The following is a 44,324-nucleotide window of genomic DNA, read 5'->3' as shown; positions in this document are numbered from 1 at the left end:
TGCGGTGAAGTCCTAGACACCTCCACCACACCGGAGGTCTTCGCCATGATCAAGCCCGGCCGGCGTTAACAACGCTCGTGATCAATACACCTAGGTCGCGGGGCCGAGAGGCGGGACGCAGAGATCTGGGTCCCGGGGCGTCGGGCCCGTGGCGTAGGGCGAAGGGACCCGGTGGAGTGCGGCCCGCGTCCGAGGCGGCCCGGGCGGTCCCGTTCCTAGGTTGAGGGCACGCGATCACGACGAGGGAGCTGATCATGCCGGTTGCGATCATCACCGGGGCCTCGAAGGGCCTGGGGCGTGCCCTGGCCGAGGCCCTGGCCGGGCGGGGCTGGGACCTGGTGCTCGACGCCAGGGGTGCCGAGGCGCTGGCGGACGCCGCCGGAGCCGTCTCCGCGCACGGGACGCGGGTGGCCGCCCTGCCCGGGGACGTCACGGACGCCGCTCACCGGGCGGAGCTGGTGGCGGCGGCCTGGCGGCTGGGCGGTGTCGACCTGCTGGTGCACAACGCGAGCGCGCTGGGTGCCGAGCCGCTGGTCAGGCTCGAGAAGCTGACCCTGGAGGGGCTGCGCCGGGCGCTGGAGGTGAACCTGGTGGCGGGGCTGGGCCTGGTTCAGGAGGCGCTGCCGTTGCTGCGGGCCTCGCGAGCGGGCGCCGTCGTCGCCGTCAGCTCGGACGCGGCCGCCGAGGCGTACGAGACCTGGGGCGGTTACGGGGCGTCCAAGGCGGCCCTGGACCATCTGGTGGCCGTCCTCGCCGTGGAGGAGCCGGGGCTGCGGGTCTGGGCGGTGGATCCCGGGGACATGGCCACGGAGCTGTACGCGGCGGCCGTGCCGGACGACCCGGAGCCGCGGCCGGAGCCGGTGGCTGTGGTGCCGGGCTTCCTGCGGCTGCTGGACGAGCGTCCGGCGAGCGGGCGGTACGGGGCTCCTGCGCTGCTGTACGGGGCCCGATGACCCTGAGGGTGCGGGTGCCGGAGGAGCTGTCGGCGCGGGTGCCGGTCGAGCAGCGGGGCCCGGGGCTGGAGCGGGACGCCGTACGGATGCTGGTGTCGCGGGGTGCCGAGGTGGCGCATCACACGTTCAGGGAGCTGCCGCGGCTGTTGCGGGCCGGGGACCTGCTCGTGGTCAACACCTCGGCCACACTGGCGGCGGCCGTGGACGGACGGACCGGGCACGCGCGCGTGGTGGTGCATTTCTCCACCCGGGGGGACGACGGCCGCTGGGCGGTGGAACTGCGGGAGCCCGACGGGCGGGGCACCACGCGCGCGCGTGCGGGTGGGCCTGCGGGGAGGGAGGTGTGCCTGCCGGGGGGTGTGCGGCTGGTACTGGAGGAGCCGCTGAGCGGGCGGAGCGAGCGGCTGTGGTGGGCCCGGGTGTCGGGGGCCGGGGTGCCAGGGCTGCTGCGGGAGCACGGGCGGCCCGTTCGCTACGCCTACACGGAGCGGGACCAGCCGCTGTCCGTCTACCAGACGGTGTTCGCGCTGCCGTCGGCGGACGGGACGGGCAGCGCGGAGATGCCGAGTGCGGCGCGGCCCTTCACGGCACGGCTGGTGGCGGAGCTGGTGAGCCGGGGGGTGCAGTTCGCGCCCATCACCCTGCACACGGGGGTGGCCTCGGCGGAGGTGCACGAGCCGCCCTACCCGGAGCGGTTCGCGGTGCCCGGGGCGTCCGCGCGGCTGATCAACGCCGCGAGGGCCGGTGGGGGCCGGGTCGTGGCGGTGGGGACGACCGCGGTGCGGGCGGTGGAGTCGGCGGCGGGTGCCGACGGAGCCGTACGCGCGCGTGCGGGGTGGACGGACCTCGTCGTCACGCCCGAGCGCGGGGTGCGGGTGGTGGACGGGCTGCTGACCGGGCTGCACGAGCCGGAGACCTCGCATCTGCTGATGCTGGAGGCGGTCGCGGGGCGGGCGGCGATCGAGCGGGGGTACGAGGCCGCACTGCAAGGGCGCTATCTGTGGCACGAGTTCGGGGACGTGCACCTCGTGCTGCCCTGAAAGGGCCTCACACAGAGCATCGCTTGTGCAACGCGTCGTAAGTCTGATCTAGGGGCGATGTGAGCCCTCGCATAGGACCCAGGTCACGTACGAAAGTGCGTAGGAGACAAAGCCCCACCTTTTGAGCGGCGCATACAGTCCAATCTGTCCCGATTTGACACTCCCTGATCCACTATCTCCTTTCGTACGTCACACCTTTGCCACGCCATTTTGCGGCCGCTAAGAATTGCTGACGTCGCTCAGCGCCGTGGGTTCACCTCCGCGGCGTTCGTGTCGGAAACACACCGAGTCCAACGCCGGACGCCGAGCGACTCCCGCGCTATTCGAAGAGGTCCACGCAGCATGCCCAAGAACATCTTCAGCCGTGTTCAGAGTCGTAGCCTGACCCGTCACCACAAGATCGCCATGGCGGGTGTCGCCACCCTCGGCGCCGCCGCCATCGGGTTCTCCGCGGTGCCGAGCGGTGCCTCGACCAAGACCACGACCGAGGCCGCTCAGCCGGCTGCGGTGGCGTACAGCACCCAGCAGATCAAGGACGTCAAGGCGAGCGTCACGGACCAGATGGCCGGCGCCAGCCTGAAGGCCGAGCAGCTCGCGGCGAAGAAGAAGGCCGACGCCGCGGCCGCCGCCAAGAAGAAGGCCGCCGCCGAGGCGGCGAAGAAGAAGGCCGAGGCCGCACGCCAGGCCAAGGAGGCCGCGAGCCGCGCCGCCAAGCGCGCCGAGGCCAAGAAGGCCGCCGTCAAGACCTACCCGAACAACCTCGACGGCTGGATCCGCGAGTCGCTCGCCATCCTGAAGAAGCACGACATCCCGGCGTCCTACGACGGCATCCACCGCAACATCATCCGTGAGTCCTCGGGTAACCCGAAGGCGATCAACAACTGGGACATCAACGCCATCAACGGCATCCCGTCGAAGGGTCTGCTCCAGGTCATCCCGCCGACCTTCAAGACCTGGCACGTCCCCGGCACCTCCTGGGACATCTACGACCCGGTCGCCAACATCACCGCCGCCTGCAACTACGCGGCCGACAAGTACGGCTCGATGGACAACGTCAACAGCGCGTACTGAGGCCGGCGCGGACCTCTGCTCGCTGTACGGAACGCCGAAGGGCGGCACCCTCCTGACGAGGTGCCGCCCTTCGGGCGTCGTGTGCGGGCGTCGTGTCGCAGCGCGGCGGCTACTTGCGCATGACCTCGGGCTCGTGGCGGCGCAGGAAGCGGGCCACGAAGAAGCCGCAGATCACGCCGAGGACGAGGAGCGCGCCCATGTCCATCGCCCAGGCCCCGACCGTGTGCTCCCACAGCGGGTCGGTGTCGCCGGCGGTCTCCGGCGGGCTGATCTTGTTGAAGTCCAGCGTGGCGCCGGCGGCGGCGACCGCCCAGCGCGACGGCATCAGGAACGAGAACTGGTTGACGCCGATCGAGCCGTGCAGGGCGAACAGGCAGCCGGTGAAGACGACCTGGATGATGGCGAACATCACCAGCAGCGGCATGGTCTTCTCCGCGGTCTTCACCAGCGAGGAGATGATCAGGCCGAACATCATCGAGGTGAAGCCCAGCGCCATGATCGGGATGGAAAGCTCGACGAGAGTCGCGTTGCCGAGGACCAGACCCTCCTCGGGGATCTCGCGGCTGGAGAAGCCGATGACGCCGACGAGCAGGCCCTGGAGCACGGTGATCATGCCGAGCACGAACACCTTGGACATCAGGTACGCCGAGCGTGAGAGGCCGGTCGCGCGCTCCCGCTCGTAGATGACCCGTTCCTTGATCAGCTCTCGGACCGAGTTCGCCGCACCGGCGAAGCAGGCGCCGACCGCGAGGATCAGCAGGACCGTGGTCGCCGTGCCGTTCGGGATGATCCGGCCGGTCTGCGGGTTGGCCGGGTTCGGCAGCAGGCCCCGGTCGGCGTCGATGAGCAGACTGACCGCGCCGAGCACGGCCGGCAGGATCACCATCAGGGCCAGGAAACCCTTGTCGGAGGCGATCACCGAGACGTAACGCCGGACGAGCGTCACGAACTGGGACATCCAGCCCTGCGGCTTCGGCGGCTTCATCGCCTGCATCGGCGGAACCTGTACGGACTGCGGCGCGACGGCGTCGATGTCCGCGGCGTACATCTGGTAGTGCTGCGAGCCCTTCCAGCGGCCCGCCCAGTCGTAGTCGCGGTAGTTCTCGAAGGCGGAGAAGACATCGGCCCAGGTGTCGTAGCCGAAGAAGTTCAGCGCCTCGTCCGGCGGGCCGAAGTAGGCGACCGAGCCGCCCGGCGCCATCACCAGCAGCTTGTCGCAGATCGCCAGCTCGGCCACCGAGTGGGTGACGACCAGGACCGTACGGCCGTCGTCGGCCAGGCCGCGCAGCAGCTGCATGACGTCGCGGTCCATGCCCGGGTCGAGGCCGGAGGTCGGCTCGTCCAGGAAGATCAGCGACGGCTTGGTGAGCAGCTCCAGGGCGACCGAGACGCGCTTGCGCTGGCCGCCGGACAGGGACGTGACCTTCTTGTCCTTGTGGATGTCGAGCTTGAGCTCGCGCAGCACCTCGTCGATGCGGGCCTCACGCTCGGCGCCCGTGGTGTCCGCGGGGAAGCGCAGCTTGGCCGCGTACTTGAGGGCCTTCTTGACGGTCAGCTCCTTGTGCAGGATGTCGTCCTGCGGGACCAGACCGATGCGCTGGCGCAGCTCGGCGAACTGCTTGTAGAGGTTCCTGTTGTCGTACAGCACCTCGCCCTGGTTGGCGGGGCGGTAGCCGGTGAGCGCCTTGAGCAGGGTCGACTTGCCGGAGCCGGACGGGCCGATGACCGCGATCAGCGACTTCTCCGGGACGCCGAAGGAGACGTCCTTGAGGATCTGCTTGCCGCCGTCGACCGTGACGGTCAGGTGGCGGGCGGAGAAGGACACCTCACCGGTGTCGACGAACTCCTCGAGCCGGTCGCCGACGATGCGGAACGTCGAGTGACCGACGCCGACGACATCGGCCGGGCCGAGCAGTTGCGAGCCGCCCTTGGCGATCGGCTGGCCGTTGACGTACGTGCCGTTGTGGGAGCCGAGGTCGCGGATCTCCATGCGCCCGTCGGGCGTCGCGTGGAACTCGGCGTGGTGCCGGGAGACCTGCAGGTCGGAGACGACCAGCTCGTTCTCCAGGGCACGGCCGATGCGCATCACGCGGCCGAGGGAGAACTGGTGGAACGTGGTCGGGCTGCGGTCGCCGTGGACCGGCGGCGCCCCCGCGGCGCCGCCGGAGCCCTGCTGCTGCGGGATGTGCGCGGCGGCCTGCTGCGGCTGCTGCCAGCCGGCCTGGGGGGCCTGCTGCTGGGCCGGAGCCTGCTGGCCCCAGCCGGGGTTCGCGCCCTGCGCGGCGTACGGCTGCTGCTGGGGCTGGGCCTGCGGCGTGGCGACGGAGGCCGCGGCGCCGGACAGGTTCAGGCGCGGTCCGTCGGTCGCGTTACCCAGGTTGACGGCCGAGCCGGCGCCGAGCTCCATCTGATGGATGCGCTGGCCCTGCACGAATGTGCCGTTGGTGCTGCCGTGGTCCTCGATGACCCAACTGCGGCCGTTGAAGCTGACCGTGGCGTGACGCCAGGAGACCCTGGCGTCGTCGAAGACGACGTCCCCCTGCGGATCACGTCCGAGGGTGTATGCCCTGGACGGATCGAGCGTCCAGGTACGTCCGTTTGATTCCAGTACGAGTTCCGGCACTCCAGCCCCACTGAGTTGTCCCCCGAGTTACCCCCGACATGGGGAGTCTAGGGATGTCGAACATCGGGGGGAACTATTTCAGTAGCGGCCCTCTGACCGAAAGTCGGGCCTTGTGAAGACCGCGTTCGGACGCCTCGGCCGATTCCGTTGACGGGGTTGAAACCGGGCCGGAGAGTGGTATTTCGACGCGAGGGGGACATGCGTGGTGTTCCCGTCGCGCAGCGGATCGGGGGGTCTGCCATGAGTGCTGCCGCAGGTGTCGGGACGGCGAAGGGTTACACGCGCGTGCCGTGGGGGGACGTGCTGATGTCCGCCGTCGCCGCGGTGAGCTGGGCGTTGATCGGGATGGCGGGGACGGCGGCGCTGGGACTGCGACTGCTCCAGGCGGACACCGCGGGGTCGTTGGGACCGATGACCGCTGCGGTCGTGGCCCTCGGGGCGGGTGGTTCCGTCACGCCGTCCGGTGACGTGTCGGTGTTCGGCCTGTCGGGTGCCGAGGCGGACACGGCCATCGAGATCACGCCACTGGGCGTGAGCCTGGTCGGGGCGGTGCTGCTGTCGTGGTTCTTCCTGCGGTCCCTGCGGGGGGCGGGAGTTGTGATCGCACCGTCCGAACTGCTCGCGCGGGCGGGGGCGGTGGTGGTGCTGTTCGTGGCGATGCTGGGCGGACTGGCCTGGGCGGGGCACGACGTCATCACCATCGACGGGGGGTCGCTGGGGCTGGACGACGTCACCGGCGGGAGCGGGAGCGTGGAGGTCCCGGGGCTCGGGGACATCGGGGGGCTGCTGCCGGACCGGCTCGGGGACCTGGTCGGCGCGCGGGCCGCGGTCGGGTTCACGGTCGACACCGCCCCGACGCTGCTCGGCGGGTTCGGCTGGTCGGCCGGGATCCTCCTCGTCGCGCTGCTGGCCTCGCGCCGTACGCCGTTGCCGCAGGGCTGGGAGGCCGTGCACCGGGTCGTGCGGCCGGCCGTGTCCGCGCTGGTGACCGTGCTGCTGGTGGCGGTGGCGGCGGGTTGCGCTGCGGCGGTGTACGCGGCGGTCGGCGACGACCATCCCCGGCGCATCGCGGGTGCGGCGCTGCTCGGGGCGCCGAACGGGGTGTGGCTGGGGGTGTCGCTCGGCTTGTTCGTGCCGTGGGACGGTCGCGCGACGGGTGAGCTGACCCGGTTCCTGCCCGACCCCTTGGACGATCTGCTCGGCGCCGGGTCCGGCCGGTCGGTGACGCTGGGCCGGCTGGCCGAGCTGGACGGTCGGGTGTGGTTGCTGACGGTGGCGGCGGCGCTGCTGATGCTGCTGGCGGGCGTACTGGCGGGGGTGCGGACGCCGGTCGGGGCGGGGGACGGCGGCCTTGGTTTCGCGGGGCGGTGTGCGCTGCGGCTGGGTGTCGTGACCGCGCTCGCCCTGCCGCTGCCGGCCTGGCTCACGGAGGTCTCCGTGACCGCGTCCCTGTCCGTGCTCGGCTTCGACGCGTTCGGCGCGGGCATCGACCTGCACGGCCACCTCGGCAGGGCCCTGCTGCTGGGCGGGGTCTGGGGCGCGGGGACCGGGGCGGCCGGGGCGTTGCTCGCGTGGGGGTGCGGGGCTGCGGGGCGCAGGGCCACGGCGTCGGCTCGGGGGGAGGTGGCCGGGGCCGGTGGGGCAGCGGGGCTGCCGGGCACGGAGTGGGCCGGACACGGGGCCCGGGCCGGGGAGGCCGGGCGCGAGGCCGGGGCCGGGCAGGCCGGGCGCGAGGCCGGGGCCGGGCAGGCGGACGCCTGGGGTGTCTCCGGGGCGGCAGGCCGAAGCGGTGGGCACGGCCACGGGCGGGCGGGGGCCGGTGACACGGTGGGGCCCGGATACGACGCCGGGAGCGGGCCGCCCGGGGGGCGCGGCGAGGGGGCGCCGCAGGGTACGGAGGCCGGGCCGTACGCACCCGGTACGCCGTACCGGCCGCCCAACCCCGGCACCAACCCCTACCTCCGGGTTCCGGACGGGCTGCGCGAGCCGGAGGACGCACGGCCTCCCGGGACGGAGCGGCCCTCCGGCGCCGCGCCCGGGGACGGGTACGACGCGGTCCGGGACGACGAGCCCCCCGCACCGGGCGACCTCTACAGCGCCCCCACCGTCGTACGGCCTGCCGGGCCGCCCCCGCGTGGCCCGCGGCAGTCGCCCGGGCCGCGCAACGGGAACGGGCCGCCCGCGCGTCCGGACGACGGTCCGCCGCCGCCCCCGTCTCCCCCGCCGCCGCGGAAACCGCGGGGCGGGAGGTGACTGGTGAAGGCGCCGGGCACCGTACCGGTGCGCAGGATTCACGTCGTCCACGCGACATCCGGTGTTCGCTGTCCGCCAGACGGACCTCGGGGGCGGTGGGTGCCGCACGCCGGATACGGTGGAACCACCATGAGCGCTTCACAGACCTCGTCTTCCGACGTCCCTGCCGACGTCCCCACCCTCCTTGTGAAGATCTTCGGCAAGGACCGGCCGGGCATCACCGCCGGCCTCTTCGACACCCTCGCCGCCTACTCCGTCGACGTCGTCGACATCGAGCAGGTCGTCACCCGTGGCCGGATGGTGCTGTGCGCGCTCGTGACCGAGCCGCCCCCGGGCATCGAGGGAGATCTGCGGGCGACCGTCCACAGCTGGGCCGAGTCGATGAAGATGCAGGCGGAGATCATCTCCGGCCTCGGCGACAACCGGCCGCGCGGCCTGGGCCGCTCCCTGGTCACCGTTCTCGGGCACCCGCTCACCGCCGAGGCGACGGCCGCGATCGCCGCGCGGATCACCGCGACCGGCGGCAACATCGACCGTATCTTCCGGCTTGCCAAATACCCCGTCACCGCCGTCGAGTTCGCCGTATCCGGCGTGGAGACGGAGCCGCTGCGCACCGCCCTGATGACCGATGCCGCGCGGCTCGGCATCGACGTCGCGGTCGTCGCCGCCGGGCTGTACCGGCGCGCGCAGCGCCTGGTCGTCATGGACGTCGACTCGACGCTCATCCAGGACGAGGTCATCGAGCTGTTCGCCGCGCACGCCGGCTGCGAGGACGAGGTCGCCGAGGTGACGGCGGCCGCGATGCGCGGGGAACTGGACTTCGAACAGTCCCTGCACGCGCGCGTGGCGCTGCTGGAAGGGCTGGACGCCTCGGTCGTGGACAAGGTGCGCAGCGAGGTGCGGCTGACGCCGGGCGCCCGCACCCTGATCCGTACGCTGAAGCGGCTCGGCTACCAAGTCGGCGTCGTGTCGGGTGGATTCACCCAGGTCACGGACGATCTGAAGGAGCGGCTCGGGCTGGACTTCGCCCACGCCAACACCTTGGAGATCGTCGACGGCAGGCTCACGGGCAAGGTCACCGGCGAGATCGTCGACCGCGCGGGCAAGGCCCGGCTGTTGCGCCGGTTCGCGGCGGAGGCGGGCGTGCCGCTGTCGCAGACGGTGGCGATCGGTGACGGCGCCAACGATCTGGACATGCTCAACGCGGCGGGGCTCGGTGTCGCCTTCAACGCCAAGCCGGTGGTGCGCGAGGCCGCGCACGCCGCGGTGAACTTCCCCTTCCTGGACACGGTCCTGTATTTGCTGGGGGTCACGCGGGAGGAGGTCGAGGCGGCGGACACCCTCGACATCGTCTGATCCGCCCTCTCGACACCGTCGATCCGACCAGAGGGGCCCGGCGCCGGTGCGGCGCCGGGCCCCTCTGTCACGCGGTCACACGGAAGTCGTCACTCGGCCGGTGCCCAGTAGTCCCGCAGCGTGGCCGCGCCCGGCTCCAGGCTCTTCCACGCGCCCCCGAACGACAGCACGGCGAAGGCGGCGGCCGGGAACCCGCGGCGGGTCATGCGCTCCCTGGCGTCGTCCTCGCCCGAGCCCGCCAGGATGTCGGCGAGTCCCTGGATGCCCGGGTTGTGCCCGATCATGAGGACGTTCTGCGCGTCGTCGGGAGTCTCGTTGAGCAGCGCGATCAGCTCGCCCGGCGAGGCCTCGTAGATCCGCTCCTCGTAGACGGTTTTCGGCCGCTGCGGGAACTCCTGGACGGCGAGCTTCCAGGTCTCCCGGGTCCGGACCGCGGTGGAACACAGCGCCAGGTCGAAGGCGATTCCGGTGTCGGTCAGCCTGCGCCCGGCCTCCGCCGCGTCCATTCGGCCCCGGTCGGCGAGGGGACGCTCGTGATCGGTGACCTGTGGCCAGTCGGCTTTCGCATGGCGGAAGAGGACAATCCTGCGGGATTCTGCGACGCTCATGAGATCCAGCTTCGCATGAAACACGCCACCTGGCGCAGGGAGTTGACCACCGGCTTCGGCCGTGATCAGCGGGCTGTCAGCTGCTGGATGCGCTCGAAGAGGTGGCTGATCACGGGCTCACCGGCGGCCGCGTGCGCGTCGGACGGGTTCAGGATCAGGGCGAGCAGTGCGGCGAAGGCGAGCACGGGCAGGGCGAGAGCCCACCAGGGCAGCCGGCCGGCGGCACCGGCCCGGGTCGCCGGGTGGGGCCGGGTGTGCGTAGGGGCCGACATGGTGCCTCCGCTCTTCGAGTGGTCGGTGACCGTCTCGCGGTCACACCCTTGAAGTTACGGAGTCAGTGGCCGCCGGCCCATCCGGTGATCCACCCACTTGACCCTGACCCTCACCCCCTAGGGGACAGGGGGGTTACCCCCACCAAGGGCCGCGCGAGCGCCTCTCATGGTGAGGCGATGGTCGCGATGACGGCGATGACGATGAAGATCGCGAAGAAGGCGCCGAACACGAGCAGCATCTTCTTCTGACCGTGCTGGGGATTCGGGTCGAGCACTGGCATGGGAAAAGTGTCCCACCCCCCGTGCGTGCCGGATGCCGCGGGGTGACCCCCTCCCCCGGGGGCGTGGCTCAGCGGGCCGCCTCGTCCTCCACCGTGCGGTCACGGCCGGCCAGGAAGCCGACGGCCATCTGCGGGATCATCAGGGCGCTCATCAGCGCGATCGGCAGGCCCCAGCCGCCGCTGTGCTGGTAGAGGACGCCCACCAGGAGCGGTCCGGGGATGGAGATCAGGTAGCCGGTGCTCTGCGCGAACGCCGACAGCCGGACCACGCCGGGGCCGGTCCTGGCCCGCATGCCGACCATGGTCAGGGCGAGCGGGAAGGCGCAGTTGGCGACGCCGAGCAGCAGCGCCCAGGCCCATGCGCCGGCTGCGGGCGCGAGGTACAGCCCGGCATAGCCGGCGAGGCCGCACAGCCCCAGGGCGAGCACGATCGGGCCCTGGTGGGGCAGCCGGGTCGCCAGGCGGGGTATGACGAAGGCGAGGGGCACGCCCATCACCATGGTGACCGCAAGGAGTAGCCCCGCGGTGCCGGCGGGCACACCGGCGTCCCGGAAGATCTGCGCCATCCAGCCCATGGTGGTGTAGGCGGCGGTGGCCTGAAGCCCGAAGAAGACGGCCAGGGCCCAGGCGGTCCGGCTCCGTGCCATGCGCAGCGGGGGCGCCTCGTGCGCGTGTTCCGTAGCGGCCGGAGCCGGGCTCTGCGTCGGCGCCGCCGTCTGTGCGGCCTTCTCCGCCCCGGGTGGCGTGAGGCGGCCCCGGACGAAGGGCAGCCACGGCAGGACGGCCGCCACGGCGAGCCCGGCCCACAGGGCCAGGCCGGTCTGCCAGCGGCCGCCGAGGGCGTCGGTCAGAGGCACCGTGACCGCGGCCGCGAGGGCCGTGCCGAGGGCGAGGGCCATCGAGTACAGGCCGGTCATGGAACCCACACGGTCGGGGAAGAAACGCTTGACTATGACTGGCATCAGGACGTTGCTGACCGCGATGCCCATGAGGGCCAGGGCGCTCCCGGCCAGGAAGCCGGGCGTGCCGCCCGCGAACGGGCGTATCAGCAGGCCGGTGGCGATGGCGGCCATGCCGGCGCACACCACCGCGCCGGACCCGAAGCGGCGGGCGAGCCGCGGGGCCATGACGCCGAAGACGGCGAAGCACAGCGGCGGCACCGAGGTGAGGAGCCCGGCCACGCTGCCGCTCATGCCGAGCCCGTCGCGGACCTCCTCCAGGAGGGCGCCGAGGCTGGTGATGGCGGGACGGAGGTTCAGCGCGGACAGCACGATGCCAAGGACGAGCAGTCGCATCGGCCACGCGCGCGGGGAGGCGTCGCCCGGTGACCCGGGCTCGTGCGCGGCCGAGCCGCGTACGGTCGGGGGTGTCGTCGTCCGGGTTTCCTCACGAGGCATGAGACCCATCATAGAATCATAGGATGATTGACTGTCCACTCTCCGGCTGCCCCCGGGCGCCCCGGTCGTGCGAAGGTGTGCCATGCCCCTGAGCCATCCCCGTCGCTCCGCCCTGCCCGAGCAGGTCATCGCCGCGCTGCGGGCCCAGATCACCTCGGGCGAGTGGCCGGTCGGCTCGCGGATCCCGACCGAGCCGGAACTGGTCGAGCAGCTCGGCGTCGCCCGCAACACGGTCCGTGAGGCCGTCCGCGCCCTGTCGCACAACGGTCTGCTGGACATCCGCCAGGGTTCCGGCACGTACGTCGTGGCGACGAGCGAGCTGGCGGGCGTGATGCAGCGGCGGTTCGCCGAGGCCGACCCCCGGCACATCGCCGAGCTGCGCTCCACGCTGGAGTCGGCCGCCGCCCGGCTGGCCGCCGAGCGGCGTACGGAGAAGGACCTCAAGCAGCTCGGCGCACTGCTGCGGCGGCGCGAGGAGGCCTGGGAGTCGGGCGACAAGGAGGCGTTCGTGACCGCGGACGCGACCTTCCACCTGGCCGTCGTGTCGGCCTCCCACAACGACGTCATGACGGCCATGTACGCGGACCTGGGCGAGGTGCTGCGGGACTGGCTGCGCGAGGACGTCGGCGAGAGGCTGACGCCGGAGACGTACATGGACCACGGGCGGCTGCTGGAGGCGATCCGCGCGGGCGAGGCGGACACGGCCGCCACGGAGGCCGCCCGCTACCCGTTCCTGTGCCGCCTGAGCGGGATCAACTCCGCCGCCGGTGACTGATCCGGCCCGGGCCGGATCAGCTGCCCCGTGGGTGACTGATGCCACCCGGGCCGGATCCCCCCGCCGGTGACTGATGCGGCCGGGCCGGATCAGCTGCCCCGTGGGTGACTGATGCCACCCGGGCCGGATCCCCCCGCCGGTGACTGATGCGGCCGGGCCGGATCAGTCACCCCGGGGGGTGACTGATGCCGCCCTCCCGGGCTCAGCTCCCCCGCCGGTGACCGACCCACACGTCGCCGACCTCTTTCCAGCACCGTCCCGTCAGCCGCACCGTCTGCGCGGGACCCGCCTCGATCGGCGAGCTGTCGGTGTCGATGTCCCACCAGCGGGCGCACTCCACGTGCAGGCTCACACGGTCGGGCTCCGGGTAGGGGTTGTGGCAGTACGCGGTCGCCCTGGAGCCGGTCACACGGATCCGGCACGCGGCGCCGAAGGGGTCCGCGGACTCGCGCTCGCCGACGGGCACGCGCGCGTGGGGCACCGCCTCGTACGCCAGGGTCAGCACGAGCGCGACGGCGAAGGACACTGAGGCCGTTCGGCGGGACAAGCGCACAAGGGGACCTCCTCGGCCGTGCTGGGGAGGGGCTCGCGTGGTGAGCGCGTACTCAACAGTGCCTGGCTGGGGGCCTCACCCGCCCGGTCGGCTGAGCCGAACGGGTGACGCCCCGCTCCCCGCGCGCTGCGGGAACCGGGGCGTCGGGGACGTGCGGGAGATCAGGCTCCGATGGCGTGCAGACCGCCGTCGACGTGGACGATCTCGCCGGTGGTCTTCGGGAACCAGTCGCTCAGCAGGGCGACGACACCGCGCCCGGCCGGCTCGGGGTCCTTGAGGTCCCACTCCAGCGGGGAGCGGTCGTCCCACACGGAGGCCAGCTCGCTGAAGCCCGGGATGGACTTGGCGGCCATGGAGCCGAGCGGCCCCGCCGAGACGAGGTTGCAGCGGATGTTCTGCTTGCCCAGATCGCGGGCCATGTAGCGGCTGGTCGCCTCCAGGGCCGCCTTGGCCGGGCCCATCCAGTCGTACTGCGGCCAGGCGAACTGCGCGTCGAACGTCAGACCGACGACCGAGCCGCCGTTCTGCATCAGCGGCAGGCAGGCCATGGTGAGCGACTTCAGGGAGTACGCCGAGACGTGCATGGCCGTGGCGACCGACTCGAACGGCGTGTTGAGGAAGTTGCCGCCGAGGGCGTCCTGGGGGGCGAAGCCGATGGAGTGCACGACACCGTCGAGACCGCCGAGCTCCTCGCCGACCACGTCGGCCAGCCGCGCGAGGTGCTCGTCATTGGTGACGTCGAGCTCGATGACCTTGGTGGGCTTCGGGAGCTTCTTGGCGATGCGCTCGGTCAGCGTGGGCCGGGGGAAGGCGGTGAGGATGACCTCGGCGCCCTGCTCCTGGGCCAGCTTCGCGGTGTGGAAGGCGATGGACGCCTCGGTCAGCACACCGGTGATCAGGATGCGCTTGCCCTCGAGAATTCCGCTCATGGTGATCAGTGACCCATTCCCAGTCCGCCGTCTACGGGGATGACGGCTCCAGTGATGTACGAGGCGTCGTCGGAGGCGAGGAAGCGCACCGTCGCGGCGACCTCCTCGGGCTGGGCGTACCGACCGAGCGGGACCTGCTTCACGATGTTCTCGCGCTGCTCGTCGGTGAGCGCCTTGGTCATGTCCGTGTCGACGAAGCCGGGTGCGACGACGTTGAAGGTGAGGTTGCGCGAGCCCAGCTCTCGGGCGAGGGAGCGCGCGAAGCCGACCAGGGCGGCCTTGGAGGCGGCGTAGTTCGCCTGGCCGGGACCGCCGTAGAGACCCACGACCGACGAGATCAGGACCACGCGGCCCTTCTTGGCGCGCAGCATGCCGCGGTTGGCGCGCTTGACGACGCGGAAGGTGCCGGTGAGGTTGGTGTCGATGACCGAGGTGAAGTCCTCCTCGGACATGCGCATCAGGAGCTGGTCCTTGGTGATGCCGGCGTTGGCGACGAGCACCTCGACGGGGCCGTGCGCCTCCTCGATCTCCTTGTAGGCCTGCTCCACCTGCTCGGCGTCGGTGATGTCGCACCTGACGGCCAGGCAGCCCAGGTCCGTCAGGGCGGCCGGCGGCTCACCCGAGCGGTACGTGATGGCGACCTTGTCGCCGGCATCGGCGAAAGCGCGGGCGATGGCGAGGCCGATGCCCCGGTTGCCTCCGGTGACGAGAACCGAGCGGCTCAACGGATCACCCTTTCGATAGCGGTCTGAATACCCCGCCCGGGCGCCTGGACGACAGGCGGTGATGACAGGCGGCTTCCTCGAAAACCTATCGGTCCCGGCAGGCCGGCGGACAATCGGGCACCGACAGTGGCGTAGGGGACTACCTGTCGGGTCCCTACAGAAAGCCGCGAACCCGGCTCGGGAAACTCGTGGCCCGCGCGAGGGATGGGCGACATGATCGGAGCAGTCACGACGCACGGCAACCACGGTCACCTCGACAGAAAGAGACGGCGGTGCCTCATACCATCGACGAGGCCTTCACGGCCCTCCCCCTACGCCCCCTCGCCGACGCGGCCCTCGCACGCGCGCGTGCGCTGGGCGCCGAGCACGCGGACTTCCGGTTCGAGCGGGTGCGGGGCGCCTCCTGGCGGTTCCGGGACGCCAGACCCGCCGGGTCGTCGGACACCACCGACCTCGGGTACGCGGTGCGGGTGGTGCACGGCGGTACGTGGGGCTTCGCGTCCGGCGTGGACCTCACCCTCGACGCCGCCGCCAGGGTCGCCGGGCAGGCGGTGGCTATGGCGAAGCTCTCCGCCCAGGTGATCAAGGCGGCGGGCTCGGACGAGCGGGTGGAGCTGGCCGACGAGCCGGTGCACGCGGACAGGACGTGGATCTCCGCGTACGAGATCGACCCCTTCTCCGTGCCCGACGAGGAGAAGGCCGGGCTGATCGCGGAGTGGAGCGCGCGGCTGCTGGCGGCCGACGGGGTCGACCACGTGGACTCCTCGCTGCTGACGGTCCACGAGAACAAGTTCTACGCCGATACCGCCGGGACCGTGACCACGCAGCAGCGGGTGCGGCTGCACCCGGTGTTCAACGCGGTGTCGGTGGACGAGTCGAGCGGCGAGTTCGACTCCATGCGCACCCTCGCTCCGCCGGTGGGACGCGGCTGGGAGTATCTGACGGGCACCGGCTGGGACTGGGAGGGCGAGCTGGAGCGGATCCCGGAGCTGCTCGCCGAGAAGATGCGCGCGCCGAGCGTCCAGCCCGGCCTGTACGACCTGGTCGTCGACCCGTCCAACCTGTGGCTGACCATCCACGAGTCGATCGGGCACGCCACCGAGCTCGACCGGGCGCTCGGCTACGAGGCCGCCTACGCCGGCACCTCCTTCGCCACGTTCGACCAGCTGGGCAAGCTGCGCTACGGCTCGGAGCTGATGAACGTCACCGGCGACCGCACCGCCGAGCACGGCCTGGCCACCATCGGGTACGACGACGAGGGCGTCGCGGGCCAGTCCTGGGACCTGGTCAAGGACGGCACCCTCGTCGGCTACCAGCTGGACCGGCGGATCGCGAAACTGACCGGCTTCGAACGGTCCAACGGCTGCGCGTACGCCGACTCCCCCGCGCACGTGCCGGTGCAGCGCATGGCCAACGTGTCGCTGCAGCCGGACCCGGCGGGGATGTCGACCGAGGATCTGATCGGTGGCGTGGAGCGCGGCATCTACGTCGTCGGCGACCGGTCCTGGTCGATCGACATGCAGCGCTACAACTTCCAGTTCACCGGCCAGCGCTTCTACCGCATCGAGAACGGGCGGCTCGCCGGGCAGCTGCGCGATGTCGCCTACCAGGCGACGACCACCGACTTCTGGGGGTCGATGTCCGCGGTGGGCGGGCCGCAGACCTATGTGCTCGGCGGTGCCTTCAACTGCGGCAAGGCCCAGCCGGGTCAGGTCGCGGCCGTCTCGCACGGCTGCCCCTCGGCCCTCTTCAAGGGCGTCAACATCCTCAACACGACCCAGGAGGCCGGTCGATGAGCCCTCGCACCAGCAAGCCGCACGAAGTGGTCGAGCGGGCCCTCGAACTGTCCCGGGCGGACGGCTGTGTCGTCATCGCCGACGAGCAGTCCACCGCCAACCTGCGCTGGGCGGGCAACGCGCTGACCACGAACGGGGTCACGCGCGGGCGCACGCTCACCGTCGTCGCCACCGTCGACGGCAAGGAGGGCACCGCCTCCGGGGTCGTGTCGCGGTCCGCCGTGACCTCCGACGAGCTGGAGCCCCTGGTGCGGGCCGCCGAGGCCGCCGCGCGCGGCGCCGGACCCGCCGAGGACGCGCAGCCGCTGGTCACGGGCGTGGCGCAGTCGCCGGAGTTCACGGAGGCGCCCGTCGAGACCTCCTCGGCCGTGTTCGCCGACTTCGCCCCCGCACTCGGCGAGGCCTTCGCCCGCGCGCGTGCGGGCGGCCGCGAGCTGTACGGCTTCGCCAACCACGAGCTGGTGTCGTCGTACGTCGGCACGTCGACCGGGCTGCGGCTGCGGCACGACCAGCCGAACGGGACGCTGGAGCTGAACGCCAAGTCGCCGGACCGGACCCGGTCCGCGTGGGCCGGGCGCTCCACGCGGGACTTCAAGGACGTCGACCCGGCGGCCCTGGACGCGGAACTGGCGGTACGCCTCGGGTGGGCCGAGCGGCGGGTGGAGCTGCCCGCCGGGCGCTACGAGACACTGCTGCCGCCGACGGCCGTGGCGGATCTGCTGATCTACCAGATGTGGTCGGCGTCGGGCCGGGACGCGGTCGAGGGCCGCACGGTGTTCTCCAAGCCGGGCGGCGGCACACGGATCGGCGAGAAGCTGACCGACCTGCCGCTGACCCTGCGCAGCGACCCGAACGAGCCGGGCCTTGAGTCGGCGCCCTTCGTGATCGCGCACTCCTCCGGGGGCGACCAGTCGGTGTTCGACAACGGGCTGCCGCTCGCGCCCACCGAATGGATGCGCGAGGGGGAACTGCGGCACCTGACGACCAGCCGGCACAGCGCGGGCCTGACCGGCCTGCCGGTGGCGCCCGTCATCGACAACATCGTCCTGGACGGGGGCGAGGACCGTTCCCTGGAGGAGATGGTCGCGAACACCGGGCGCGGGCTGCTGCTGACCTGCCTGTGGTACATCCGCGAGGTCGACCCGGCGTCGCTGCTGCTGACGGGCCTGACCCGGGACGGCGTCTACCTCGTGGAGAACGGCGAGGTGACGGGCGAGGTGAACAATTTCCGGTTCAACGAGTCGCCGGTCGGGGTGCTGGGCCGGGCCACGGAGGCCGGGCGGACGGAAAAGACGCTGCCCCGGGAGTGGAGCGACTGGTTCACTAGGGCGGCGATGCCCGCGCTGCGGGTGCCGGACTTCAATATGAGCTCTGTCAGCCAGGGCGTATAACCTCGTAGTCGGCTGTCACCCGACTGCCCGAAGATCATCCAAGGAGATCGAGAACCGTGACGGACATCGTCGACGAGCTGAAGTGGCGCGGGCTGTTCGCCCTGTCCACTGACGAGGACGCTTTGCGCAAGGCGCTCGCGGACGGTCCCGTCACGTTCTATTGCGGCTTCGACCCGACGGCACCGTCGCTGCACGTGGGACATCTGGTGCAGGTGCTCACCGTGCGCCGGCTCCAGCAGGCCGGTCACCGGCCGCTGGCGCTGGTGGGCGGTGCCACGGGCCTGATCGGCGACCCGCGTCCGACCGCGGAGCGCACGCTCAACGACCCGGAGACGGTCACCGGCTGGGTCGCCAAGCTGCGCGCCCAGATCGAGCCCTTCCTGGACTTCGAGGGCGAGAACGCGGCCGTCATGGTCAACAACCTCGACTGGACGGAGAACCTCTCCGCGATCGAGTTCCTCCGCGACATCGGCAAGCACTTCCGCGTCAACAAGATGCTGACGAAGGACTCCGTGGCCCGGCGACTGGAGTCCTCGGAGGGCATCAGCTACACGGAGTTCAGCTACCAGCTCCTGCAGGGCATGGACTTCCTGCAGCTGTACCGGCGCTACGGCTGCACGCTCCAGCAGGGCGGCAGCGACCAGTGGGGCAACCTCACGGCGGGCCTGGACCTGATCCACCGCCTGGAGCCCGACGCGACCGCGCACGCGCTGGCCACGCCGCTGATGACCAAGGCGGACGGCACCAAGTTCGGCAAGACCGAGGGCGGCGCCGTCTGGCTCGACCCGGAGATGACGACGCCGTACGCGTTCTACCAGTTCTGGCTGAACGTGGACGACCGGGACATCTCCCGGTACCTGCGCATCCTGTCCTTCCGCTCCCGTGAGGAGCTTGAGGAACTGGAGCGGCAGACCGAGGAGCGTCCGCAGGCCCGGGCCGCGCAGCGGGCGCTGGCCGAGGAGCTGACGACACTGGTGCACGGCGCCGACCAGACGGCCGCCGTGATCGCCGCGTCCAAGGCCCTCTTCGGGCAGGGCGAGCTGGCGGAGCTCGAGGAGCGGACGCTGGCGGCGGCCCTGTCGGAGGTGCCGCACATCCGGGTCGCCGAGCTCGGCCCGGCCGTGGACCTGTTCGCCGAGGTCGGTCTGGTGGCCAGCAAGTCGGCCGCGCGGCGCACGGTCAAGGAGGGCGGGGCCTACGTGAACAACGTCAAGGTCGCCGGCGAGGACGCCGTCCCCGCGAAGGAGGACCTGCTGCACGGCCGCTGGCTGGTGCTGCGCCGGGGCAAGAAGAATCTGGCCGCCGTCGAGGTCACGGGCGGCTGAGAGCGCGACGGCGAAGGGGACGGTCTCCGAAAACGGAGACCGTCCCCTTCGCCGTGCTCCCCGTTACGCCCTGCTTCTGTCTCCTCTGGCCGCCGTCCAGGCCCGGTCGCCCAGACCCACGAGGATGATCGCCATCACCAGCTGGAAGACGTGCCGCCACCAGTCGATTCCCGATGTGGCGTCGACGCCGGCCGCCCGGGCGATGGCGTTGCCGGCGATGCCGCCGATCATGCCCAGGATGACGGTCAGCCACAGGGGAAGATGTTGCTTGCCCGGAATGATCGCCTTCGCGATCAGGCCGAGCACCAGTCCTACGATGATCGCCCACAACCAGCCCATCGCTGCCTCCTCGTGCGGCTCGACGTGAGCACTACGGCCAGTGTCGGCCCAGTCGCCGTACGCCGCACGCCGACGCGGACCGTACGCGGGACGGCGCAGGCCGTTCGCCCGGACGGTACGCAACCCGGTCTCGTGGCCGTCGCAACCGCGGCGTACCGTAAGAACTGTCCTGGTCAGGTTTCCCCGGCCGGCCGGGGACGGCTACGGGGCGGGGAGAGTCCGATACGGGCGGATGGTGGAATGCGATGCGGAAGCAGCACGGCGGCGACAACGTCCAGGTTTTCCGGATCACCGGCGCCCGGACGGGACTTCAGGAAGACGTACGCGGGCGGCAGCGCCGGTACGTGATCTCGATGACGGTCCGCACGATCTCCGTGGTCCTCGCGGCCACCCTGTGGAACGTCGAACGGCACGTCGCCATCGTGGCGTTGGTGCTCGGGCTGGTACTGCCGTACATCGCGGTGGTGATCGCGAACGCGGGGCGCGAGAACGCGCCGTCTCTGCCGTCGACGTTCGTGGTGTCGCATGCGCGTCCGATGATCGGCCCGTCGGGTCCGGGTGACCGGTCGGGAGAATCGGTTGCGGAGGATGCGGTGTCCGGGCCGGGGGCGGGTGCGCGGAGCGAATCGCACGAGCGGTAGGGGCCGCCCGCGGGGGGAGATCGAGGGAGCGCAGGGGGGATCGGAAAGGGAAGTCAGCTTTCCGCCAAGCTCAAGAAAAGCTCAGATCAATCATGTTGTTCCAGTGCCGGGGTCGGGGTTACCCGTGACATACTTCGTACGCGCTCCGCATCCCCCGTCGGAGCGACGGACCGACGCCGGGCAGCTCCCCCCGTGGCTGCTCGGCGTCGCCTTTTCTGTGGGACGAAAGCTGTGAGTGACGAGACGCCCATCTGTTCCGCGAAGGGCTGCCGTGTCGACGCCGTGTGGGTGCTGGCGTGGAACAACCCGAAGATCCATACGCCGGAGCGGCGCAAGACGTGGCTGGCCTGTGAGGAGCATCGCGAGCATCTGTCGCAGTTCCTCGGGGTGCGGGGGTTCTTGAAGGACGTGGTTCTTCTGAAGGACTGGGAAGCGCGGGGCGCCTGATCCTGGCCGGTGGGGGCTGTTCGCGCTCGCGCGGCGGAGCCGCACATCGATACAGCCCCGCGCCCCTGAGGGCGACGCACTAACCCCCGATGGCCGACATCGGCCGGTCCGGCTGTACGAACGTCGGGTCGTCCAGGCCCGCTCCCGCCTTCTTGCCCCACATCGCCAGGCGCCAGATGCGAGCGATCTCCTCGTCCGGGGCGCCGGAGCGCAGCGCGGCGCGCAGGTCTGTCTCCTCCTGGGCGAACAGGCAGGTGCGGACCTGTCCGTCGGCCGTGAGGCGGGTGCGGTCGCACGCCGAGCAGAAGGGGCGGGTGACGGAGGCGATGACGCCGACCACGTGCGGGCCGCCGTCGACGAGCCAGCGCTCCGCCGGGGCCGAGCCGCGCTTCTCCTCGCCCTCGGCGGTCAGCTCGAAGCGGGTGCGCAGGGAGGCCAGGATGTCGCCGGCCGTGATCATGCCATCGCGCTTCCAGCCGTGCTGGGCGTCGAGCGGCATCTGCTCGATGAAGCGCAGCTCGTAGTCGTGCTCCACGGCCCAGGCCAGCAGGTCGGGGGCCTCGTCGTCGTTGAGCCCCGGCATCAGGACCGAGTTGACCTTGACCGGGGTCAGGCCCGCGTCTCGGGCGGCGTACAGGCCCTCGATGACGTCCTTGTGGCGGTCGCGGCGGGTGAGGGTCTTGAAGACGTCCGGGCGGAGCGTGTCGAGGGAGACGTTGACCCGGTCCAGGCCCGCCTCCTTCAGGGCCGTGGCCGTGCGCTTGAGGCCGATGCCGTTGGTGGTCAGCGACATCTGGGGGCGTGATTCCAGGGCCGCGACTCGCTCGACGATGCCGACCAGACCCGGGCGCAGCAGGGGCTCGCCGCCGGTGAAGCGGACCTCCTCGATCCCGAGGGACGTGACCGCGATGTCGATCAGGCGGACGATCTCGTCGTCGGTGAGCAGATCCGGCTTGGCCAGCCACTGCAGGCCCTCCTCGGGCATGCAGTACGTACAGCGCAGATTGCACCTGTCGGTCAGTGAGACCCTCAGGTCGGTGGCCACCCGGCCGTAGGTGTCGATGAGCACGTGGGCCCCCTCCCTCGTCGCGGATCGTGCGTGCGGCGCCGTTTCTCCGACATCTGCGAGCCTACGTGACCGCACCGACAACGCCACAGGCCCGATCCCACGACGCGGGACGCGGCCGGGCCGCAGGGACCTGGAGGTTCCTACGACACGGCCGCGCGGGAGGGGCCGTGCTCAGTGGGCTCCGGTGCCGGTCAGGGACCGGACCTCCAGCTCCGCGTACTTCTTGGCGTCGGGCTCCTCCTTGGACAGGACCGTGCCGAGCCAGCCCATGAGGAAGCCGAACGGGATGGAGATGATGCCCGGGTTCTTCAGCGGGAACCAGGCGAAGTCGACCTCGGGGAACATCGCCTTGGGGTCGCCGGAGACGACGGGCGAGAACAGCACCAGGCCGACGGCGACGAACAGACCGCCGTAGATCGACCACAGGGCGCCCTGGGTGGTGAAGCGCTTCCAGAACAGGCTGTAGAGGATCGTCGGCAGGTTGGCGGAGGCGGCGACCGCGAAGGCGAGGGCGACCAGGCCGGCCACGTTCAGGTCGCGGGCCAGGGCGCCCAGGCCGATGGAGACGACACCGATGAACACGGTCGCCCAGCGGGCCGCGCGGACCTCCTCGGCGCCGGAGGCCTTCCCCTTGCGGATGACATTGGCGTAGATGTCGTGCGCGAAGGAGGACGACGAGGCCAGGGTGAGGCCGGCGACGACGGCGAGGATCGTCGCGAAGGCCACCGCCGAGATCGTGGCGAGCAGGATCGCGCCCCAGGTCGAGTCGACACCGCCCAGGTGCAGGGCGAGCAGGGGTGCGGCCGTGTTGCCGGACGGGTTGGAGGCGATGATCTCCTCCTGCGAGATGAGCGCGGCGGCGCCGAAGCCGAGCGCGATCGTCATCAGGTAGAAGCCGCCGATGATGCCGATGGCCCAGTTCACGGACTTACGGGCGGCCTTGGCGTCGGGAACCGTGTAGAAGCGGATCAGGATGTGCGGCAGGCCGGCGGTGCCCAGCACCAGGGCGATGCCCAGGGAGATGAAGTCCAGCTTGGAGGTGCCGGTCGCGCCGTACTGCAGGCCGGGCTCCAGGAAGGCGGCACCCTTGCCGCTGTTCTCGGCGGCGGTGCCGAGCAGGTCGGAGATGTTGAAGTTGAACTTCAGCAGCACCAGGAAGGTGATCAGGATGGTGCCGCCGATGAGCAGCACGGCCTTGACCATCTGGACCCAGGTGGTGCCCTTCATGCCGCCGATGGAGACGTAGACGATCATCAGGAGACCGACCAGGGCGACGATGAGGATCTTGCCGGCGTCGGAGGTGATGCCGAGCAGCAGCGAGACGAGGACGCCCGCGCCGGCCATCTGCGCGAGCAGGTAGAAGATCGACACCACGATCGTGGAGGTACCGGCGGCGGTGCGCACGGGGCGCTGGCGCATGCGGTACGCGAGGACGTCGCCCATGGTGTAGCGGCCGGAGTTCCGCAGCGGCTCGGCCACCAGGAGCAGGGCGACGAGCCAGGCGACCAGGAAGCCGATGGAGTACAGGAATCCGTCGTAGCCGAAGATGGCGATCGCGCCGGCGATGCCGAGGAACGAGGCGGCGGACATGTAGTCGCCGGAGACGGCGAGGCCGTTCTGGAAGGCGCTGAACTGGCGGCCGCCGGCGTAGAAGTCGGCGGCGTCCTTGGTCTGGCGGCCCGCCCAGATGGTGATGCCGAGGGTCGCGAGGACGAACAGCGCGAACAGGGTGATGATCAGCGGGCGGTGCTCGCTGGCCTCGTTCGCGGCGAGGAAGGTCTGCTGTACGGGGCTCATGCGCCGCTCTCCATCCGGGTCTTGATGGCCTCGGCCTTGGGGTCGAGCTTCGCGGCGGCGTGCCGCGAGTACCACCAGGCGATGAGGAACGTGGTGACGAACTGGGCGACGCCGAGGACGAAGGCGACGTTGATGTTGCCGAACAGCTTGGTGCCCATGAAGCCGCCCGCGTAGTTCGAAAGCAGGACGTACAGCAGGTACCAGGCGATGAAGCCGATGGTCAGCGGGAAGGCGAAGGAGCGGTAGGAGCGGCGCAGTTCACCGAACTCCGCGCTCTCGTGCACCTCGGCGAACTCCTCGGGTGAGGGGAGCTTGTGTTGCTCTTTCGAGGGGGGCGGTGCGTCGGTGGCCACGAAAGTCTCCTCGCAAGGACGGCAGCGGTTGTGAACATGGGCGGAGGCGCGTGTCCTCGCGCTCCTTGTTCAACGTCACGGCGCCGCGTGAGAACCGGTTCAAACGCCCGGCGTTGTTTCCGAAGTCGTTTCGACAAAGCGTTGCTGGCCAGCGAGAGGGCGGGATAGCTTCACCCTGCACCACCACGTCATGTACCTGCCCGGGCACCACCTGTGCCTCGGGCCGGTTTCGTTTCCGGAGATGTGGAGACCCCATGTCGCATTTGCGTTCCAGACGCCGGCTCGCTCTCGCCGTGCCCGTCGTGCTGTCCCTGACTGCCTCGCTGGGCTTCCTGCCCGCCGCCGCGTCGGCGGCCCCGCGGGCGGAGTCGGCCGTCCGGACAGCGGACGCGCCGAAGCTGGCGTACGTCGTCAACACCAAGGTGGACCGCCACACGATCGCCTCGGTGAAGAAGGCGATCGGGAAGGCCGACGGCTCGGTCGTGGCCACGTACGCGCGAATAGGCGTGCTCGTCGTCCACTCCTCGAACGCCGACTTCGCCAAGACGATCCGCAAGGTGCGCGGGGTTCAGTCCGCCGGCGCGACGCGGACCACGCCGCTGGCGCCCGCGGGGACGAAGGAGGAGGGGGCGGTCGAGTACCTTACGGCCGCCCAGGCGAAGCGCACCGAGGCCGCCTCGGCGACGACGCCCGAGAGCGAGCCCCTCGAAGCGGACCAGTGGGACCTGCGCGCGATAGGCGCCGACAAGGCCGCGCAGATCAACCCGGGCAGCCGCAAGGTGACCGTCGCCGTGATCGACACCGGTGTGGACGACACCCACCCCGACATAGCCCCGAACTTCTCCGCCTCCCAGTCCGCCAACTGCGCGGGCGGCAAGCCCGACACCAGTGAGGGCGCCTGGCGGCCGTACACCGCCGAGGACTACCACGGCACGCATGTCGCGGGTGAGATAGCCGCCGCCCGCAACGGCGTCGGCGTGGCGGGCGTCGCTCCCGGCGTGAAGGTGTCCAGCATCAACGTGACCGACCGGGCGAACGGCCTCTTCTACCCGGAGAGCGTCGTGTGCGCGTTCGTGTTCGCCGCCGACCACGGCGTGGAGATCACGAACAACAGCTACTACGTCGACCCGTGGCTCTACAACTGCATGGACGACCCTGACCAGCGGGCCATCGTCGACGCGGTCAACCGGGCTCAGCTGTACGCCCAGAAGAAGGGCACGCTGAACGTCGCCGCGGCGGGCAACTCCAACCACGACCTGGACTCGGACGCGATCGTCGACGACTCCAGCCCGGACGACTCCACCCCGGTCGAGCGCACCATCGACCCGCACGAGTGCTTCGACGTGCCGAACCAGCTGCCGGGTGTCGTCACGGTCAGCTCGACGGGCGTCGACAACGTCAAGTCGTACTTCTCGACGTACGGCAAGGGTGTCGTCGACGTCGCCGCGCCGGGCGGTGACCGCCGCTACCAGATCCCGGACACGCCGTCGAAGGACGGCCGCATCCTCTCCACCCTGCCGAACGGCACCTGGGGCTTCCTGCAGGGCACCTCGATGGCCTCGCCGCACGCCTCCGGCGTCGCCGCGCTGCTGAAGTCCAAGCACCCCTGGGCGTCTCCGGCCCAGCTGCAGGCGCTGCTGAAGGGCCAGGCCGACGAGATCGCCTGCCCCGCCTCCTACGACCAGGACGGCGACGGCACGCAGGACGCGGTCTGCGAGGGCGGCAAGCGCCTCAACGGCTTCTACGGCCACGGCATCGTCAACGCGCTGCGCGCGGTCAAGTGACCCGGCCCGCCACCGAGACCTCCGCACGATCAGCTCGTACCGTGAACGAACTGGAGACACCATGACTGCGCCGTACGCGCGCTACCGCCGCGCCGTCGCGATCCCGGCCGGGATGGCCGTGGCCACGGCCCTCGCCTTCCTGCCGAACAGCGTGGCCACGGCCGCCGAGGACGCCCAGGCCCCCACCGCGGCCGAGGCGACCCCGCTCAGCTACGTCGTCAACGTCAAGCCGGGGCACGGCACTTCGGGGCACGTGAAGAAGGCCGTCGCCAAGGCGGGCGGCACGATCGTGACGTCGTACGACCAGATCGGCGTGCTCGTCGTCCACTCCTCGAACGCCGACTTCGCCAAGACGATCCGCACGGTGCGCGGCGTGCAGTCGGCGGGGGCCACCCGCACCGCGCCGCTGCCCTCGGCGTCGACGGGTGACCTGGGCGCGCCGAAGGTGCTGAGCGCGGCCGAGGTCGCCGCGGCCGATGCCCCGGCCGGGCAGGACCCGCTGCAGCCCCAGCAGTGGGACCTGCCCGCCATCAAGGCGGACAAGGCGCACGAGAAGACGCTGGGCAGCAAGAAGGTCACGGTCGCCGTGATCGACACCGGTGTGGACGACACCCACCCCGACATCGCGCCCAACTTCGACCGCGAGGCGTCGGTCAACTGCGTGTCGGGCAAGCCGGACACGGCCGACGGGGCCTGGCGGCCGGGCGCCGCGGAGAGCCCGCACGGCACTCACGTCGCCGGTGAGATCGCCGCCGCCAAGAACGGCGTCGGCATGACCGGTGTCGCGCCCGGGGTGAAGGTCTCCGGCATCAAGGTGTCCAACCCGGACGGCTTCTTCTACACCGAGGCCGTGGTCTGCGGCTTCGTGTGGGCGGCCGAGCACGGGGTCGACGTGACGAACAACAGCTATTACACGGACCCCTGGTACTTCAACTGCAAGAACGACCCGGACCAGAGGGCACTCGTGGACGCCGTCACCCGGGCCTCGCGGTACGCGGAGAAGAAGGGCGCGGTCAACGTCGCCGCGGCCGGCAACGAGAACTACGACCTCGCCTCCGACGAGATCACCGACCCGTCGTCCCCGAACGACAGCACGACGGGCGACCGGGTCGTCGACCCCTCGAAGTGCCTCGACATCCCGACCCAGCTGCCGGGTGTCGTCACGGTCGCCTCGACGGGCGCGAAGGGCCTCAAGTCGTCCTTCTCCAACTACGGTCTGCGCACCATCGACATAGCCGCCCCGGGCGGTGACTCGACCGCCTACCAGAAGCCGGAGGCGCCGGCCACGAGCGGTCTCATCCTGGGCACGCTGCCCGGCGGCAAGTGGGGCTACATGGCCGGTACGTCGATGGCGTCCCCGCACGTCGCGGGCGTCGCCGCGCTCATCAAGTCGACGCACCCGTACGCCTCTCCGGCCCTGGTGAAGGCCCTGCTGTACGCCGAGGCCGACGCCACGCCGTGCACGGACCCGTACGACATCAACGCGGACGGCAAGGTCGACGCGGTGTGCGAGGGCTCGAAGAACCGCAACGGTTTCTACGGCTGGGGCATGGCGGACGCGCTGGACGCGGTGACCAAGTAGAGCTCGTGTGAAGGAGATCCGGGCCGGGCGGGGGCACCCGTCCGGCCCGCTTCGCGTCTGCGGCAGGATTCCTTGTCATGGACGTGTACGAGAATCCGGCGACCTGGACGGCCCGACCCGTGCGGTCGCGCCGGCGGTTGGCCCTGCGGTTCGCCGGGAGTGTCGTGTGGTTCCCGGTGGTGTGTGCGATGTGGGCTGCGATGTTCGCCGTGATCCTCGTGCTGAGCCTGTTCGCCGATGCCATCACCCCCTTCAGCAACTCCTTCGAAGGCCGCTTCCTCAAGGCCACGGACAGGGCGCTCGGCGGAGTCATGCGCATGGCCTCCTGGTGCGTGTCCTGGCCCGAGCTGCGTCATGAGGGCGACGTCGCGTACTACAGGGCGCGCGTGGAGAAGGCGGTGGGCAAGTGGACCGCCCGGGCCTCCGCGCCGGCCCGGCCGAAGAAGCCGAAGCCACCCGTGGAGTGCGCGATACCACTGCGGGACTACCGGGGAGTCGGCGGGTGGTACGTCGCCGAAGTCGCGCTCGCGCAGGGCTGGGAGCTGAGGCCGACGGATGAGTACAAGGAGGTGCGGCTGTGGTGGTCGGCCGCATCCCGGGTCGGCTGATTTCCGGCTGACTTGCCCGGCTGTGTGAAGGTTGGTGAAGATCCTGGGGTGACCCCGACACAATCCCCGCCCGGGCCGGCCGATCGCCACGGGCCCGTACGGCGCACCGGTGCGGGCCGGTCCGTCGCCGTCCTGGTGCTGGTGGCCCTGGCCGCGCTGGTCCCGCTGCTCGGCCCGTCAGCCGCGCTGCACGGCACCGGGGAGGCCGAAGCGCCCGGCGCCGGCGGCATAGCCCTGCTGCGCACGGTGCTGTTCGCGGCGTTGTGCATACCCGTCGGCGAACTGTTCGTGAACCGCCTGGCGCGGTCGCTGCCCGGCACGGGGGCCGGCCCCGGGCCCGACGCGGAGCCGGGGGCGGGTACGGAGCCGGGCAGTGGGACGGGCACGGTGACGGGGCAGTACCCGGTTGTGCCTTGCAGTTGGTCCCCTTTCGCGGCTGCCGCCGGTTTCGTCGCCGCCCTCGGTCTCGCCACGGTCGTTGCCACGGGCAATGTCGTGCCGGGCGGAGTGTCGGACATCGACATCGGGGGGCTCTACTCCTCCCGGGACGGCAAGCTCGCCCTGCTGGAGGTCAACGCGTTCCTGGCGGCAGGGTTGTGCGCCGCGTCGCGCCGGCCGGTCACGCAGGTCTGGCCACTGGCCGCCGTGGTCGTCGCCGAGGCGCTGCGCGTACACCCCACGACCGAGCACACTCCACTGACCGGCACCGGGCTGACGCTCGTTCATCTGACCTGCGCGGCACTGTGGGCGGGTGGCCTGCTGCACGCGCTGCGCGTCCTGCGGCTGTGGCACGGCCGGCCCGACGCGGCGGCGGGCGCGGCCCTGCTGGGTCTCTACGCGCGCGTGGCGGTCGTCCTGCTCGCCGCCATCACCGCGACGGGTGTGTGCAGTTCCCTGCGCCGGATGCCGCCGGAGACGATCCCGGAGCAGCTGACCGGGACCGCGTACGGGCGCGTCCTGCTCGCCAAAGTGCTGCTCGTGGCGGTCGTCGCCGCCCTCGCGGTGTGGGCCAGGCGACGGTTGCACCGGGCCGCCGACCCGCTTACCGCGTGTGCTCCGGCCCGGGCGGAAGTCGTCGCCCTGGGCCTGGCGGTCGCGGTGTCCGGGGTCCTGACGGCGCTTCCGGCGCCCATCCGCTGGTGACGCCGGTGCGTCTGCGGCCTCGGGGAACGCCGGTCAGCGGTTTGGCGCCGAGCCGGTGACCACGGGTCACACGTCCTGCCCGGCACCGGTCATCAGGGCGAGCACGCTGTGCGGAGCATGCTCGTCGATGATGGTGAAGAGAGCGGCGACGGGATCCGCGCGGGCCCCGCGGCGGACGGACGGCCTGTCCAGGCAGCTGATCATCCGGACCGCGATCGAGATCCTGGACAGCGGCGGCGAGAAGGCGCTGACGCTGCGCGCGCTCACCGTGCGCCCGAGCACCGGCTACGGGGCGATCTACCACCACGTCGCGGACAAGGGTGACCTGCTCGCCGCGGCCACGGACGACGTCATCACCGGCGTGCTGTCGGGCGCGGTCACCGACGCGGACCCCCGCACCGGTCTGCGCCGCCTGGTCCTCGGCCTGTTCGACGCGATCGACGCCCACCCCTGGGTCGGGGCAGAGCTCTCCCGCCAACCGTGGCGGCCCGCCCTGCTGGACTTCTACGAGAGCATCGGCCGGCTGCTGGACGCCCTCGGCGTTCCGGAAGAGGCGCGCTTCGACGCGGCCGGAGCGCTCGTGAACTACGTCCTCGGCGAACGCCGCCCAGAACGCCGCGCACGCACGGCTGCGCGCAGGCGGCGACACGGACCGGGAGACCTTCCTGGAGAACGCCGCCGCGCAGTGGGCGCAGATCGACCCCGGCCGGTACCCGTTCGTGCACGCGGCGGCGACGCGACTGGGCGAGCACGACGACCGCGAGCAGTTCCTCGTCGGTGTCGACATCTTCCTCGCCGGTATCGCAGCCCTGCGCCAGCAGGCCTCAGACCGCGCGCATCTCGCCGTACGTGGCGGTCGGCGCCCCGCGTGCGCCGAGCGCCCCGAGTGTGCCGGCCGTCAGCAGGGCCTGCGCGGCGATGTACGTGAGCATGATCCAGAAGTCCGGGGCGGGCGGCTGCGGCCACCCGGCCACACCGGTGGCGATGAGCGTGTCGGACAGCAGGAACAACGCTCCGCCGAGGCCTGCGAAGAGACCGAGCCGGATGGCGGACCGGTAGGCCATGGCGGTGAGCAGGAGGCTGTAGCCGGCGACGGGCAGGCGCAGGTCCGCGGGCAGGTCCGGCCGGAGCAGCGCGACGGTCGTCACGAGGGCGGCGGCGTAGCCGAGGGCCAGGACGCCCGCACGCGCGCGTGGGACCGCGTTCCGGCTGCCGTACGTCGTGAAGAGCACGAGGTAGCAGACATGGCCCGCTGCGAAGGAGGCCATGCCCGCCAGGAAGGCCGGCTCGGCGTCCGACAGCAGCAGGACGTCCCCGCCCCAGCCGAACAGCAGGGCGGCCAGGAGCGGCCTGGGCGCCTTGCGCAGAGCCGCCCACAGGGCCAGGAGCGGCATCAGCAGGGGCTTGGCGACGGTGTGCCCGGCGTCGGCACCGGTCGCGAGGCAGACGAGGTCGACGGCGGCGGCGAGGCCGAAGGCGGCCAGGAGAAGACGCGAGGGGTTCACGCCGGCGAGCTCTTCCCGGCCGGGGTGGTCCCGGCGTCGCCGACCGGTACGGCGGCGGGGCCCGGGGTGCCCCCGGAAACCGGCCCGCCCCCGGAAACCGGCCCGCTCCCGGAAACGGGCGTGGTCGCGTCGGCCGGGGACGGAACCGGTGCGGCGCCCGGGGACAGGGCCGGCGCGTCGGCCGGGGACGGAGCCGGTGTGGGGGCCGCCGGTCCCGGTCCCCAGCCCGGTCCGCGGAACACGCGTCCCGCGCGCTCGCGCCAACTGCGTGCCGCCCGCAGGTCCATGGCGATGGCCACGTACTCGTGCGTGGCCACCTTGAACAGGTTGTAGGTGGTGATGTTCTTGGTCAGCCCGTATCGGGGCCGCTCGGTCTCCGCCACGAACGACCCGAACAGCCGGTCCCAGACGATGAGGATGCCGCCGAAGTTGCGGTCCAGATAGCCGCCCTGGGAGGCGTGGTGGACGCGGTGGTGGGAGGGGGTGTTGAAGACGAACTCGAACCAGCGGGGCATCTTGTCGATGCGCTCGGTGTGGATCCAGAACTGGTAGACGAGGTTCGCCGAGGAGCAGAACGCGAGCGCGGCGGGGTGCACGCCGGCGACGACGAGGGGGACGTAGAACGGCCACACGGTCAGGGACGTCCAGGGCTGGCGCAGCGCGGTGGTGAGGTTGAACTTCCGGCTGGAGTGGTGGACGACATGGCAGGCCCACAGGAGGCGGATGACGTGGTGGCCGCGGTGGGACCAGTAGTAGAAGAAGTCCTGCCCGAGCAGCATCAGCGGGACGGTCCACCACAGCACGGGCACGCGCAGCGGGGTGAGTTCGTAGAGGGCCGTGTAGATCGCCAGAATCGGGATCTTCCACACGAAGTCGAAGACGAGGCTGCCGAGCCCCATGCCCACGCTCGTCGCGGCGTCCTTCGCCTCGTAGCCCTCCGCGTCATCGTCGGGATGGAGGCGGTAACTCACCATCTCGACCACGGTGAGCAGCACAAAGGCCGGGACGGACCACAGCACGACATCGGGCAGGTTCGGCATGCAAGCACCGTAGGACCGGCGGCCCGCCCCGGCCAGACGTTGTTACCGACAAGTATTACCGACGGTACGCGCTTGCTTCTTGGTGATCTCCGCCAATCCGGTACGAGGCGGATTCAGACCTCACGAGACGGGACGCCCGGCTGATCCACTGAGGACCGATCAGACGTACACCCCTCGAACGGACAGATCGGACAACACGCCTGAGGGGGTGTCGGAAGGGCCCGCCGGCCCACCTGGCGGACGGCGGTGTCAGTCGCGGCCCGTATCCTCGGTGACCATGCTGGAAGACCTGACGACCGCAGTGTTCTCGGCCACGCCGTGGCCGGCCGCGTATCCCAAGGGATACGCGGTCGTTGACGTGGAGACCACGGGCCTGGCCCGGGACGACCGCATCATCTCCGCGGCGGTCTACCGGCTGGACGAGCGCGGCGAGGTCGAGGACCACTGGTACACGACGGTCAACCCCGAGCGCGACCCGGGCCCCGTATGGATCCACGGACTGACGAGCGAGGCACTCGAAGGGTCGCCCCTCTTCCCCGACATCGCCGAGGAGTTCACGGCCCGGCTGGCGGGACGGGTGCTCGTGGCGCACAACGCCGTCTTCGACTGGCAGATGATCGCCCGGGAGTTCGCACGCGCCGAGCGCGAGGCGCCGGTGCGGCAGCGGCTGTGCACCATCGCGCTCTCCAAGGAACTGGGGCTGCCGTTGCCCAACCACAAGCTGGAGTCCCTCGCGGCCCACTTCGGCGTCGTGCAGCAGCGGGCGCACCACGCCCTGGACGACGCGCGCGTGCTGGCGGAGGCGTTCCGGCCGAGCCTGCGGGCGGCGGCGGCGAACAACGTACGGCTGCCGCTGCACGAGTGCCGGCCGCTGACGGAGTGGACGGACCGTCCCGCGGCGCCCCGCATCGGGCAGCAGGCGGGCCCCGGAGGCTACGGCGGCTACCGGCCGGGCAGTTGGCGCCCGTCCCGCAAGCGCCCCGCCTGCCCCTACCCCAACCCCGGGCGCTACGAGGCGGGCGGGCGGCTCAAGCAGGGCATGCGGGTCGCCTTCTCCGGTGACACCTCCACCGAGCGGGAGCTGCTGGAGGACCGTGCGACCGAGGCCGGGCTGCATGTGGCCACGAGCCTGTCCCGCCTCACCAGCCTGCTCGTCACGAACGACCCGGACTCGGGCACCTCCAAGGTCGTCAAGGCCCGGCAGTTCGGGACGCCGGTCGTGGACGAGGCGGCCTTCGGGCAACTCCTCGCGGATGTGGAGCCGGCGCCGGAGGGGTGAGCCGCCCCCGGGGGTGACCCATGTCGCAGCGGTGACCGTACGGACGGGTGATTGCCGGGCGACTCGCCCGGCGCCCGCTCGCTCGCACGGGGAGGACGGCTCACCCTGTGGCGCATGGCGACCTGTGAGGTATGTGGCAATCAGTACGGAATGACCTTCGAGGTGCACGCGCAGGGCGCGGTGCACGTCTTCGACTGCTTCTCCTGCGCGATCCACCGCATGGCCCCCATCTGCGAGCACTGCCGGGTGCAGATCATCGGCCAGGGCGTCGAGGTCGAGGGCCACTGGTACTGCGGCGCCCACTGCGCCCGCGCGGAGGGAAAGGCAGGAATTGTCGACAAGGTCTGAACCCGTACCCGACCGAATGCACCCCACGACCGAGTTGTACGGTCGTGGGGTGTACCGCTTCCTGATGTCCCGGCAGTGGGTGATCCTCACGTTGATCGCCCTGCTCCTCATCCCCACGATGATCAGGCTGGGCATCTGGCAGATGCATCGCTACGAGGAGCGCACCGCCCGGAACCAGCTGGTCACCGACGCGCTGGCGGCCGATCCGGTGCCCGTGGAGAAGCTGACCGCGCCCGGGCACACCGTGACCAGCGCCGAGCGGTACCGCACGGTGACGGCGAAGGGCCGTTTCGACACGGAGAACGAGGTCGTCGTCCGGCGCCGCACCAACTCCGACGACGAGGTCGGCTACCACGTCCTGACCCCGTTCGTCCTCGACGACGGCAAGGTGCTGCTGGTCAACCGGGGCTGGATCCCCTCCGACGGCCCGAGTCAGACGACGTTCCCCAAGGTTCCCGCGCCGCCGAGCGGTGAGGTCACCGTCGAGGGGCGGCTGATGCCCGACGAGACGACAGCGGCGAGCGGCATCAAGAACCTCCAGGGCCTGCCGGACCGGCAGATCATGCTGATCAACAGCGAGCAGCAGGCCCGGCGCCTGGACGCCCGGGTACTCGGCGGCTACATCGCCCAGACCGCCCCCGAGCCCAAGGGCGACACCCCCGAGCTCATGGGCAACCCGGGTAAGGAGGACGCGGCGCTGAACTACGCGTACGCCATCCAGTGGTGGCTGTTCGCCGCGGCCCTCCCGGTCGGCTGGACGGTCCTGGCCCGCCGCGAGGCCAGGGACCGGGCCCAGAAGGCGGCCGAGGCGGCCGACACGACGGAGGCCGAGCCGGCGGCGGTGTAGACACCGGCGGTGGACAGGCCGGGGGCGTCGGGACCGACGCCCCCGTTCTGTCGGCCAGGACACGTCACTCCCCCGGCCCCCGCCCTGATTGCCACGCCGACTTGCCGGGAACCCGCACTGGGTGCCCAGCATCGAGGACTACGCGCTCATCGGCGACGAACAGACCGCGGCCCTGGTCGGTACGGACGGATCCGTCGACTGGTTGTGCCTGCCCCGCTTCGACTCGGCCGCCTGCTTCGCCAGAATGCTCGGTGACGAGGACAACGGCTACTGGCGCATCGCCCCCGTGGGCGCGGACCGCTGCACCCGGCGCGCCTACCGCCGCGACACCCTCGTCCTGGACACCGAGTGGGACACGGAGCAAGGGTCCGTCCGGGTCACCGACCTGATGCCCCAGCGTGACCGCGCCCCCGACCTGGTCCGTGTCGTCGAGGGCCTCGACGGCGAGGTGACGCTGCACAGCGTCCTCAAGCTGCGCTTCGATTACGGCTCGATCATCCCCTGGGTGCGCAAGGCCGACGGCCACCGTGTCGCGGTCGCCGGCCCGGACTCGGCCTGGCTGCGCAGCGAGCCGGAGGTGACCAGCTGGGGCGAGGACTTCGGCACGCACGCCGAGTTCACCGTCAAGAAGGGGGAAAAGGTCGCTTTCGTCCTGACCTGGCACCCCTCCCACGAACCGCGCCCGCCGCTCGTCGACCCGTACGACGCACTGCGCCACAGCGTGGAGGACTGGCGGGCCTGGGTGTCGCGCTGCCGCTACGACGGCCCGTACCGGGACGCCGTCGTCCGCTCACTGATCACCCTCAAGGCGCTCACCTACGCCCCCACGGGCGGCATCGTCGCCGCCCCCACCACCTCGCTGCCCGAGGAACCGGGCGGGGTCCGCAACTGGGACTACCGCTACTGCTGGCTGCGCGACTCCACCCTCACCCTCAACGCGCTGCTCGCCGCGGGCTACCAGGACGAGGCGGAGGCCTGGCGGAACTGGCTGCTGCGCGCGGTCGCGGGCGACCCGGCGGACCTGCAGATCATGTACGGCGTGGCGGGCGAGCGCCGGCTGCCCGAGTTCGAGCTGCCGTGGCTCTCCGGCTTCGTCGACTCCGCCCCCGTGCGCATCGGCAACGACGCCGTGAAACAGCTCCAGCTGGACGTCTACGGCGAGGTCATGGACTCCCTGTCGCTCGCCCGCGAGTCGGGCCTGTCCCCGCAGCCGGACGTGTGGGCGCTGCAGACGGCCCTGATGGACTTCCTGCGCACCCACTGGCAGCAGCCGGACGAGGGGCTGTGGGAGGTGCGCGGCGGCCGGCGCCAGTTCGTGCACTCGAAGGTGATGGTGTGGGTGGCCGCCGACCGTGCCGTACGCACCCTGGAGCTCCATCCGGAGCTGGACGGCGACCTGGACGGCTGGCGCGCGCTGCGCGACGAGGTGCACGAGGAGGTGTGCGAGAAGGGCTACGACGCGGAACGCAACACCTTCACGCAGTCCTACGGCTCACGCGAACTGGACGCCGCGCTGCTGCTCATCCCCCGCGTCGGATTCCTGCCGCCGGACGACCCCCGGGTGATCGGCACGATCGACGCGGTCCGCGAGGAGCTGGCCCACGGCGGTGGTTTCCTGCGCCGCTACAGCACGGACGACGGGCACGTCGACGGACTGCCCGGCGGCGAAGGCGCCTTCCTGGTGTGCTCGTTCTGGCTCGCCGACGCCCTGTCCATGACGGGCCGCGCGAAGGAGGCCAGGGAGCTGTTCGAGCGGCTGGCGGGGCTCGCCAACGACGTCGGGCTGCTGTCCGAGGAGTTCGACCCGGTGACCGGCCGGCATCTCGGCAACTTCCCCCAGGCGTTCAGTCACATCGGGCTGGTGAACACCGCCCTCGCCCTGTTCGGCGGGGACGGGGCAGGATAGGGACCATGGATCTTGGACTGAAGGACCGGGTGTACGTCGTCACCGGGGCCACGCGAGGCCTCGGCAACGCCACCGCGCGTGAGCTCGTCGCGGACGGGGCGAAGGTGGTCGTCTCGGGGCGTGACGAGAAGAGTGTCGCCGAGGCGGCCGCCGAGCTGGGACCGAACGCGGTCGGGGTGGCCGTCGACAACGCCGACCCGGAGGCGGCGGCCCGGCTGATCGGGGCCGCCCGGGAGCACTTCGGCCGTTTCAACGGTGTCCTCGTCAGCGTGGGCGGGCCGCCGGCCGGGTTCGTCGCGGACAACACGGACGAGCAGTGGCAGACGGCGTTCGAGTCGGTGTTCCTCGGTGCGGTACGGCTGGCCCGCGCCGCGGCCGCCGAGATGGAGGCCGGAGGCGTCATCGGGTTCGTCCTCTCCGGGTCCGTGTACGAGCCCATCCCGGGGCTGACCATCTCCAACGGGCTGCGGCCGGGACTCGCGGGATTCGCCAAGTCGCTCTCCGACGAACTGGGGCCACGGGGCATCCGGGTGGTCGGTGTCCTGCCCGGGCGCATCGACACCGACCGGGTACGGCAGCTCGACGCGCTGTCGGCGGATCCCGAGGCGACCCGGGCCGCGTCGGAGTCGCGGATTCCGCTGCGCCGGTACGGGGCGCCCGAAGAGTTCGGGCGGGTGGCGGCGTTCTTGATGTCGCCGGCCGCTGCTTACCTGACCGGTGTGATGGTGCCCGTCGACGGCGGAGCACGCCACGGGTTCTGACCGTCGCCGTCCGCGGGTCGCGGGGGCCGGTCGCGCCCACGCGGCGGAGCCGCATGCGATCCAGCCCCGCGCCCCTCGGGGCGCGTACCACTGGCGCGCCTCGTCAACTCACTCTCTCCGCGCCGTGCTTGACGCCCCGCAGGCGTACCTCCGCGGGAAGTGACTCAAGCCCCGCCGAGGTCTTCGCGTGGGCCAAGGCTCCGGTCGTGAAGTCGGTCAAGGCCGTCCCCGGGTCCACGTGCGGCTCCAGTGCGAGACGTACGTGGGCCTCGGGGGTGCTGCGGCGGCCCCCCAGGCGGGCGTGGGCCGCGTCCACGCCGTCGACGTGGGCCGCCTCCTGGGTGAGGGCGTTCTCCAGAGCCCTGCCCCGCACCAGCGCGCCGTCGCCGTCGCCGGTGTCGACGAGGACCTCGGCGAGGCGGCGCCGGCGCAGGACCGCGACCAGCCACCACAGGGCGAGCAGCAGCAGCACCGCGAGGGCGGCGATGACGACCGGCCACCACCAGCCCTCGTCGCGCCAGCGGGTGCGTTCGGCGTTGCTCAGCAGCACGTCGTGCTTGCTGTCGTGGATCCACCACGAGGGCACCGGGGCGCCGAGGCCGACGGCCAGGACGGAGCCGCCCAGCACCAGCAGGACCAGGCCCACCAGGCCGAGGAACACACGATCGACGGTCCTGAGCACCGTTGCTCACCCCTTCCGGCCGGGCCGCCGGACGCGCACCGACAGCGCGGGCGGCCGGGACAGCCCCAGTCCGCTGACCGCGTCGGCGAGCACGGCGTCCAGATCGGTCGTCACGTCGTCCACTTCCCGGAAGTGCGCCATCGCGCGCACGTCGGCCCGCCTCCGGCGGACCTTCACCCGTGCCGACTGCACGCCGGCCACCTCCATGGCCCGGTCCCGCAGCGCGGTGGCGGCGGCGTCCCGGTGCAGTCCGGCACGGACGTCGGTGTGGGTGCGCCGCATCGGGAGCACGGCCCGCAGGCCGGGTGTGGCGGCCAGGATCAGCAGCCAGAGGCCGAGGACGGCGGTGACCCCGGCGCCGACGAGCACCCACGTGTCGTCGAGGGGCCGTTCGGCGAGTTGCCGCGCCAGTTCCCGCCGCCAGTACATGCCGGGCCGGCCGGCGCGCACGGAGACGATGTCGTAGAGGAACAGCCCGGTCAGGCCCAGGAGCAGCAGGGCGACGATGCCCGCGGGGACGCGGCGCGCCGACCAGAAGCGGCCTTGGCGGCCGCCGTCGGCTCCGGGCCCGGGCGGTGGCTCGTGGGCGTCCGAGGTATCGGACCGGCCGGGTCCGCCGGCGTTGTCCGTCTCCTGCCCGTCGAGGACGGGCAGGCGCTGCGTGGAGTCCTCCGGCGGTTGTGCGCCCTGGGGTTCGTTCATCGCGTCCTCCCCTGAACCGCGCCGGGCCCGGCGACCAGGTGCAGCCGCTCCACCTGGACGACGACCTCCGGCACCTGCATGCCCACCAGGTCTCCCACCCGCTCGACCACGTGGCGGCGCACCGTGCGGCAACGGGCGCCGATGTCGCAGGGGTAGTCGAGTTCGATGTGGACCCGGACGTGGGCGACGTCGTGATGGACGACGACGGACGCGGAGGGCCGGCCGGCGTCGGGCGGCAGCGTGCCGACGGCCTCGCGGGCCGCCTGCGAGGCGATCTTCGCGACGACCCGGTCGGCGATCCGCGTCCCGCCGCGCTCGCCCGGCGGGACGACGCTCAGGGGTCTTTCGAGCTCACCGGCCCCCGTACTCACCGGCGTCACCGCCGCCGTTCACGGACACGGAAGAAGTCGCCGAAGTCCATGTCCCCGTCCAGGAACCGGCCGACGACAAAGCCGACGGCGCCCAGCGCCGCCACCAGCACGAAGGCACCGAATCCGCCGAAATATCCGGCGAAAGCCAGCGCCATGCCGGCGATCATGCCGACCACGGCCATGCTCATGCGCTCCTCAGCTCCTCAGCCGCTGTGTTGTCCGATGGCCCGTGCCTCACTGGATCCGGCGCTCCGGTTCCTCTTCCTCCTCGTCCGGCAGCTTCACGTCGCTCACCGCGATGTTGACCTCGACGACCTCGAGGCCGGTCATCCGCTCGACGGCGTTGATGACGTTCTCCCGTACGCCCCGCGCCACATCGGCGATCGACACGCCGTACTCCACGACGATCTCCAGGTCGAGGGCGGCCTGCACCTCACCGACCTCGGCCTTCACCCCGCGCGTCACCGACTTGGCGCCGCCGGGCACCCGGTCGCGCACGGCGCCGAAGGTCCGGGACATGCCGCTGCCCATGGCGTGCACACCGTCGACGTCACGTGCGGCCAGCCCGGCGATCTTCTCCACGACGCCGTCCGCGATGGTCGTCCGGCCCCGGGAGCCCGGGTCTCCCCCCTCGCGCTTGACCAGCGGGCTCCTGCGTGCCGCCTGCGTGTCGGACTCCCCGCCCCGGGTCTCGGTGGTGTCAGTCATCGCCGTACGTCCCTTCGGTCGTCGTCCTTGGACCACCGTAAGCACGGTTGCGCGGGAGCGCGCCTCTGATGCGGCAGGCTGGTGGAATGACGGCCGATCGATGGACGCAGGCAGTGAGACATCAGCTGGGAATCGGCAGGCTTCTGCCGCTGGGTGACGCGCGGGACGGCGCGTGGATCGCGGAGCGGGCCGCGGAGGAGGTGCTGCGGCGTGCGGCGTGGGGCGCGCCGGGTGTGCGCCTCGGCGCGCTCCGGGTCGCGGTCGCCGACACGGCGGACACCGCCGAGCCGGCCGTACCGGCTCCGCCTAGTGCGCTGCCGCCCGGGCCGCTGCGGGTGATGGCGGAGTTCGCCGCGACGGCCTCGCAGCCCCTGCCGGCGACGGCGACCCTGCTGCGGGAGACGCTGGCGACCGCGGCGGAACAGCGGCTGGGCCTGACGGTGACCGAGGTGGACCTACGGGTGACGGGGCTGCTGGAGGAGGGCGAGGAGGGGCCTGCGGAACGCACGGCCCCGGGCCTTCCCGGGCTGCCGGTTGCAGCGCAGGCCAAGGGCGATGACGAGGCCCGGGCGGCCGCCGCCGCGCTCGGCGTCCCGGGTGTGCTCCATCCGACCGGCACGCTGGGCCACCCCGTCCACATCGAGCTGCTGTTCCCCGAGGGCGCGGCGCTGCCCCACCGCCATGTCCGGCTGGAGCTGGCGGTGGCCTCGGACCGGCGGGCCCGGGACGTGGCCCGCGAGGTCCGGACGGCGGTCCGGCGAACGCTGTCGGATCACCCGACGGTGGCGGTCGTGGTGAGCGCGATCGGCTGACCGGGCTCCCGGCTTCGCCCGGAGACGCCGCACGGGCGCCAGCGCGGTCGGCTGACAGCCCTCCCCGCTCCCGCCCGGAGATGCCGCACGGGCGCAAGGGCGGTCGGCTGACCGCGCTTCCGAGTCCGCCTGGAGACACCGCACGGGCGCCAGCGCGATCGGCTGACAGCCCTCCCGGCCCCGCCACGCCGTGGGGCGCGGGCGCAAGGGCGGTCGGCTGACCGCGCTTCCGAGTCCGCCTGGAGACGCCGCACGGGCCTCAGCGCGATCGGCTGACAGCCCTCCCGGCCCCGCCACGCCGTGGGGCGCGGGGCACAAGGGCGATCGGCTGACCGCGTTTCAGGCCCCGGCGCGGCCGTGCCGCGCCGACGCGAGCGCGGTCGGCTGAGCGCGCTTCCGGCTCCGCCGGGAGACGCCGCGCGGGCGCGAGCGCGGTCGGCTGAGCGCGCTTCAGGTCCCGCCGAGGTGCCGCGCGGGCGCGAAGGCGGCGGCTCGGGTCGCGTTCGGCGGGCTCAGTCCTCGATGCCCGCGAGGTCCCGCAGCCTGCGGGCCTGGGACTGGCGCTCGGCCGCGCGCTGCTCCTCGTACGTGCGGTCCTGGGCGCCGCGCAGCAGGGCCTTGGTCTCGATGACCGCGTCGCGTGGTGCGGCGAGCACGGCCGAGACGAGGTCGCGGACCGTGTCGTCCAGCTGGCCGGCGGGCACGGCAAGGCCGGCCAGGCCGGTGTTCACGGCCTCCTCGGCCGTGACGAAGCGCCCGGTGACGCAGATCTCCAGCGCGCGGGCGTATCCGACGAGTCCCACCAGCGGGTGCGTGCCCGTCAGGTCGGGCACGAGTCCGAGGCTGGTCTCGCGCATGGCGAACTGCACGTCGTCGGCGACGACGCGCAGGTCGCAGGCGAGGGCGAGCTGGAAGCCCGCCCCGATGGCATGCCCCTGGACAGCGGCGACGGAGACGATGTCGCTGCGCCGCCACCAGGTGAACGCCTCCTGGTATTCGGCGATGGTCGCGTCCAACTCGGCGTCGGCGCCGCGCGCGAGGTCGATGAACGACGGTTCGCCGTCGAAGCCCTCGGGAGTGAACGCCTGTCGGTCGAGCCCGGCCGAGAAGGACTTGCCCTCGGCCCGCAGCACCACGACGCGGACGGAGCCCGGCAGCTGCCGCCCGGCCTCGGTCAGCGCCCGCCACAGAGCGGGGCTCTGCGCGTTGCGCTTGTCCGGGTTGGTCAGCGTCACCGTGGCGATCGCGTCGTCGACGGTGAGCCGTACGCCGTCCTTGTCGAGTACGGGAACGAGGTCCTTGTCGGGCGAAGCCATGGGACGCCTCCGATGTGTGCGGTCAGCTAAGTGACTGCACAGTAACCACCCGGCCGATCAGTCGACCGACCGGGTGGCCACCATCGGAGCCGAAGGGGCCACCCGGGGTCAGGCCGTGGCCTTTTTGCCCCGGGTCGCCCCGCCACGCCCTCGCAGCGTGACGCCCGACTCACTGAGCATGCGGTGCACAAAGCCATACGAGCGGCCGGTCTCCTCGGCCAACGCCCGGATGCTCGCACCGGCGTCGTACTTCTTCTTCAGGTCTGCCGCGAGCTTGTCGCGCGCGGCGCCGGTCACCCGGCTGCCCTTCTTCAGAGTCTCGGCCACCCGTGCCTCCTCATGGGAAGTGCGCTCTGGTCTCCTCATGATCACCCCTCCGGGCCTTCCTGGCCACCCATTCGGCAAGGTCCGTGAGACAAGGTTGTGACGACGGGAGCACATCCCCACATGCGGAATGCTGAATTCCGAAGAGTGGCGTCCGGACGGCCGAACGAATGGTGGAGGAAAAGGCCAGGTCAGAAAGGCGGCGCGGCCGAGCCCGGAAGAATCGGGGGCTCGGCCGCGAAATCGATGTAGGACACACCTCGGTACGAGGAGATCTCACACAGATGATGGATCACCGCTGGGCCGAATGATCCATACGCCGTTGATCACGCATTCGATCAAGCGCGGTTGCCGCTCAGGCCAGGGCGACGAGATCCGCGTAGTCGGCGCCCCACAGGTCCTCGACGCCGTCCGGCAGCAGGATGATCCGCTCCGGCTGGAGCGCCTCGACCGCGCCCTCGTCGTGCGTGACGAGGACGACCGCGCCCTTGTAGGTGCGCAGCGCGCCGAGGATCTCCTCGCGGCTGGCGGGGTCGAGGTTGTTGGTCGGCTCGTCGAGGAGCAGCACGTTCGCCGAGGACACCACGAGGGTGGCGAGGGCGAGGCGGGTCTTCTCGCCGCCGGAGAGGACCCCGGCCGGCTTGTCGACGTCGTCGCCGGAGAACAGGAACGAGCCGAGCGTCTTGCGGACCTCCACCAGGTCCAGGTCGGGTGCGGCCGAGCGCATGTTCTCCAGGACCGTGCGCTCCGGGTCGAGGGTCTCGTGCTCCTGGGCGTAGTAGCCGAGCTTGAGGCCGTGGCCCTCGATGACCTTGCCGGTGTCGGGCTGCTCCGCCCCGCCGAGGAGACGGAGCAGGGTCGTCTTGCCGGCGCCGTTGAGGCCGAGGATGACGACGCGCGAGCCCTTGTCGATGGCCAGGTCGACGTCGGTGAAGATCTCCAGCGATCCGTAGGACTTCGACAGACCCTCGGCCATGAGCGGGGTCTTGCCGCACGGGGAGGGCTCGGGGAAGCGCAGCTTGGCGACCTTGTCGGACTTCCGCTCGGCCTCCAGGCCGGCCAGCAGCTTGTCCGCGCGGCGGGCCATGTTCTGCGCGGCGACGGTCTTGGTGGCCTTGGCCCGCATCTTGTCGGCCTGCGAATGCAGCGCGGAGGCCTTCTTCTCGGCGTTCTGCCGCTCGCGCTTGCGGCGCTTCTCGTCGGCCTCGCGCTGCTGCTGGTAGAGCTTCCAGCCCATGTTGTAGATGTCGATCTGGGCCCGGTTGGCGTCCAGGTAGAACACCTTGTTCACGACCGTCTCGACCAGGTCGACGTCGTGGGAGATCACGATGAAGCCGCCGCGGTAGGTCTTCAGGTAGTCCCGCAGCCAGACGATCGAGTCGGCGTCGAGGTGGTTCGTGGGCTCGTCGAGCAGCAGGGTGTCCGCGTCGGAGAAGAGGATCCGGGCCAGCTCGATACGGCGGCGCTGACCGCCGGAGAGCGTGTGCAGGGGCTGGCCGAGCACTCGGTCGGGCAGGTTCAGCGCGGCGGCGATGGTGGCGGCCTCGGCCTCCGCGGCGTACCCGCCCTTGGTGAGGAACTCCGTCTCCTGGCGCTCGTACTGCCTCAGCGCCTTCTCGCGGGTGGCGCCCTGGCCGTTGGCGATGCGCTGTTCGTTGTCGCGCATCTTGCGGATCAGCACGTCCAGGCCGCGCGCGGACAGGATGCGGTCGCGGGCGAGGATGTCGAGGTCGCCGGTGCGGGGGTCCTGCGGGAGGTAGCCGACCTCGCCGGAGCGGGTGATGGTGCCGCCGGCGGGCATGCCCTCGCCCGCCAGGCACTTGGTGAGGGTGGTCTTCCCCGCGCCGTTGCGGCCGACCAGGCCGATGCGGTCGCCCTTGGCGATGCGGAACGAGGCGTTTTCGATGAGGACGCGGGCACCGGCGCGCAGCTCGATACCGGAGGCGGAGATCACGGACAGACTCCTGGGCGGATACGGGGGCGGGATGGACGGCTGAGGACGTTCCCGCCGTCTAATGCGCGAGGAGAATGGCCATGGGGGACAGTCTAACGGGGGCGTGCAACCACTTTTTCTGTGTGCGGGTGTTCGATCACCGGCGGCCGGACGCGGGGCCGTTGCCGGTGGCCGGTGGAACACTGAGGGGTACGGCCCCGCGAGACACGAGGAAGTGATCGCCATGGCAGGCACGTCCGGCGGGCGTCCGAGCCTCTACCCGACGCTGTTGTACAGGGACGCGAAAGCGGCGATCCGCCAGCTCACGGAGGCCTTCGGCTTCACGGAGCTGTCGGTGTACGAGGGCGAGGACGGCTCGGTGCTGCACGCCGAGCTGGCGCAGGGCAACGGCGCGGTGATGGTCGGGAGCAAGGGCCGGGGCGGCCTGTTCGACACGGCGATGAAGAACGCGGGAACCACCGGGGTGTACGTGGTGGTGGACGACGTGGACGGGCACCACCGCCACGCCGTGGAGCACGGCGTGGAGGTGCTGATGCCCCCGACGGACCAGGACTACGGCTCGCGGGACTACATGGCCCGCGACCTCGAGGGCAATGTGTGGAGCTTCGGCACGTACGCGCCGGAGATCACGACGGGCTGACGTCCCCCGGATCCGGCT

The 44,324-nt window shown here is 71.4% G+C and carries 45 protein-coding genes and 1 pseudogene; 23 read left to right on the top strand and 23 right to left on the bottom strand.

The genetic code is table 11. The features are described 5' to 3' along the window. Window positions 1–254: 254 nt before the first annotated feature. The 3 genes from ABTX60_RS03950 (at window position 255) to ABTX60_RS03940 (ending at window position 3,064) form a co-directional block, all read left to right on the top strand. The gene (locus ABTX60_RS03950) at window positions 255–953 is read left to right on the top strand and encodes an SDR family NAD(P)-dependent oxidoreductase (RefSeq protein ID WP_352095485.1); all 699 of its coding nucleotides are present in this window, start codon (window positions 255–257) and stop codon (window positions 951–953) included. Then, complete coding sequence (locus ABTX60_RS03945; RefSeq protein ID WP_352095484.1) at window positions 950–1,993, top strand: S-adenosylmethionine:tRNA ribosyltransferase-isomerase; 1,044 nt, start codon at window positions 950–952, stop codon at window positions 1,991–1,993. The genes ABTX60_RS03950 and ABTX60_RS03945 overlap by 4 nt, the downstream gene beginning before the upstream one ends. A gap of 342 nt (window positions 1,994–2,335) precedes the next feature. Further along, entirely contained in the window at window positions 2,336–3,064 is a 729-nt protein-coding gene (locus tag ABTX60_RS03940; RefSeq protein ID WP_352095483.1) for a transglycosylase SLT domain-containing protein, read from the top strand. A 109-nt stretch (window positions 3,065–3,173) separates the two neighbouring features. Here the strand turns inward: ABTX60_RS03940 and ABTX60_RS03935 are convergent, their stop codons facing one another. Beyond that, on the bottom strand, window positions 3,174–5,687 hold the full coding sequence (locus ABTX60_RS03935; protein ID WP_352095482.1) for an ABC transporter ATP-binding protein/permease: 2,514 nt from the start codon (window positions 5,685–5,687) through the stop codon (window positions 3,174–3,176). 240 nt (window positions 5,688–5,927) lie between these two features. On the opposite strand from ABTX60_RS03935, the gene ABTX60_RS03930 reads away from it, so the two are divergent. Together ABTX60_RS03930 and serB are read left to right on the top strand one after the other, a co-directional pair. Beyond that, window positions 5,928–7,940: a streptophobe family protein gene (locus tag ABTX60_RS03930; protein WP_352095481.1), complete on the top strand. Its 2,013-nt coding sequence runs from the start codon at window positions 5,928–5,930 to the stop codon at window positions 7,938–7,940. A 129-nt stretch (window positions 7,941–8,069) separates the two neighbouring features. After that, window positions 8,070–9,296 carry a phosphoserine phosphatase SerB gene (gene serB, locus ABTX60_RS03925; protein ID WP_352095480.1) on the top strand — a complete coding sequence of 409 codons (1,227 nt, stop codon included), beginning with the start codon at window positions 8,070–8,072 and terminating at the stop codon, window positions 9,294–9,296. An 89-nt stretch (window positions 9,297–9,385) separates the two neighbouring features. Here the strand turns inward: serB and ABTX60_RS03920 are convergent, their stop codons facing one another. From ABTX60_RS03920 to ABTX60_RS03905, 4 genes are all read right to left on the bottom strand, one after another. After that, window positions 9,386–9,904, bottom strand: coding sequence for a SixA phosphatase family protein (locus tag ABTX60_RS03920; RefSeq protein WP_352095479.1), 519 nt, complete (start codon window positions 9,902–9,904; stop codon window positions 9,386–9,388). A gap of 65 nt (window positions 9,905–9,969) precedes the next feature. Continuing rightward, the gene (locus ABTX60_RS03915) at window positions 9,970–10,176 is read right to left on the bottom strand and encodes a hypothetical protein (protein WP_352095478.1); all 207 of its coding nucleotides are present in this window, start codon (window positions 10,174–10,176) and stop codon (window positions 9,970–9,972) included. A gap of 164 nt (window positions 10,177–10,340) precedes the next feature. Continuing rightward, window positions 10,341–10,457, bottom strand: a complete 117-nt coding sequence (locus ABTX60_RS03910) for an SGM_5486 family transporter-associated protein (protein ID WP_097215821.1) — start codon at window positions 10,455–10,457, stop codon at window positions 10,341–10,343. Window positions 10,458–10,525: 68 nt separating this feature from the next. Then, entirely contained in the window at window positions 10,526–11,866 is a 1,341-nt protein-coding gene (locus tag ABTX60_RS03905; protein WP_352095477.1) for a CynX/NimT family MFS transporter, read from the bottom strand. 70 nt (window positions 11,867–11,936) lie between these two features. On the opposite strand from ABTX60_RS03905, the gene ABTX60_RS03900 reads away from it, so the two are divergent. Further along, window positions 11,937–12,629: a FadR/GntR family transcriptional regulator gene (locus ABTX60_RS03900; protein ID WP_352095476.1), complete on the top strand. Its 693-nt coding sequence runs from the start codon at window positions 11,937–11,939 to the stop codon at window positions 12,627–12,629. Between the two features lie 202 nt (window positions 12,630–12,831). On the opposite strand, the gene ABTX60_RS03895 is transcribed toward ABTX60_RS03900, so the two are convergent. The 3 genes from ABTX60_RS03895 to fabG all read right to left on the bottom strand — a co-directional run bounded on the left by ABTX60_RS03895 (window position 12,832) and on the right by fabG (window position 14,836). Further along, entirely contained in the window at window positions 12,832–13,182 is a 351-nt protein-coding gene (locus tag ABTX60_RS03895; RefSeq protein ID WP_352095475.1) for a hypothetical protein, read from the bottom strand. A gap of 161 nt (window positions 13,183–13,343) precedes the next feature. Further along, window positions 13,344–14,111 (bottom strand): enoyl-ACP reductase FabI, encoded by a 768-nt coding sequence (fabI, locus tag ABTX60_RS03890; RefSeq protein WP_352095474.1) that lies wholly within the window; start codon window positions 14,109–14,111, stop codon window positions 13,344–13,346. Between the two features lie 5 nt (window positions 14,112–14,116). Then, entirely contained in the window at window positions 14,117–14,836 is a 720-nt protein-coding gene (gene fabG / locus ABTX60_RS03885; protein WP_352095473.1) for a 3-oxoacyl-[acyl-carrier-protein] reductase, read from the bottom strand. A gap of 272 nt (window positions 14,837–15,108) precedes the next feature. Here fabG and ABTX60_RS03880 point away from each other — a divergent pair, with 272 nt between their 5' ends. The 3 genes from ABTX60_RS03880 to tyrS are packed head-to-tail and all read left to right on the top strand — an operon-like array spanning window position 15,109 to window position 19,348. Continuing rightward, window positions 15,109–16,632: a TldD/PmbA family protein gene (locus ABTX60_RS03880; protein WP_352095472.1), complete on the top strand. Its 1,524-nt coding sequence runs from the start codon at window positions 15,109–15,111 to the stop codon at window positions 16,630–16,632. Further along, window positions 16,629–18,023, top strand: coding sequence for a metallopeptidase TldD-related protein (locus tag ABTX60_RS03875; protein ID WP_352095471.1), 1,395 nt, complete (start codon window positions 16,629–16,631; stop codon window positions 18,021–18,023). The genes ABTX60_RS03880 and ABTX60_RS03875 overlap by 4 nt, the downstream gene beginning before the upstream one ends. A gap of 56 nt (window positions 18,024–18,079) precedes the next feature. Beyond that, complete coding sequence (gene tyrS, locus ABTX60_RS03870) at window positions 18,080–19,348, top strand: tyrosine--tRNA ligase (RefSeq protein WP_352095470.1); 1,269 nt, start codon at window positions 18,080–18,082, stop codon at window positions 19,346–19,348. Between the two features lie 63 nt (window positions 19,349–19,411). On the opposite strand, the gene ABTX60_RS03865 is transcribed toward tyrS, so the two are convergent. After that, window positions 19,412–19,687 carry a GlsB/YeaQ/YmgE family stress response membrane protein gene (locus ABTX60_RS03865; protein WP_344459390.1) on the bottom strand — a complete coding sequence of 92 codons (276 nt, stop codon included), beginning with the start codon at window positions 19,685–19,687 and terminating at the stop codon, window positions 19,412–19,414. Window positions 19,688–19,932: 245 nt separating this feature from the next. Here ABTX60_RS03865 and ABTX60_RS03860 point away from each other — a divergent pair, with 245 nt between their 5' ends. Both ABTX60_RS03860 and ABTX60_RS03855 read left to right on the top strand, forming a co-directional pair. After that, on the top strand, window positions 19,933–20,328 hold the full coding sequence (locus tag ABTX60_RS03860) for a DUF3099 domain-containing protein (RefSeq protein WP_352095469.1): 396 nt from the start codon (window positions 19,933–19,935) through the stop codon (window positions 20,326–20,328). A gap of 231 nt (window positions 20,329–20,559) precedes the next feature. Further along, window positions 20,560–20,775 carry a hypothetical protein gene (locus ABTX60_RS03855; protein WP_352095468.1) on the top strand — a complete coding sequence of 72 codons (216 nt, stop codon included), beginning with the start codon at window positions 20,560–20,562 and terminating at the stop codon, window positions 20,773–20,775. Between the two features lie 79 nt (window positions 20,776–20,854). Here the strand turns inward: ABTX60_RS03855 and moaA are convergent, their stop codons facing one another. From moaA to ABTX60_RS03840, 3 genes are all read right to left on the bottom strand, one after another. After that, window positions 20,855–21,844 carry a GTP 3',8-cyclase MoaA gene (gene moaA, locus ABTX60_RS03850; protein WP_352095467.1) on the bottom strand — a complete coding sequence of 330 codons (990 nt, stop codon included), beginning with the start codon at window positions 21,842–21,844 and terminating at the stop codon, window positions 20,855–20,857. A gap of 171 nt (window positions 21,845–22,015) precedes the next feature. Next, a complete protein-coding gene (locus ABTX60_RS03845) occupies window positions 22,016–23,641 on the bottom strand; it encodes a monocarboxylic acid transporter (RefSeq protein ID WP_352095466.1) in 1,626 nt (541 codons plus the stop codon). Next, entirely contained in the window at window positions 23,638–23,994 is a 357-nt protein-coding gene (locus ABTX60_RS03840) for a DUF485 domain-containing protein (protein ID WP_352095465.1), read from the bottom strand. Before ABTX60_RS03840 ends, ABTX60_RS03845 begins: the two co-directional genes overlap by 4 nt. Window positions 23,995–24,248: 254 nt before the next feature. Here ABTX60_RS03840 and ABTX60_RS03835 point away from each other — a divergent pair, with 254 nt between their 5' ends. From ABTX60_RS03835 to ABTX60_RS03820, 4 genes are all read left to right on the top strand, one after another. Further along, on the top strand, window positions 24,249–25,778 hold the full coding sequence (locus tag ABTX60_RS03835; protein WP_352095464.1) for a S8 family peptidase: 1,530 nt from the start codon (window positions 24,249–24,251) through the stop codon (window positions 25,776–25,778). A 61-nt stretch (window positions 25,779–25,839) separates the two neighbouring features. Further along, on the top strand, window positions 25,840–27,360 hold the full coding sequence (locus ABTX60_RS03830) for a S8 family peptidase (protein WP_352095463.1): 1,521 nt from the start codon (window positions 25,840–25,842) through the stop codon (window positions 27,358–27,360). Between the two features lie 77 nt (window positions 27,361–27,437). Further along, window positions 27,438–27,968 (top strand): hypothetical protein, encoded by a 531-nt coding sequence (locus ABTX60_RS03825; RefSeq protein WP_352095462.1) that lies wholly within the window; start codon window positions 27,438–27,440, stop codon window positions 27,966–27,968. A gap of 48 nt (window positions 27,969–28,016) precedes the next feature. Then, window positions 28,017–29,111, top strand: coding sequence for a CopD family protein (locus ABTX60_RS03820; RefSeq protein ID WP_352095461.1), 1,095 nt, complete (start codon window positions 28,017–28,019; stop codon window positions 29,109–29,111). A gap of 66 nt (window positions 29,112–29,177) precedes the next feature. Here ABTX60_RS03820 and ABTX60_RS03815 read toward each other — a convergent pair whose 3' ends face one another. After that, window positions 29,178–29,378, bottom strand: a complete 201-nt coding sequence (locus ABTX60_RS03815; RefSeq protein ID WP_352095460.1) for a hypothetical protein — start codon at window positions 29,376–29,378, stop codon at window positions 29,178–29,180. Between ABTX60_RS03815 and ABTX60_RS03810 the strand changes: the two are divergent. Then, window positions 29,296–29,920, top strand: a pseudogene (locus ABTX60_RS03810) (TetR/AcrR family transcriptional regulator); the annotation flags it as partial. The gene ABTX60_RS03815 and the pseudogene ABTX60_RS03810 overlap by 83 nt on opposite strands. A 15-nt stretch (window positions 29,921–29,935) precedes the next feature. Here the strand turns inward: ABTX60_RS03810 and ABTX60_RS03805 are convergent. Both ABTX60_RS03805 and ABTX60_RS03800 read right to left on the bottom strand, forming a co-directional pair. Further along, complete coding sequence (locus ABTX60_RS03805; protein ID WP_352095459.1) at window positions 29,936–30,616, bottom strand: lysoplasmalogenase; 681 nt, start codon at window positions 30,614–30,616, stop codon at window positions 29,936–29,938. Beyond that, entirely contained in the window at window positions 30,613–31,656 is a 1,044-nt protein-coding gene (locus ABTX60_RS03800; protein ID WP_352095458.1) for a sterol desaturase family protein, read from the bottom strand. Before ABTX60_RS03800 ends, ABTX60_RS03805 begins: the two co-directional genes overlap by 4 nt. A gap of 277 nt (window positions 31,657–31,933) precedes the next feature. Here ABTX60_RS03800 and ABTX60_RS03795 point away from each other — a divergent pair, with 277 nt between their 5' ends. The 5 genes from ABTX60_RS03795 to ABTX60_RS03775 all read left to right on the top strand — a co-directional run bounded on the left by ABTX60_RS03795 (window position 31,934) and on the right by ABTX60_RS03775 (window position 36,797). Beyond that, window positions 31,934–32,935 carry a DEDDh family exonuclease gene (locus tag ABTX60_RS03795; RefSeq protein ID WP_352095457.1) on the top strand — a complete coding sequence of 334 codons (1,002 nt, stop codon included), beginning with the start codon at window positions 31,934–31,936 and terminating at the stop codon, window positions 32,933–32,935. 114 nt (window positions 32,936–33,049) lie between these two features. After that, window positions 33,050–33,283: a metallothionein gene (locus ABTX60_RS03790; protein WP_078615365.1), complete on the top strand. Its 234-nt coding sequence runs from the start codon at window positions 33,050–33,052 to the stop codon at window positions 33,281–33,283. Window positions 33,284–33,332: 49 nt separating this feature from the next. Continuing rightward, a complete protein-coding gene (locus ABTX60_RS03785; protein ID WP_352095456.1) occupies window positions 33,333–34,130 on the top strand; it encodes an SURF1 family cytochrome oxidase biogenesis protein in 798 nt (265 codons plus the stop codon). A gap of 121 nt (window positions 34,131–34,251) precedes the next feature. Continuing rightward, on the top strand, window positions 34,252–36,036 hold the full coding sequence (locus tag ABTX60_RS03780) for a glycoside hydrolase family 15 protein (protein ID WP_352095455.1): 1,785 nt from the start codon (window positions 34,252–34,254) through the stop codon (window positions 36,034–36,036). Between the two features lie 5 nt (window positions 36,037–36,041). Next, window positions 36,042–36,797 carry an SDR family oxidoreductase gene (locus ABTX60_RS03775; protein WP_352095454.1) on the top strand — a complete coding sequence of 252 codons (756 nt, stop codon included), beginning with the start codon at window positions 36,042–36,044 and terminating at the stop codon, window positions 36,795–36,797. A 103-nt stretch (window positions 36,798–36,900) separates the two neighbouring features. Here the strand turns inward: ABTX60_RS03775 and amaP are convergent, their stop codons facing one another. From amaP to ABTX60_RS03750, 5 genes are read right to left on the bottom strand one after another with little or no spacing between them, the layout of a single operon-like run. Then, entirely contained in the window at window positions 36,901–37,479 is a 579-nt protein-coding gene (gene amaP, locus ABTX60_RS03770) for an alkaline shock response membrane anchor protein AmaP (RefSeq protein WP_352095453.1), read from the bottom strand. 6 nt (window positions 37,480–37,485) lie between these two features. Continuing rightward, on the bottom strand, window positions 37,486–38,181 hold the full coding sequence (locus ABTX60_RS03765; protein ID WP_352095452.1) for a DUF6286 domain-containing protein: 696 nt from the start codon (window positions 38,179–38,181) through the stop codon (window positions 37,486–37,488). Then, entirely contained in the window at window positions 38,178–38,561 is a 384-nt protein-coding gene (locus tag ABTX60_RS03760) for a hypothetical protein (RefSeq protein WP_352095451.1), read from the bottom strand. Before ABTX60_RS03760 ends, ABTX60_RS03765 begins: the two co-directional genes overlap by 4 nt. After that, a complete protein-coding gene (locus ABTX60_RS03755; protein ID WP_033310926.1) occupies window positions 38,558–38,740 on the bottom strand; it encodes a hypothetical protein in 183 nt (60 codons plus the stop codon). Before ABTX60_RS03755 ends, ABTX60_RS03760 begins: the two co-directional genes overlap by 4 nt. A 46-nt stretch (window positions 38,741–38,786) precedes the next feature. After that, window positions 38,787–39,260 carry an Asp23/Gls24 family envelope stress response protein gene (locus ABTX60_RS03750; RefSeq protein ID WP_352095450.1) on the bottom strand — a complete coding sequence of 158 codons (474 nt, stop codon included), beginning with the start codon at window positions 39,258–39,260 and terminating at the stop codon, window positions 38,787–38,789. A gap of 86 nt (window positions 39,261–39,346) precedes the next feature. On the opposite strand from ABTX60_RS03750, the gene ABTX60_RS03745 reads away from it, so the two are divergent. Continuing rightward, a complete protein-coding gene (locus ABTX60_RS03745; protein WP_352095449.1) occupies window positions 39,347–40,072 on the top strand; it encodes a nucleopolyhedrovirus P10 family protein in 726 nt (241 codons plus the stop codon). A 512-nt stretch (window positions 40,073–40,584) separates the two neighbouring features. Here ABTX60_RS03745 and ABTX60_RS03740 read toward each other — a convergent pair. The 3 genes from ABTX60_RS03740 to ABTX60_RS03730 all read right to left on the bottom strand — a co-directional run bounded on the left by ABTX60_RS03740 (window position 40,585) and on the right by ABTX60_RS03730 (window position 43,666). Further along, a complete protein-coding gene (locus ABTX60_RS03740; RefSeq protein WP_352095448.1) occupies window positions 40,585–41,388 on the bottom strand; it encodes an enoyl-CoA hydratase/isomerase family protein in 804 nt (267 codons plus the stop codon). A gap of 108 nt (window positions 41,389–41,496) precedes the next feature. Then, the gene (locus ABTX60_RS03735; RefSeq protein WP_010037790.1) at window positions 41,497–41,715 is read right to left on the bottom strand and encodes a helix-turn-helix domain-containing protein; all 219 of its coding nucleotides are present in this window, start codon (window positions 41,713–41,715) and stop codon (window positions 41,497–41,499) included. Window positions 41,716–42,067: 352 nt separating this feature from the next. Further along, window positions 42,068–43,666, bottom strand: coding sequence for an ABC-F family ATP-binding cassette domain-containing protein (locus ABTX60_RS03730; RefSeq protein WP_062926080.1), 1,599 nt, complete (start codon window positions 43,664–43,666; stop codon window positions 42,068–42,070). Between the two features lie 223 nt (window positions 43,667–43,889). Here ABTX60_RS03730 and ABTX60_RS03725 point away from each other — a divergent pair, with 223 nt between their 5' ends. Next, on the top strand, window positions 43,890–44,306 hold the full coding sequence (locus ABTX60_RS03725) for a VOC family protein (protein ID WP_352095447.1): 417 nt from the start codon (window positions 43,890–43,892) through the stop codon (window positions 44,304–44,306). Window positions 44,307–44,324: the final 18 nt, after the last annotated feature.

This window comes from Streptomyces sp. NPDC126510, from assembly GCF_040302345.1.
In the GTDB taxonomy this organism is placed as follows: domain Bacteria; phylum Actinomycetota; class Actinomycetes; order Streptomycetales; family Streptomycetaceae; genus Streptomyces.
The sequence above is the reverse complement of the archived record's forward strand: the minus strand, read 5'-3'. Positions and strand labels throughout refer to the sequence as shown.

What these genes read in the sequence shown, in the direction of transcription:
- ABTX60_RS03950 (WP_352095485.1), top strand. Translation starts at nt 255, where the DNA reads ATGCCGGTTGCGATCATCACCGGGGCCTCGAAGGGCCTGGGGCGTGCC.
- ABTX60_RS03945 (WP_352095484.1), top strand. Translation starts at nt 950, where the DNA reads ATGACCCTGAGGGTGCGGGTGCCGGAGGAGCTGTCGGCGCGGGTGCCG.
- ABTX60_RS03940 (WP_352095483.1), top strand. Translation starts at nt 2,336, where the DNA reads ATGCCCAAGAACATCTTCAGCCGTGTTCAGAGTCGTAGCCTGACCCGT.
- ABTX60_RS03930 (WP_352095481.1), top strand. Translation starts at nt 5,928, where the DNA reads ATGAGTGCTGCCGCAGGTGTCGGGACGGCGAAGGGTTACACGCGCGTG.
- serB (WP_352095480.1), top strand. Translation starts at nt 8,070, where the DNA reads ATGAGCGCTTCACAGACCTCGTCTTCCGACGTCCCTGCCGACGTCCCC.
- ABTX60_RS03920 (WP_352095479.1), bottom strand. Translation starts at nt 9,904, where the DNA reads ATGAGCGTCGCAGAATCCCGCAGGATTGTCCTCTTCCGCCATGCGAAA.
- ABTX60_RS03915 (WP_352095478.1), bottom strand. Translation starts at nt 10,176, where the DNA reads ATGTCGGCCCCTACGCACACCCGGCCCCACCCGGCGACCCGGGCCGGT.
- ABTX60_RS03910 (WP_097215821.1), bottom strand. Translation starts at nt 10,457, where the DNA reads ATGCCAGTGCTCGACCCGAATCCCCAGCACGGTCAGAAGAAGATGCTG.
- ABTX60_RS03905 (WP_352095477.1), bottom strand. Translation starts at nt 11,866, where the DNA reads ATGATGGGTCTCATGCCTCGTGAGGAAACCCGGACGACGACACCCCCG.
- ABTX60_RS03900 (WP_352095476.1), top strand. Translation starts at nt 11,937, where the DNA reads ATGCCCCTGAGCCATCCCCGTCGCTCCGCCCTGCCCGAGCAGGTCATC.
- fabI (WP_352095474.1), bottom strand. Translation starts at nt 14,111, where the DNA reads ATGAGCGGAATTCTCGAGGGCAAGCGCATCCTGATCACCGGTGTGCTG.
- ABTX60_RS03875 (WP_352095471.1), top strand. Translation starts at nt 16,629, where the DNA reads ATGAGCCCTCGCACCAGCAAGCCGCACGAAGTGGTCGAGCGGGCCCTC.
- ABTX60_RS03865 (WP_344459390.1), bottom strand. Translation starts at nt 19,687, where the DNA reads ATGGGCTGGTTGTGGGCGATCATCGTAGGACTGGTGCTCGGCCTGATC.
- ABTX60_RS03860 (WP_352095469.1), top strand. Translation starts at nt 19,933, where the DNA reads ATGCGGAAGCAGCACGGCGGCGACAACGTCCAGGTTTTCCGGATCACC.
- ABTX60_RS03845 (WP_352095466.1), bottom strand. Translation starts at nt 23,641, where the DNA reads ATGAGCCCCGTACAGCAGACCTTCCTCGCCGCGAACGAGGCCAGCGAG.
- ABTX60_RS03835 (WP_352095464.1), top strand. Translation starts at nt 24,249, where the DNA reads ATGTCGCATTTGCGTTCCAGACGCCGGCTCGCTCTCGCCGTGCCCGTC.
- ABTX60_RS03830 (WP_352095463.1), top strand. Translation starts at nt 25,840, where the DNA reads ATGACTGCGCCGTACGCGCGCTACCGCCGCGCCGTCGCGATCCCGGCC.
- ABTX60_RS03825 (WP_352095462.1), top strand. Translation starts at nt 27,438, where the DNA reads ATGGACGTGTACGAGAATCCGGCGACCTGGACGGCCCGACCCGTGCGG.
- ABTX60_RS03800 (WP_352095458.1), bottom strand. Translation starts at nt 31,656, where the DNA reads ATGCCGAACCTGCCCGATGTCGTGCTGTGGTCCGTCCCGGCCTTTGTG.
- ABTX60_RS03795 (WP_352095457.1), top strand. Translation starts at nt 31,934, where the DNA reads ATGCTGGAAGACCTGACGACCGCAGTGTTCTCGGCCACGCCGTGGCCG.
- ABTX60_RS03790 (WP_078615365.1), top strand. Translation starts at nt 33,050, where the DNA reads ATGGCGACCTGTGAGGTATGTGGCAATCAGTACGGAATGACCTTCGAG.
- ABTX60_RS03775 (WP_352095454.1), top strand. Translation starts at nt 36,042, where the DNA reads ATGGATCTTGGACTGAAGGACCGGGTGTACGTCGTCACCGGGGCCACG.
- ABTX60_RS03765 (WP_352095452.1), bottom strand. Translation starts at nt 38,181, where the DNA reads ATGAACGAACCCCAGGGCGCACAACCGCCGGAGGACTCCACGCAGCGC.
- ABTX60_RS03755 (WP_033310926.1), bottom strand. Translation starts at nt 38,740, where the DNA reads ATGAGCATGGCCGTGGTCGGCATGATCGCCGGCATGGCGCTGGCTTTC.
- ABTX60_RS03750 (WP_352095450.1), bottom strand. Translation starts at nt 39,260, where the DNA reads ATGACTGACACCACCGAGACCCGGGGCGGGGAGTCCGACACGCAGGCG.
- ABTX60_RS03745 (WP_352095449.1), top strand. Translation starts at nt 39,347, where the DNA reads ATGACGGCCGATCGATGGACGCAGGCAGTGAGACATCAGCTGGGAATC.
- ABTX60_RS03740 (WP_352095448.1), bottom strand. Translation starts at nt 41,388, where the DNA reads ATGGCTTCGCCCGACAAGGACCTCGTTCCCGTACTCGACAAGGACGGC.
- ABTX60_RS03725 (WP_352095447.1), top strand. Translation starts at nt 43,890, where the DNA reads ATGGCAGGCACGTCCGGCGGGCGTCCGAGCCTCTACCCGACGCTGTTG.